This is a genomic window from Paraburkholderia solitsugae (genome assembly GCF_013177695.1).
In the GTDB taxonomy this organism is placed as follows: domain Bacteria; phylum Pseudomonadota; class Gammaproteobacteria; order Burkholderiales; family Burkholderiaceae; genus Paraburkholderia; species Paraburkholderia solitsugae.
The window spans coordinates 1-57,671 of sequence record NZ_WOEY01000018.1 but is presented as its reverse complement, the minus strand read 5'-3'; the positions used below and the strand labels follow the sequence as shown (position 1 = coordinate 57,671).

48 protein-coding genes and 1 pseudogene (1 of these 49 running past the window's edge) are annotated in these 57,671 nt (G+C 61.8%); 32 read left to right on the top strand and 17 right to left on the bottom strand.

Features of this window, described 5'->3' with window-relative positions; genetic code table 11:
- Nucleotides 1-1,408 carry the 5' portion of a GMC family oxidoreductase gene (locus tag GNZ12_RS04635; protein ID WP_172309241.1) on the bottom strand. It extends 371 nt beyond the left edge of the window, so only the first 1,408 of its 1,779 coding nucleotides appear in the window; it begins with the start codon at nucleotides 1,406-1,408; its stop codon lies beyond the left edge, outside the window.
- Entirely contained in the window at nucleotides 1,408-2,139 is a 732-nt protein-coding gene (locus tag GNZ12_RS04630; protein WP_172309240.1) for a gluconate 2-dehydrogenase subunit 3 family protein, read from the bottom strand. Before GNZ12_RS04630 ends, GNZ12_RS04635 begins: the two co-directional genes overlap by 1 nt.
- 679 nt (nucleotides 2,140-2,818) lie before the next feature.
- Here GNZ12_RS04630 and GNZ12_RS04625 point away from each other — a divergent pair.
- Nucleotides 2,819-4,060: an ammonium transporter gene (locus tag GNZ12_RS04625; RefSeq protein WP_216673094.1), complete on the top strand. Its 1,242-nt coding sequence runs from the start codon at nucleotides 2,819-2,821 to the stop codon at nucleotides 4,058-4,060.
- Nucleotides 4,061-4,490: 430 nt separating this feature from the next.
- On the opposite strand, the gene GNZ12_RS04620 is transcribed toward GNZ12_RS04625, so the two are convergent.
- The gene (locus GNZ12_RS04620; protein ID WP_172309239.1) at nucleotides 4,491-5,885 is read right to left on the bottom strand and encodes an NAD(P)-binding protein; all 1,395 of its coding nucleotides are present in this window, start codon (nucleotides 5,883-5,885) and stop codon (nucleotides 4,491-4,493) included.
- An 880-nt stretch (nucleotides 5,886-6,765) separates the two neighbouring features.
- Here GNZ12_RS04620 and GNZ12_RS45235 point away from each other — a divergent pair.
- The 5 genes from GNZ12_RS45235 (at nucleotide 6,766) to GNZ12_RS04595 (ending at nucleotide 12,492) form a co-directional block, all read left to right on the top strand.
- On the top strand, nucleotides 6,766-7,713 hold the full coding sequence (locus tag GNZ12_RS45235; RefSeq protein WP_172309238.1) for an AEC family transporter: 948 nt from the start codon (nucleotides 6,766-6,768) through the stop codon (nucleotides 7,711-7,713).
- 145 nt (nucleotides 7,714-7,858) lie between these two features.
- On the top strand, nucleotides 7,859-9,565 hold the full coding sequence (locus GNZ12_RS04610; RefSeq protein ID WP_172309237.1) for an NAD-dependent malic enzyme: 1,707 nt from the start codon (nucleotides 7,859-7,861) through the stop codon (nucleotides 9,563-9,565).
- Between the two features lie 441 nt (nucleotides 9,566-10,006).
- Nucleotides 10,007-10,210: a hypothetical protein gene (locus GNZ12_RS04605; RefSeq protein ID WP_172309236.1), complete on the top strand. Its 204-nt coding sequence runs from the start codon at nucleotides 10,007-10,009 to the stop codon at nucleotides 10,208-10,210.
- 464 nt (nucleotides 10,211-10,674) lie between these two features.
- Complete coding sequence (locus tag GNZ12_RS04600) at nucleotides 10,675-11,013, top strand: P-II family nitrogen regulator (RefSeq protein WP_172309235.1); 339 nt, start codon at nucleotides 10,675-10,677, stop codon at nucleotides 11,011-11,013.
- Nucleotides 11,014-11,043: 30 nt separating this feature from the next.
- Nucleotides 11,044-12,492, top strand: a complete 1,449-nt coding sequence (locus tag GNZ12_RS04595; protein WP_172309234.1) for an ammonium transporter — start codon at nucleotides 11,044-11,046, stop codon at nucleotides 12,490-12,492.
- Nucleotides 12,493-12,637: 145 nt separating this feature from the next.
- Here GNZ12_RS04595 and GNZ12_RS04590 read toward each other — a convergent pair whose 3' ends face one another.
- The gene (locus GNZ12_RS04590) at nucleotides 12,638-12,937 is read right to left on the bottom strand and encodes a hypothetical protein (protein WP_172309233.1); all 300 of its coding nucleotides are present in this window, start codon (nucleotides 12,935-12,937) and stop codon (nucleotides 12,638-12,640) included.
- Nucleotides 12,938-13,380: 443 nt separating this feature from the next.
- On the opposite strand from GNZ12_RS04590, the gene GNZ12_RS04585 reads away from it, so the two are divergent.
- The 3 genes from GNZ12_RS04585 to GNZ12_RS04575 all read left to right on the top strand — a co-directional run bounded on the left by GNZ12_RS04585 (nucleotide 13,381) and on the right by GNZ12_RS04575 (nucleotide 17,951).
- Complete coding sequence (locus GNZ12_RS04585; protein WP_172309232.1) at nucleotides 13,381-14,280, top strand: LysR family transcriptional regulator; 900 nt, start codon at nucleotides 13,381-13,383, stop codon at nucleotides 14,278-14,280.
- A gap of 106 nt (nucleotides 14,281-14,386) precedes the next feature.
- Nucleotides 14,387-16,354, top strand: coding sequence for an aconitase family protein (locus GNZ12_RS04580; protein WP_172309231.1), 1,968 nt, complete (start codon nucleotides 14,387-14,389; stop codon nucleotides 16,352-16,354).
- 136 nt (nucleotides 16,355-16,490) lie between these two features.
- Entirely contained in the window at nucleotides 16,491-17,951 is a 1,461-nt protein-coding gene (locus GNZ12_RS04575; protein WP_172309230.1) for an MFS transporter, read from the top strand.
- Here the strand turns inward: GNZ12_RS04575 and GNZ12_RS04570 are convergent, their stop codons facing one another.
- Nucleotides 17,952-19,025, bottom strand: coding sequence for a helix-turn-helix domain-containing protein (locus GNZ12_RS04570; protein WP_235993602.1), 1,074 nt, complete (start codon nucleotides 19,023-19,025; stop codon nucleotides 17,952-17,954).
- Nucleotides 19,026-19,271: 246 nt separating this feature from the next.
- On the opposite strand from GNZ12_RS04570, the gene GNZ12_RS04565 reads away from it, so the two are divergent.
- Nucleotides 19,272-20,582 carry an Nramp family divalent metal transporter gene (locus GNZ12_RS04565; protein ID WP_172309228.1) on the top strand — a complete coding sequence of 437 codons (1,311 nt, stop codon included), beginning with the start codon at nucleotides 19,272-19,274 and terminating at the stop codon, nucleotides 20,580-20,582.
- Here the strand turns inward: GNZ12_RS04565 and GNZ12_RS04560 are convergent.
- A complete protein-coding gene (locus GNZ12_RS04560; RefSeq protein WP_172309227.1) occupies nucleotides 20,579-21,373 on the bottom strand; it encodes an AraC family transcriptional regulator in 795 nt (264 codons plus the stop codon). The genes GNZ12_RS04565 and GNZ12_RS04560 overlap by 4 nt on opposite strands.
- A gap of 244 nt (nucleotides 21,374-21,617) precedes the next feature.
- Between GNZ12_RS04560 and GNZ12_RS04555 the strand changes: the two genes are divergently transcribed.
- From GNZ12_RS04555 to GNZ12_RS04495, 13 genes are all read left to right on the top strand, one after another.
- The gene (locus GNZ12_RS04555; protein WP_172309226.1) at nucleotides 21,618-22,583 is read left to right on the top strand and encodes a LysR family transcriptional regulator; all 966 of its coding nucleotides are present in this window, start codon (nucleotides 21,618-21,620) and stop codon (nucleotides 22,581-22,583) included.
- Nucleotides 22,584-22,755: 172 nt separating this feature from the next.
- A complete protein-coding gene (locus GNZ12_RS04550; protein ID WP_172309225.1) occupies nucleotides 22,756-23,247 on the top strand; it encodes a cupin domain-containing protein in 492 nt (163 codons plus the stop codon).
- 37 nt (nucleotides 23,248-23,284) lie between these two features.
- The gene (locus GNZ12_RS04545) at nucleotides 23,285-24,280 is read left to right on the top strand and encodes a hydroxyquinol 1,2-dioxygenase (protein ID WP_172309224.1); all 996 of its coding nucleotides are present in this window, start codon (nucleotides 23,285-23,287) and stop codon (nucleotides 24,278-24,280) included.
- 96 nt (nucleotides 24,281-24,376) lie between these two features.
- On the top strand, nucleotides 24,377-25,840 hold the full coding sequence (locus tag GNZ12_RS04540) for an aldehyde dehydrogenase family protein (RefSeq protein ID WP_172309223.1): 1,464 nt from the start codon (nucleotides 24,377-24,379) through the stop codon (nucleotides 25,838-25,840).
- Nucleotides 25,841-25,846: 6 nt separating this feature from the next.
- Nucleotides 25,847-26,905 (top strand): maleylacetate reductase, encoded by a 1,059-nt coding sequence (locus GNZ12_RS04535; protein WP_172309222.1) that lies wholly within the window; start codon nucleotides 25,847-25,849, stop codon nucleotides 26,903-26,905.
- Nucleotides 26,906-26,945: 40 nt separating this feature from the next.
- Nucleotides 26,946-28,235, top strand: coding sequence for an ABC transporter substrate-binding protein (locus GNZ12_RS04530; RefSeq protein WP_172309221.1), 1,290 nt, complete (start codon nucleotides 26,946-26,948; stop codon nucleotides 28,233-28,235).
- Between the two features lie 20 nt (nucleotides 28,236-28,255).
- A complete protein-coding gene (locus GNZ12_RS04525) occupies nucleotides 28,256-28,978 on the top strand; it encodes an ABC transporter ATP-binding protein (RefSeq protein ID WP_172309220.1) in 723 nt (240 codons plus the stop codon).
- A gap of 2 nt (nucleotides 28,979-28,980) precedes the next feature.
- On the top strand, nucleotides 28,981-29,691 hold the full coding sequence (locus GNZ12_RS04520) for an ABC transporter ATP-binding protein (protein ID WP_172309219.1): 711 nt from the start codon (nucleotides 28,981-28,983) through the stop codon (nucleotides 29,689-29,691).
- Entirely contained in the window at nucleotides 29,688-30,554 is an 867-nt protein-coding gene (locus GNZ12_RS04515) for a branched-chain amino acid ABC transporter permease (protein WP_172309218.1), read from the top strand. Before GNZ12_RS04520 ends, GNZ12_RS04515 begins: the two co-directional genes overlap by 4 nt.
- A 9-nt stretch (nucleotides 30,555-30,563) precedes the next feature.
- Nucleotides 30,564-31,670 carry a branched-chain amino acid ABC transporter permease gene (locus GNZ12_RS04510; protein ID WP_235993601.1) on the top strand — a complete coding sequence of 369 codons (1,107 nt, stop codon included), beginning with the start codon at nucleotides 30,564-30,566 and terminating at the stop codon, nucleotides 31,668-31,670.
- 8 nt (nucleotides 31,671-31,678) lie between these two features.
- Nucleotides 31,679-32,542 (top strand): intradiol ring-cleavage dioxygenase, encoded by an 864-nt coding sequence (locus GNZ12_RS04505; RefSeq protein WP_235993600.1) that lies wholly within the window; start codon nucleotides 31,679-31,681, stop codon nucleotides 32,540-32,542.
- 12 nt (nucleotides 32,543-32,554) lie between these two features.
- Nucleotides 32,555-32,908, top strand: coding sequence for a Rieske (2Fe-2S) protein (locus GNZ12_RS04500; protein ID WP_172309216.1), 354 nt, complete (start codon nucleotides 32,555-32,557; stop codon nucleotides 32,906-32,908).
- A gap of 11 nt (nucleotides 32,909-32,919) precedes the next feature.
- Nucleotides 32,920-34,041, top strand: coding sequence for a porin (locus GNZ12_RS04495; RefSeq protein WP_172309215.1), 1,122 nt, complete (start codon nucleotides 32,920-32,922; stop codon nucleotides 34,039-34,041).
- 26 nt (nucleotides 34,042-34,067) lie between these two features.
- Here GNZ12_RS04495 and GNZ12_RS04490 read toward each other — a convergent pair whose 3' ends face one another.
- Nucleotides 34,068-36,434, bottom strand: a complete 2,367-nt coding sequence (locus GNZ12_RS04490) for a DNA polymerase II (protein ID WP_172309214.1) — start codon at nucleotides 36,432-36,434, stop codon at nucleotides 34,068-34,070.
- 220 nt (nucleotides 36,435-36,654) lie between these two features.
- On the opposite strand from GNZ12_RS04490, the gene GNZ12_RS04485 reads away from it, so the two are divergent.
- Nucleotides 36,655-37,080 (top strand): PRC-barrel domain-containing protein, encoded by a 426-nt coding sequence (locus GNZ12_RS04485; protein WP_172309213.1) that lies wholly within the window; start codon nucleotides 36,655-36,657, stop codon nucleotides 37,078-37,080.
- Nucleotides 37,081-37,119: 39 nt separating this feature from the next.
- Here GNZ12_RS04485 and GNZ12_RS04480 read toward each other — a convergent pair whose 3' ends face one another.
- From GNZ12_RS04480 to GNZ12_RS04470, 3 genes are read right to left on the bottom strand one after another with little or no spacing between them, the layout of a single operon-like run.
- Nucleotides 37,120-38,130, bottom strand: a complete 1,011-nt coding sequence (locus GNZ12_RS04480; protein ID WP_172309212.1) for a DUF2891 domain-containing protein — start codon at nucleotides 38,128-38,130, stop codon at nucleotides 37,120-37,122.
- 10 nt (nucleotides 38,131-38,140) lie between these two features.
- A complete protein-coding gene (locus GNZ12_RS04475) occupies nucleotides 38,141-39,091 on the bottom strand; it encodes a DUF979 domain-containing protein (RefSeq protein WP_172309334.1) in 951 nt (316 codons plus the stop codon).
- On the bottom strand, nucleotides 39,091-39,798 hold the full coding sequence (locus GNZ12_RS04470; protein ID WP_172309211.1) for a DUF969 domain-containing protein: 708 nt from the start codon (nucleotides 39,796-39,798) through the stop codon (nucleotides 39,091-39,093). The genes GNZ12_RS04475 and GNZ12_RS04470 overlap by 1 nt, the downstream gene beginning before the upstream one ends.
- 444 nt (nucleotides 39,799-40,242) lie before the next feature.
- Between GNZ12_RS04470 and GNZ12_RS04465 the strand changes: the two genes are divergently transcribed.
- Nucleotides 40,243-41,460, top strand: coding sequence for an amidohydrolase family protein (locus GNZ12_RS04465; RefSeq protein ID WP_172309210.1), 1,218 nt, complete (start codon nucleotides 40,243-40,245; stop codon nucleotides 41,458-41,460).
- A gap of 78 nt (nucleotides 41,461-41,538) precedes the next feature.
- Nucleotides 41,539-42,375, top strand: a pseudogene (locus GNZ12_RS04460) (bifunctional allantoicase/(S)-ureidoglycine aminohydrolase).
- Between the two features lie 13 nt (nucleotides 42,376-42,388).
- Here the strand turns inward: GNZ12_RS04460 and GNZ12_RS04455 are convergent.
- Genes GNZ12_RS04455 through GNZ12_RS04440 form a run of 4 tightly spaced genes read right to left on the bottom strand, consistent with a single transcriptional unit; the run spans nucleotide 42,389 to nucleotide 46,761 of the window.
- Nucleotides 42,389-43,840: an amidohydrolase family protein gene (locus tag GNZ12_RS04455; protein ID WP_172309209.1), complete on the bottom strand. Its 1,452-nt coding sequence runs from the start codon at nucleotides 43,838-43,840 to the stop codon at nucleotides 42,389-42,391.
- A gap of 34 nt (nucleotides 43,841-43,874) precedes the next feature.
- Nucleotides 43,875-45,071 carry an amidohydrolase family protein gene (locus GNZ12_RS04450; protein ID WP_172309208.1) on the bottom strand — a complete coding sequence of 399 codons (1,197 nt, stop codon included), beginning with the start codon at nucleotides 45,069-45,071 and terminating at the stop codon, nucleotides 43,875-43,877.
- Nucleotides 45,072-45,076: 5 nt separating this feature from the next.
- A complete protein-coding gene (locus GNZ12_RS04445; protein WP_172309207.1) occupies nucleotides 45,077-46,546 on the bottom strand; it encodes a sodium:solute symporter family protein in 1,470 nt (489 codons plus the stop codon).
- On the bottom strand, nucleotides 46,543-46,761 hold the full coding sequence (locus GNZ12_RS04440) for a DUF3311 domain-containing protein (protein ID WP_172309206.1): 219 nt from the start codon (nucleotides 46,759-46,761) through the stop codon (nucleotides 46,543-46,545). Before GNZ12_RS04440 ends, GNZ12_RS04445 begins: the two co-directional genes overlap by 4 nt.
- Before the next feature lie 466 nt (nucleotides 46,762-47,227).
- Here GNZ12_RS04440 and GNZ12_RS04435 point away from each other — a divergent pair, with 466 nt between their 5' ends.
- The 6 genes from GNZ12_RS04435 to lhpH all read left to right on the top strand — a co-directional run bounded on the left by GNZ12_RS04435 (nucleotide 47,228) and on the right by lhpH (nucleotide 54,136).
- On the top strand, nucleotides 47,228-48,109 hold the full coding sequence (locus GNZ12_RS04435; protein ID WP_172309205.1) for a LysR family transcriptional regulator: 882 nt from the start codon (nucleotides 47,228-47,230) through the stop codon (nucleotides 48,107-48,109).
- A 101-nt stretch (nucleotides 48,110-48,210) separates the two neighbouring features.
- Entirely contained in the window at nucleotides 48,211-49,110 is a 900-nt protein-coding gene (locus tag GNZ12_RS04430) for a LysR substrate-binding domain-containing protein (RefSeq protein WP_172309204.1), read from the top strand.
- Between the two features lie 151 nt (nucleotides 49,111-49,261).
- Nucleotides 49,262-50,557 (top strand): MFS transporter, encoded by a 1,296-nt coding sequence (locus GNZ12_RS04425; protein ID WP_172309203.1) that lies wholly within the window; start codon nucleotides 49,262-49,264, stop codon nucleotides 50,555-50,557.
- 10 nt (nucleotides 50,558-50,567) lie between these two features.
- Nucleotides 50,568-51,827: a metal-dependent hydrolase family protein gene (locus tag GNZ12_RS04420; RefSeq protein ID WP_172309202.1), complete on the top strand. Its 1,260-nt coding sequence runs from the start codon at nucleotides 50,568-50,570 to the stop codon at nucleotides 51,825-51,827.
- A 141-nt stretch (nucleotides 51,828-51,968) separates the two neighbouring features.
- Nucleotides 51,969-53,090, top strand: coding sequence for a branched-chain amino acid ABC transporter substrate-binding protein (locus GNZ12_RS04415; RefSeq protein WP_172309201.1), 1,122 nt, complete (start codon nucleotides 51,969-51,971; stop codon nucleotides 53,088-53,090).
- 38 nt (nucleotides 53,091-53,128) lie between these two features.
- On the top strand, nucleotides 53,129-54,136 hold the full coding sequence (gene lhpH / locus GNZ12_RS04410) for a trans-3-hydroxy-L-proline dehydratase (RefSeq protein ID WP_172309200.1): 1,008 nt from the start codon (nucleotides 53,129-53,131) through the stop codon (nucleotides 54,134-54,136).
- 117 nt (nucleotides 54,137-54,253) lie between these two features.
- Here the strand turns inward: lhpH and GNZ12_RS04405 are convergent, their stop codons facing one another.
- From GNZ12_RS04405 to GNZ12_RS04395, 3 genes are all read right to left on the bottom strand, one after another.
- Entirely contained in the window at nucleotides 54,254-55,576 is a 1,323-nt protein-coding gene (locus GNZ12_RS04405; RefSeq protein WP_172309199.1) for an NAD(P)/FAD-dependent oxidoreductase, read from the bottom strand.
- Nucleotides 55,576-56,868, bottom strand: a complete 1,293-nt coding sequence (locus tag GNZ12_RS04400; protein ID WP_172309198.1) for an NAD(P)/FAD-dependent oxidoreductase — start codon at nucleotides 56,866-56,868, stop codon at nucleotides 55,576-55,578. Before GNZ12_RS04400 ends, GNZ12_RS04405 begins: the two co-directional genes overlap by 1 nt.
- A 73-nt stretch (nucleotides 56,869-56,941) precedes the next feature.
- A partial coding sequence (locus tag GNZ12_RS04395; RefSeq protein WP_172309197.1) for a DUF3138 family protein occupies nucleotides 56,942-57,671 on the bottom strand: 730 nt, incomplete at its 5' end.

The following is a 57,671-nucleotide window of genomic DNA, read 5'->3' as shown; positions in this document are numbered from 1 at the left end:
AGGTCATGCGCAACAGCGGCTGGCCATATGAATCGCGATAGGTCGGATCGAGGTCGAGGAACACGTCGCGATACGACATGTTGGAGCCGTGCGCGTCCATCGAAATGGTGTGCGCGTAGTTATCCTTCACCGATTTCTTCCAGTCCGCGCCCCAGTTCGGCGTGCCGGCCGGGGTCGCGATGCCGCTGATCGGTTTGGTGCCGGCCTGATTCACCCACAACGGCGAGCCGCCGACAAAGCCGAGCGGACCGTGATCGAAGTTGTCGGCATTGAAGTTGTCCACGGCGACGCCGTTGCCGCCCGCGCCGATGAACGGATTGGTGAAGGTGTCCTCGTCGAAGAACGCGGTGATCGTCGAGAGGTTCTGATACGCAAAATTGCGGCCGACCACACCTTCGCCCGAGATCGGGTCGTACGGCTTGCCGATGCCCGACAGCAGAAGTAGATGGACGTTGTGATACTGGAACGCCGCGACGATCACGAGATCGGCGGGCTGAAACACTTCGTTGCCTGCAGGATCGACATATGTCACGCCCTTGGCGCGTTTTTTCGTGTCGTCGAGTTCGACGCGCAGCACGTGGCAACGCGAGCGCAGCTCGAAGTTCGGCGACTGCTTCAGTGCCGGCAGGATGTTCAGATTCGGAGATGCCTTCGAGTACATGTAGCACGCGTAGCCGCTGCAGAATCCGCAGAAGTTGCACGGCCCCATCTGCACGCCGTACGGGTTTGTATACGGACCCGACGTATTCGCCGAAGGCAGGCGGTACGGGTTCAGGCCCAGCTCGCGCGCGGCCTTGCCGAAACGCTCAGCCGAGTACGTGTTCAACTGCGCGGGAAGCGGAAAGTTGTCGCTGCGCGGCGCTTCGAACACGTTGCCGTCGCCGACCACCTTGCCGTTGACCTTATAAGCCTGACCCGAGGTGCCGAACACTTTCTCGGCGAAGTCGAAATGCGGTTCGAGTTCTTCGTAGCTGACGCCGTAATCCTGAATCGTCATCCCTTCCGGAATGAAGCGCTTGCCGTAGCGTTCTTCGTAGTGGCTCTTCAGGCGCAGTTCTTCCGGTGTGATCCGGAAATGCACGCCCGACCAATGCAGACCCGCACCGCCAACACCTTCGCCCGGGAGAAACGCGGCAAGCTGCCGATAGGGCAGCGCCGTCTCGCCGACGTTATGACGGATCGACACGGTGGTCTTGGAGAGATCGAGGAACAGCTTCTTGCGGATGTTGTAGGTCAGCTCATCGATCGTGTTGGGATATGCGCCGTCCGGATAGGTGTCGCGATACTCGCCGCGTTCCAGCGCGACCACTTTGAGTCCCGCCTCGGTGAGTTCCTTCGCGAGGATCGCGCCGGTCCAGCCGAAGCCGATGATTACCGCGTCGACGTGCGGTTTGGTTTGTGTAGTCATCAGGTGCGCTTTCCTTCGATCGACACGGGGCCATACGGATAGGCCTGGCCGTTCTGGTTGACGAAGTCCATGAAATCGGCGCGCGCGCCGGGGAAGCCGATCATCTTCCAGCCGCCCATGTCGCGATTGCCGCCGTGGATCGGGTCGCAGAAGTAGCCTTCGCGGGTGTTTTGCAGCAACTGGCCGAAGAAGACGTCAGCCGGGACGTCCGCAAGATCGATCTTTCCTGTCTCCAGCGCGGCGAGCACGGTGTCGCGCGTGGGCGCGTCGAGGGCGTCGAACGGATGCGCGTAGGTCTTCGTGCAGTAAGCGTTCACCGCGGCGATGCCGAGCCGGTACAGATCGCGCGGCACGAGCTTCAACTGATAGCCGAGTTCCGGCGCGCCTTGCTGGAACGGCCCCTGCATGTACCAGAGCGCGCCGTGCGCGTACGGCGTGTCCATCTGCCGGTCGATGAATTCAGGCACACCGGCTTCGACTGCGCCCGGGCCCTCGCTGTCTGATGGAATCAGACGGTCGACCGCCGCATGGACGAATGCCCATTCCTTTGCGTCGAAGAAATGCGGCTTGTAGTCGACGCCGGAAGCCTGGCCCGCGGAGGCGGCGCCGTTCGAACCCTGAGCGGTCGTAGCGGATTGCTTGACTTCGCAGCCGGCGAGGGTCCCGGCGGGAACCAGCGCGATGGCCGTGCGTAAGAAGCCGCGGCGGGAGGTGAGAGGAGATTGAGCCATATTGTTCTTCGTCACGAGATGGGAGCGCGCCATGGCGGCCCACGGGCAGTCGTCTAATTTCGGCGCCATGGTAAGTGGAACCGGTTCCAAAGTCTTTTTACTTTTTTACATTAAGCCCTTTCGTGAAGTGATCAAATGCCGCATTTTTAGAAAAATCGCTTTTAAATCATAGGTGTTTTTCAGGCTGAGTGGCCTGCGAGCGGGCAGACGGGATCGACGCGAAACTGACGCGAAAAAGCGACGTTTTTGCGCAGACATGGCTATCAGCGGCCGGTCGACTTCGCGCGACGGCGAGGCGAAGGCTAAAACGCCAGGAAATCCTCGCCAGGGGACCGATTGTCAGCGGAGCCGATGGGGTAGCCGGTGTTTGGCCAGGCTCAGCGAGCCTCAAGCGGCCGGTCGAACGGACGTGGTTTACCCGCGCTTACGGCACGCTGACGATGGCAAACGGTCGACGGCAGGGGCCTGAGATGGCCATACGGGTCCCGTGAATCCCACTATATCTTCCAGCCGTATTGCGCCGCCTCCGGCGCGGGAATACTTTTCGCCTGCTGCAAACGCGCGAAAACAGATGAACCCTACAAATTGCAAGCTAATTCCGCGCTGAAGGGCTCTTTTCGACGCCAGTGCCACGCGCCGCCGGGGGCACATATCACGACGACCATCAAGGAGACAAGCTGTGCTTCCCGCAACCATGCCGATTAACGTTGGCAATACCGCTTTCATGCTGCTCTGTGCAAGCCTCGTCATGCTGATGACGCCGGGTCTCGCGTTTTTCTACGGCGGCCTCGTCGAACGCAAGAACGTGCTGGCGATCATGATGCAGAGCTTCATCTCGCTCGCATGGACCACCGTGCTGTGGTTCGCGTTCGGCTACTCGATGTGCTTCGGCCCAAGCTGGCACGGCATCATCGGCGACCCGACCTACTATGCGTTCCTGCACGGCATTACGCTGCAAACCATGTACACGGGCAACGACGCGGGCATTCCGCTGGTGGTCCACGTCGCCTATCAGATGATGTTCGCCATCATCACGCCGGCGCTGATTACCGGTGCATTCACCAACCGCGTGACGTTCAAAGCGTACTTCCTGTTTCTGACCGGCTGGCTGGTGCTCGTGTATTTCCCGTTCGTGCACATGGTATGGAGTCCGGATGGACTGTTCGCGAAGTGGGGTGTGCTCGATTATGCCGGCGGCATTGTGGTCCACAACACCGCCGGATTCGCGGCGCTAGCGTCGGTGTTGTATGTGGGGCGCCGTCAGACCGTCACGCACAAGCCGCACAACGTGCCGTTGATCGCGCTCGGCACGGGCCTGCTGTGGTTCGGCTGGTACGGCTTTAACGCCGGTTCCGAGCTGCGCGTCGACGCCATCACGGCTTCGTCTTTCCTGAACACCGATGTCGCCGCTTCGTTCGCGGCCATTACGTGGCTGCTGATCGAATGGGCCAACGCACGGCAACCGAAATTCATCGGCTTGCTGACCGGTTCGGTCGCCGGCCTCGCGACCATCACGCCCGCAGCCGGCTATGTGTCGTTGAGCACAGCGGCGATAATCGGGATTTCTGCTGGTGTGATCTGTTATTACGCTGTTGCGCTGAAAAACCGGCTCGGCCTCGACGACGCACTCGACGTGTGGGGCGTGCATGGCGTGGGAGGCCTCGTCGGTACCGTGCTGCTCGGCGTGTTCGCGTCGAAGGCGTGGAATCCGAATGGCGCGGATGGCCTGCTGTTGGGTGGCGGTGCTTTCTTCGTCAAGCAATGCGTGGCGGTACTCGCGTCCGGCGTTTGGGCGTTCGTGTTCACGTGGGGCATGTTATGGTTGATCAACCGCGTGACACCCGTTAAGGTCGATGCCGCTGCCGAGCAGCAGGGGCTCGATGCCGAGTTGCATGGCGAAGCGGCTTATCTGGACGCGTAAGCGAAGCACAAGTAGAAAAGAAAAGCGGGACGCGCATGCGTCCCGCTTTTCTTTTCTACGTCCACATTGAGATTCGAGTGGTGAACGCAAAAATAAGAAATGCCACGAATTCGCGTCGGGGGGAGTCGGGTGAAAACAGATTGTCAGGGCGAGCAGGTGAGCGCGGCGCAGGGCAAAGGCGGGCGCGAAGCAGCAGCCAAATGTTTTCAACAGGCAGAAACCGGCCATAAAGCAACGTTGGCGCAGGACGCAAGTTGGCCATCCGGATGTCGGCTCCGCTCAGTTACCGGACGCAAACGTACCGATGACGCAACTCTCACCATCGGCCGACCCGGTCAGCCGCCGCTTCTGGCCGTTACGCCACGATCGATCATGAGCAGCCCGAAGCGATCCACGCCAGGTTTCAATTCGAGTCTCTGATGCCGCCTGCCTAAGCGGCGCTTGTCTTCAGGAGCTGCGCCAGATTGCCCACCGCCGCCGCCCCGAAGCGCTTGATGCGTTCGCGAGCGTCCATGACGTTCGGGGCATCGCGATAGTGCGCGATCCCACCGAACGGATTGAGCCGTGTTTCCTTTGCCCAGTTGGCTAGTGCCGGGTAGGCAGCCCGGGCCCGTTCGTTCGCAAGAGTCGCAAGGAACGCGGACAGGTAGTCTGTGTTCGCGTTCCAGTAAGCGATGGGCGGACAGAGGCGGTTCTTCTCCTCGTCGCTCTCCACAATGGCCTCGATCACGCCCAGCATGGCGAACTGGTAACACGCGAATCCCCAGAGGAACGGCTGGACGGTCACTCGTCCGGTCTCGAAGATCGGGCGCAGAGGCGGTCGCGACAGCCCTCTCGACGCGCAGTGGACATGCACCGTCCGCTCGCTCGTGGGCACGCGGCCCTCGTCCAGGACGATCTCGCCGCGCTCGATGCTGCGCACGTGACCGAGGCGAACGACGTCCTCGATCCGGCGCAGAAGCTCCAACTCGGCCTCGCTGATCACCGCGCCGCGAAACATTGTGGAAGCGACGCCGGGATCGATGCGAAGGAGGAACGTTTCCGCTTCGAGGCGCGCAAAGAGATCCTGAATCGAAGTCGCCTGTGCCATCGCCTCGAACTGGATCGCCATGCCGCGATAGGAGTCCGGGAGCAGCGCTTGCGGCTGCTGGAACCGGCGGTTCAGCCACCATGCCTCTCGCGGCTTGATCCAGCGGATGGACGAAGCGGGCACGTCCTGTTCGAGCAGCCATACGCAGGTGTCGAGGGCCGTCTTGCCTGCGCCGATGACGACGAAGCGCTCGGGACGCTCCGTGATGCGCGCGATGTCGCCTGCGGGCACACAGCGAACGCCATCGGCTACTTCGAAGGGGGGTACACTCGTCGCGGGAATTGTGCCTTCGAGATACGTGGTGTCGACAACCTTGCGCCCCACGCGCACTTTCCATGATTGTTGCGCGAGCCGGGACACAAAGCGGTTTCCCCCCAGGTAATCGCTGCCCGGAAAGTAGCGGACGCGGCCGCTGGGCAAAAAGCGGCGATGCATGACTTGCGCGAAGTAGGCACGGATCTCGTCTGCCCCGGCGAGTTCGTAGTAGCCGGCATTCGTCCCGTCCACGTCGAGCGCGTCCTGCCCAAGCGGCACCGAGCTAACTCCGTAGAAGGCGGACGGCTGATGGAGACGGACGTAGGGATAGGCGTCGATCCAGTGTCCGCCGGGAGCATGGCGGCGATCGACTACGGTGACTGTCGCGTTGGAATGCGTGAGCAACGCGTCGGTAAACGCCATCCCGGCGGCCCCGGCACCGACCACGAGATAGTCCGTTTCGAGTTCTTCATTTGCCATTTCGCGCTGCTGCCTTCATCGTGGCGCAAGGCGCCTCTGGTGAAGCAGAGAGACAGACGCTGCGCCCGTATAACCGAGCCCGCGCCCTGACACCGGACACGCCGTGACTCGTACGCTCACGGCGCACCACCAGTTCTCTCCTGGTTGCCAGAAATGTGCGCCCAAATCAAATTCTACGACTAACTTGACAACGTGGGCCCCGTCTTTTACGCATTCCAAAAATCCTGAATGTCGGCGCTACCGCGTGGGCTGGCACGGCCTGGCTCGGAAGACTGCTTCGGGTTAGGGCTGTGTGAAAACGCACGTCGAAGGCTCCAGTCGATAAACGCGACCCTTCAGATCGCCCTGATGCGACCGGCAAGCGTCATTTGCTCCTCTGGCCGATGCGACCGTCAGACGCCGGTTCGCCTCTGGAAGCGGTTGTTGCGGTGCCGCGAGTCCGAAAGGCCACAACGGGGCGACTGCTGCCCGATGCGAATCGATCAGCGGCGGGCTAGGCCACCTGCTCTTGTCGGACCGGGACCATGAACGGTCATTCGCCCCTATCGTCAGCCGGACGTTCAAACGTCGGCTTCGCCCAACCGACGGACTGTGGCTCTCGCGTTGTCGGCAACTCGCGTACCCCAGCCAACGTCGGTGAAGCAATGCCCCGTGACACTTGTCTTTCGGCTGCGGTCACCTACGCTACTTCAAGCATCCTGCCTGCAGTCGACGCATCTACCCCCCATTCAGGTGATTGAGTTAGCCGGAAAAGCGGCGCACTTTGAGGACGTATGCCGTCAGCGACCAATCCAGATGGCCACGGTTAACAGCTCGCCGAGAACGTAAGCGGTCTCGCACGGTTTTTGTGAACTGGCACCTAAGCTAAGAGGTTAATCCCGTGATTGAAACGATCCTTAACGGACTCCTGCCGGTCGCATTGGCCATTGCTCTTGGATGGCTGTCGGCCAGAATGGGTCTCTTGAAGCACGAGGATGCCGGGGTGCTGGCAACCCTCGTCATCCGTTTTGCGCTGCCGTTTGCGCTGTTTTACGCGGCGGCCACCACCCCAGCGGACAAGATCATTGACCTGGGACTGGCACTGTGCCTGACATTCGGGTTGATGGGCAGCTATCTGATCGCCCTTGCGGTGGGCAGCTTTGTGTTCAAGCACGACCTGCGTACCGCCACCATGCAGGCACTGGTGTGCGGATATCCTGACATGGCGTATTTCGGCGCACCGATCCTGGCAGCCATGTTTGGCCCACGAGGGTTCCTGGTTGTTCTCGTCGGCAACCTGGTCACCAGTATCTTCATGTTGCCTTTGACTATTGTTTTGACGCGCGTTTCGGACAAGCAGGAAGGGGGGCACGGCTGGAAGGACGCCGTGCACGTCCTTGGCCACAGCCTTTGGGGGGCGGCTCTCAATCCGATCGTCTTCCTGCCAATCTTCGGCGTCATCTTAAGTTTTTGCCACGTGAAACTCCCGACGCCTGTACTTTCAGCGGTTGATCTGATCGGAAAGGCGTCCGGGGGCACCTCGTTGTTCGCGCTTGGTTTGATGCTTTACGGCGAGAAATTGCGGATCAACGTCGAAGTCCTGACGAATATTGGCATCAAGAATTTTTTGATGCCGGCCATGATGCTGTTGGGCGTTTTGCTTTTCAAGCTGACAGGAGATCCCGCGCATCAGGCCATTATCACTGGAGCAGTTCCGACAGCGACCGCAGCCGCCATGTTTGCATTAAAGAACAAGACCTATACTGCTGACGCGACATCGACGATCCTGCTCAGCACGGCCCTGGGAATCGGAACTGAAGCAATCCTGATTGGCTTGTTCTCCGGGTAGCGGACTTTGAACGCGGACTGTGACATTCAGGTAAGCCTCGCGAAGTCGCTTCATCCAATCCAGCCACCTGGTGGCGCGGTGTCCCCCACCAGGATTTAAACCGAACCTGATCCAACCCTGATCAAACGTTACGCAGGAGTACGTCATGGAAAAAGCGTCTGATGTCGCAGGGACCCTTGCGACGGCACTGATGAGCTATGACCTGATCAATCAACCCAGACTGAACAAGGGAACCGCCTTTCCCGAGGATGAGCGCGATCTGTTCCACTTGCATGGCCTGCTTCCGCCTCATATCGGCACGCTGGAAGAGCAAGCCGAACGACGGATCAAGGTACTACGCAGTTACGAAACCGACTTTGAACGTTACGCGTATCTTCGGGACCTGCAGGACACCAATGAGACGCTCTTCTATTCCGTGCTCGTCAACAACCTCGAAGAGCTGTTGCCAATTGTCTATACGCCGACCGTCGGTGAAGGGTGCCAGCGCTTTAGTGAGATCTGGCGTAGACCGCGCGGACTGTTTCTGAGCTACGCCAATAAACACCGGATTCGTGACATTCTTGCCGACAGCCACTTCGATCAGGTGCGCGCCATCGTTGTGACCGATGGCGAAAGGATTCTTGGGCTCGGCGATCAGGGTGCAGGCGGGATGGGAATCTCGATCGGCAAACTGGCCCTGTATGTCGGTTGCGCGGGAATTCATCCGGAAGAGACACTGCCCATCCTGCTCGATGTCGGCACTAACAATCAGGAACGGCTGAACGACCCGCTCTATATGGGATGGCGGCACGAGCGTGTTACGGGGGCCGAATACGATGAATTTGTCGATGCGTTTGTGGTCGCTGTGATGGAGCGGTGGCCGGATGTGCTTCTCCAGTGGGAAGATTTTGCGGGCTACCACGCTGGGCCGTTGCTTGAACGCTATCGCGATCGGCTCTGCACCTTCAACGACGATATTCAGAGTACCGCGTCGGTCGCGCTGGCGACGCTTCTCGCGGCCATCAACGTCACCGGCATACCGCTGACCGAGCAGCGCGTCGCCCTGCTTGGCGCCGGTTCTGCCGGCTGCGGCATCGTCTCGCTGGTGCTCCGGGCTATGATCGAGGCGGGTGCCAGTGAGGCGGAGGCGCGCAGCCGCTTCTATGCGATCGATCGCGACGGGCTTCTGGTCGACGGGATGCCGGGCATCACGACCTGGCAGAGGCCATTCGTGCAGAGCCAGGCGGCGGTTGCCAACTGGAAGACTGAGTTGCCAGGCAAGATCGGGTTATTCGATGTGGTCGCGAATGCGCACCCGACGGTGTTGATTGGTGTGTCGGGTCAATTTGGCGCTTTCACGGAACAGGCGATCCGTTTGATGGCACAGCATGTTCAGCAGCCGGTCATTTTCCCGCTGTCGAATCCGACATCGCGCAGCGAGGCGACGCTGGAGCAACTCGTCACGTGGACGGAAGGGCGGGCCCTGGTTGGCACAGGCAGCCCGTTTAAGCCCGTCACCTGGAACGGTGTGGAAATAGCTAACAACCAGACCAACAACTCATACATTTTCCCTGGCATGGGGCTCGGCATTCTGGCCGTGGGAGCGAAACGCGTAACGGACGCCATGTTCATGGTGGCGGGCAAGGCGGTCGCTGCCATGTCGCCGACGGTGACCGACCCGAAAGGAAGGCTCTTGCCGCGGGTGAGCCAGTTGCGCGACGTGGGCATTGCGGTAGCAAAAGTGGTGGCCCGGCAGGCGCAACTGGATGGCGTGGCCACCTTTACTGACGAGTCGGGTGTCGATGCGCGCATCGCGGACTATATGTGGGCACCGCACTATCTCCGCTACGTCAAGGGCAATTCACCGGGCTGATGCAAAGCGTACTATGTGTGGGCAGCTTTCTTCAGGCACGATGGCTACACGCGCGCATCCAGCGCCGTGATCCAGGGCATCCTGTCCGACACACACCTCTGAGGCGGCATGAACAAAGACACCATCCCTCGCCGAGACCTCATGGACGACGTGACAAACCTGTCCGACCTCGTGCCGCGGCCGGTCCACATACTGCGGACTGCCGGTCACCCACGGGGAGCGGGCTTGATCGTCAGTCTCATTCTTTCCTCGTCTTCGGTTGTTCGGGTTGCGGGTCACGTCCGCGTTGCGTCGGTGCCCTCGTACACGCATCCGGAGGCGTCACGTCGGTCACGTCGTCGCAGCAGCACGCATAGACCGGAAACCCGTACGCATTCGTGCGGATGATTTTCGTTGGCCCGTGCAGCGGGCACACTGCGTTCATGTCGTCTCCTTAAACTCATGATCGACCGGCTCGACCTCGTAGACGCAGCTCGTCAGTTCGGGACGGCCAAGCACCGGTTCGACTCGTCGGGCGAGCTGACCGTTGCCGGTCCGGCGCTCGAGGAGGGCGCCGGAAACGGGATCCACAGCAATATTCTACGACTCTCTCCACGTCGTGAAGGCACGATTGATGATTGGCGCGAATGGCGTCCGTTCACATAGACCGCAATCAATCATTCGTCGGCGAGGGCCTTTCGGACAGCTTTCGATCCGCAAGGAATCAGAGGCAAGCTGATAAGCCGGAATTTACGCGCTGCTTTAGCCGAAGTGGCGGATGCCACGAATCCCGGCGTGGGTGCACCCTATTGGGTCGCTTCGGCCAACACAGGCCTAGTCGTGGTGCAAATCAGTCGTGCAAGTATCGACCTGCGATTCAGGTCGGTCTATAGAAGGCCCCCCAACATCTAGTTCGGCTCATCGATTTTCCATCGGGCGCGTATTCGATGCTCCCCGCGTGGAACGCCTTCGATTGCTGCCGCGCTCATGCATATCCCATCTCTCTGCGTTTTCTCTCGATGAGTCTCCGCAAACAACTGGCATGACAGTTGCTCTGGTTGCTCCGCTCCATCGACATAAGGCCGACGTACGAGTCGGCTCTCCGGTTGCGCAATCGAAGAGGGGATTTCATGCAACTCATTACCGCAATCATCAAGCCGTTCAAGCTCGATGAGGCGCGCGAAGCCTTGTCGGCCATCGGCGTCTCCGGCATCACGGTGACGGAAGTCAAAGGGTTCGGCCGTCAGAAGGGCCATACGGAGCTGTATCGGGGCGCCGAATACGTGGTCGATTTCCTGCCGAAGGTGAAGATCGAGGCGGCTGTCTCGGACGACATCGTCGAGCAGGCGATCGAGGCGATCGAACGCGCGGCACGCACCGGGAAGATTGGCGACGGCAAGATCTTTGTCACGCCGATCGAACAAGTGATTCGGATTCGCACCGGGGAGACCGGCGCGGACGCTCTGTAAATGCAACGGTAGCGATAGGAGGAAACGAAGATGCGCAAATTATTGATGTCCATGCTGATGGCCGGTTCACTGCTCGCGGGCGGTGTCGGCGCCGCCCTCGCGGACGATGCTTCCGCCCCCGTAGCCACCGCAGCGTCGGCACCGGCCGCTGACGCGTCCGCCGCGCCGGCTGCCACCGCCGCAGCCGCACCTGATGCATCGGCCGCAGCCGCTGCCGCCGCACCGGCAGCGCCGACCGCGCCGTTCTCGGTCGATTCGTCGAAGATCAATTCGGGCGACACCGCCTGGATGCTGACCTCCACCGCGCTCGTGCTGTTCATGACGATCCCGGGTCTGGCGCTGTTCTACGGCGGCATGGTCCGCAAGAAGAGCGTGCTCGCGATCCTGATGCAAAGCTTCGCGATCACCTGCCTGGTGTCGATCGTCTGGGTCATTGTGGGCTACAGCCTCGCCTTCACGCCGGGCAACTCGTTCATCGGCGGCTTCTCGCGCTTCTTCATGGCGGGCATGAACTACATCCACGGCGACAAGGCCACGACGCTGACGGTCAGCCACCTCGCCCCGACAATCCCGGAAACGGTCTACGTCGTCTATCAGATGACATTCGCGATCATTACCCCGGCGCTGATCACGGGCGCGTTTGCTGATCGCATGAAGTTCTCTGCGATGCTGGTGTTCATGACGCTGTGGTCGATCCTCGTCTACTCGCCGATCGCGCACATGGTCTGGGAACCGACCGGCTGGCTGGCTGCCGCGGGCATCCTCGACTTCGCGGGCGGCACGGTGGTGCACATCAACGCCGGTATCGCTGCGCTGGTCTGTGCGCTGGTGCTCGGCAAGCGTGTCGGCTACGGCAAGGAGCCGATGGCGCCGCATAACCTGACGCTCACGCTGATCGGTGGCGCCATGCTGTGGGTAGGCTGGTTCGGCTTCAACGCGGGTTCGGCGGTGGCGGCAGACGGCCGTGCCGGTTTCGCCATGTTCGCAACGCAAGTGGCAACCGCAGCAGCAGCACTCGCATGGATGTTCGCCGAATGGGCAACCAAGGGTAAGCCGTCGGTACTCGGTATCGTGTCGGGTGCTGTGGCAGGTCTGGTGGCGATTACGCCGGCTTCGGGCTTCGTCGGTATGACGGGGTCGCTGGTGATCGGCATCGCGGCAGGCGTGATCTGCTACTGGTCGGCAACGTGGCTCAAGCACAAGCTCGGTTACGACGATTCGCTCGACGCGTTCGGCGTGCACTGCATCGGCGGTATCGTGGGTGCGCTGCTGACTGGTGTATTCGCGGTCAAGGACATCGGCGGCTCGGACGGCAGCGTGATCCTGCAAGCCAAGGGCGTGCTGACGACGCTGATTTACAGCGGCGTGGTGAGCTTCGTCCTGTTGAAGGTCATCGACGTGGTGATGGGCATCCGCGTGTCGGAAGAAGACGAGCGCGTGGGTCTGGACGTGAGCCTGCACGGCGAAGCCGTCGAATAGGCAGCATGCCGAGTAAGTTTCGGAAATAGCCCAGGCAGGTGCGATGGGCTATTCTTCGGCGTCGGGGGGAAAGTGCATTTTCGCCCCCTATCTTTTTGCGCAGCGAATCGCGAGTCGCTACGCCAGTGTAGAACCAGCGAAATCTCTATCGCAGTGGCACCAGTAAGATCGTCGCTACCTCTCCCAGGGTGGCAATCGCAATCGCCGAATAGATCGGGTTGGCACTTAAAAACACGTGCAACTTGACCTCGTCTTTGAACCTGAGCCAGGTGCCGAAAAACCCTAGCGACAGGATCAGGCCAGCCAGCAGGCTGAATCCCAACAACACCTGCACCCACTTATTGTGGGTGAGACCGTTTGTCTCCCATGCGAACACTGCCAGACAAACGAGTTGACTGGAGAGGACTGCTAATACGCCGGGATGATACTGTTTGAGTTTGTACATGACTGAAAGTGCCCCGTGCAACCGCTCGTTCCGTGTTCATGAGCCCGTCCAGGAAGCGACGGTGGTTTTATAAGGTGCGGTCGCGGACGCCGTCGGCAATGCCAGGTCGGCAGGGTCCGCATAATTGCAAGCGCTGCAAGACCCGAGGAGTGGCAGCCTCCAGCTGTCACGTAGGGCGCTTCACGAAGGAAGTTGTAGGCTATGCGCCGTAACGTTATCGGTGGTACCCGACCCATTTTACAGGGATGACCACGGGTGTTGTGACACTAATGCACACCGGGCATAGAAACGGCGGATAACCGTCACGCCCAAATGACTGCACGAAAACGTATACCGGACGTTCGGGCAAGCTCGGCGTCAACCGAATCAATCCGGAAGAGCGGGAGCCCACGATCGCCTATATGCTAGCGTTGGGTCTGGGCCCAATGTGAAGCGCAACATCCATGGAAAATCTCCTCAAAAAGCTCGACCTCACCTCGCTGCGCCTGTTCGTCGCCGTCTGCCAGGAGCAGAACATCGCGCGCGCGGCCGAGCGCGAGTTCATCGCGTCTTCCGCGGTGAGCCGGCGTATCGCTGAGATCGAGGCGCTGATCGGCTTGCCGGTGATTCAGCGCCAGTCGCGCGGCATTACGGTGACGCCCGTCGGCGAGACCGTGTTGCGCTATGCGCTGGCGATCATCGGCAACATCGAACAGATGAGCGCCGAGTTGTCGCGCTTTTCGTCGGGGGCGAAGGGCCGGGTGCGGGTGGTGGCGAATCTCTCGTCGATCGTGCAGTTTTTGCCGGAGGACGTAGCGGCGTTCGGGCGCGCGTTCCCGGAGGTGTCGATCGAACTGGAAGAGGAGAACAGCGCGGACGTGCTGCGTATCGTCGACGAGCACGGCGCGGATTTCGGCATCTGCAATCGGGTGGCCGGCAGCGAAGCCTTCGAGCAGGTGCCGTATCGGGAAGACCGGCTGGCGGTGCTGGTGCCGGGTGGTCATCGTCTCGCCAGCGTGTCGCGCGTGGCGTTCGATGAGCTGCTCGACGACAGCTTTGTGGGCCTGCGCAGCGAGAGCGCGCTGACGCAGCTTCTCGCGCAGCAGGCGGCCAGCGTGGGGCGGCAACTCGACGTAAAGATCCGCGTCAGCAGCCTCGACGCGTTATGCCGCATGGTCCACGCGGGCCTCGGGATAGCGATCGTGCCCGAGCAGGTGGCACTGCTCTATGTGAACGCGCTCGACGTGCGTTTGCTGTCCTTGAGCGATGCCTGGGCGGTGCGGCATCTCATCATGATCTTCAAGTCGCGCGATCAGTTAAGCGCTAGCGCGGCGGCGCTGGTGGGGTTCCTCGGCAGGCCCTAGCCCGCGGGATACCTCGCATCATTCTCCAAACGAGACGTCTGCGTTGCCAGACCGGCACTTCGGCATCGCCAACGCGCGCCGTATAGTGAGCGCAAGGAGATTGAACATGAGCGATACGATTCGTCTGGACGGCCGCGTGCTGTACCTGTCCCAGGACCCCGCGGTGATCGAGGCCCAACTCGCCGGTGAAAATTTCACGCGCGCCACCGCGGGTGCGCTGCGCGATAACGTCTCCACCGACGAGATCACACCGGTCACCGTCATGCTGACTTATGACGAGCGCCTCGGCCAGTATCCCTATGTCGGCTTCAAGGCGGGCGAGCGCATGCCGATCGGCCGCGATGCGGTCAAGGACGGCGGCTTCCAGGTGACCGTGGCGGGCAAGCGCTACGGCAAGGGCTCTTCGCGCGAATCGAGCCCGTTGGCGGAGTTGTCGGCGGGCATTCGTTTGATCGTCGCCGAAAGTTTCGAGCGTATCTATCAGCAGAATTGCGACAACATCGGCATCCTCACGACCACGGATTTCTCCGTGCTCGATCGTTTGGTCGCGGGAGAGGCCGTGCCGATCGACGAGTTTCTCAAGGGGCGCGATGCGCTCACCCAGCAGATCATTCGCAGCGGCGGGTTGCTTGCGTACAGCAAGTTTGCGGACTGGCCCGCGCCGCGCGTGCGGGAGACGGCAAACACGGTGAGCGCCGCAAATGCCGCAAACGCCACCGAGCCGAAGACGCTGGTCGAGAAGATCATCGCGCGCCATCTTCACCCTGGCGTTGAAAGCGCACAGCGCGGCGACGGCGTGTTCATCGCTGCCGACTGGCGCTTCAGCCACGATTACTTCACCGGCATGTGCGCGCATCTGATGCATCGCGCGTTCGGCAAGCCCGCGCCGCTGCATGCGCCGGATCACATCATCGCGTTTCAGGATCACCTGGTGCTCGCTTCGCAAAGCATTCCGCACGTTCGCGACGGATTGCTGCCGGGTGTCGCCAATCTGATGGAAGGGCACACGTCGTTTTCGCACGACTATCCGGTGCGCTCGCATGGCGCGCTCGACAACTCACCGGGTTCCGAAGGCATCTGTCATGCGCTGATGGCCGAGCAGTACGCGTTACCGGGGCAGGTTGCGTGCGGCACCGATTCGCACACGCCGCATTCGGGCGCGCTTGGCTGCCTCGCATTTGGTGCGGGCGCAACGGATATCGCCAATAGCTGGGTGACAGGCTACGTGCGCTGCAAAGTACCGGAGACCTTGCGCATCGAAATCGACGGCACCTTGCGCGACGGCGTAACGGCAAAGGACGTTGTGCTGCATCTGTTGCAGATGGACGCGATCCGCTCGGGCGGTGCGATCGGCCTCGTGTTCGAATACGGCGGCGCGGCGGTACGCGCGATGTCGATCGACGAGCGCGCGACGCTGACCAACATGGTCGCTGAGCTGGGCGGCTTCACGGGCATCGTGGAACCGGACGAACGCACGGTGGCGTTTCTGAAGGAGCGCCGCGGCGTCGATTTCACCCTTGAAAACTGGATGAAAAGCGATCCAGGTGCCACGTATCGCGACACGATCTGCATCGACGCCACCGCCATCGAACCGATGCTCGCGCGTCCAGGCGATCCGGGCAACGGCGTGCCGGCGCCGCAACTGGAGCAGGACGTCGCGATCGATATCGCGTATGGCGGCTCATGTACGGCGGGCAAACGCGAAGACTTCGACTTCTATCACGAGGTATTGCGCTGGGGCGTGGAGCAGGGCATGCGTGTGCCCGAGGGCACGCGCCTCTTCCTGCAATTCGGCACCATGGCGGTGCGCGCGTATTGCGAGCGCCAGGGCTATCTGCCGGTTTTCGAGCGCGCCGGCGTGACGCTTGTGATGCCCGGCTGCGGGTCGTGCGCGAATTGCGGACCGGGGCAGTCGGCCCATGCGAACGAGGTGACGATCAGCGCGATCAACCGCAATTTCCCCGGCCGTTCAGGCCCGGGCAATGTGTGGCTGGCAAGCCCGTACACCGTTGCAGCGAGCGCGCTGGCCGGAAAAATCACCACCTTCGAACAATTGAAGCGCGCACGCGGCTAGAATGCTGGCCGGACCTTGAGGCCCGGCATCGTGGTGCGCGTGAGACGCGAAAGTACGAAAGACCGGCACAAGACCGGGCCCGGCGAGCATCATCGTGCATCGCCAGCATGATAAGTATCACCAGGAGACAAACCATATGGCATCCCCCGATCACGCCGAGTCCGTCGCGCGCAGCGCCGGCGGCGCGGCGTCTTCCGCAACCGCGACTGCCGCGACGTCCTCTCCGCTCGACGCCGGCAGCATCTCCGCGCGCCTCGATCGCCTGCCCGCCACGCGCTCCATCTGGAAGCTGGTGGTGCTGCTGAGCCTCGGCTTCTTCTTCGAACTGTACGACCTGCTGTACTCGGGCTATGTCGCGCCGGGCCTCGTTAAAAGCGGCCTGCTGACCGCGACGACGCACGGCCTGTTCGGCTCGACCGGTGTCGCGAGTTTCATCGCCGCGCTGTTCAGCGGGCTGTTCATCGGCACGATCGCGTGCGGCTTTCTGGCGGATCGCTTCGGCCGCCGCGCCGTGTTCACGTATTCGCTGCTGTGGTACACGGCGGCCAACGTCGTGATGGCCTTTCAGGAAACGGCGACGGGGTTGAACTTCTGGCGCTTCGTGGCGGGGATCGGCATCGGCGTCGAGCTGGTGACGATCGGCACGTACATCTCCGAGCTGGTACCCAAACAGATTCGTGGCCGCGCTTTCGCCTGCGAACAAGCTGTCGGTTTTACGGCGGTGCCGGTGGTCGCGTTTCTCTCTTATCTGCTGGTGCCGCGCACGCTGCTTGGGCTCGACGGTTGGCGCTGGGTGGTGCTGATCGGCGCGCACGGTGCGCTGTTTGTCTGGTGGATCCGGCGCGCGTTGCCGGAAAGCCCGCGTTGGCTCGCGCAGCAAGGGCGTCTCGCCGAAGCCGATCGGGTGATGAGCGAACTTGAGGCGAAAGTGCGCAGCGAATACGGCCGTGAACTGCCGCCGCCGGCGCCAGCGGTGCCGGTCGCGCCGCGCGGCAGCTTCCGCGATATGTGGATGCCGCCGTACCGCCGCCGCACGCTGATGATGACGATCTTCAATATTTTCCAGACGGTCGGCTTCTACGGCTTTGCGAACTGGGTGCCGACGCTGCTGATCAAGCAGGGCATTACGATCACCACGAGCCTGATGTACTCGAGCGTGATTGCACTGGCTGCGCCAATTGGTCCGGTGATCGGCCTCTTTATCGGCGACCGCTTCGAGCGCAAGACGGTGATCGTGGTGATGGCGGCCGTGAATATCGTGTGCGGGCTGTGGTTCAGCCAGGCGTCCGGCGCGGTATTGCTGGTGAGCCTCGGTGTGTGTCTGACGCTGGCGGGCAATATCATTTCGTACAGCTTCCATGCATATCAGACCGAGCTCTTTCCGACCAGCATCCGCGCGCGTGCGGTGGGCTTCGTGTATTCGTGGAGCCGTTTTTCGGCGATTTTCACGGCCTTTCTGATCGCCGCGGTGTTGAAGCAGTTCGGCACCACTGGCGTGTTCGTGTTCATCGCCGGTGCGATGCTGATCGTGATGCTCGCGATCGGTTTGATGGGGCCGCGAACCAAGGGTATTGAGCTGGAGAAGATCTCCCGATAGCTAGGTGAAGCGCTCCGGTCTTGCATGTCCGCGCTGGAGCAACGGTGCGTACGCGTGCAAATCCCGGGGCGCGACGTCGAAGGCCCGACGGAATGCACGCGTAAAGCTCGACGCATCGTTGAAACCCAGCCCGTAGGCAATGTCCTGTACCTCCATGTGCGGATAGCGCACCAGTTCATCGGCCGCCATTCGCAGCCTGCGGTTGCGGATATAAGCGGCGAGACCTCCTTCATGCTCAAATATGCGGTACACGCTGGCGCGCGAAAGATGGAGCGACGCCAGCACGCTGTCAGGCGACAGATCCGGATCGTGCAGATGGGCCTCGACGTACCGGCGCACCTGTCCATAGACGGCAGCACGTACCGCCGCGCGAGCGTTGCCGGAAAGGCCCGCTTGACGGCTGAAAGCGGCGACGAGCAGCTCGACCGCGGTGAGAAAGGACTGACGCGCTTCCGTTTTGCCCAGCCCGACGATTTGTCGATTGAGCGCCACCAGATGCTCGATCAGTAAGCGCATCAACGGGGTGGTGGCGTGAACCCAGCGGCCATGCAGCGAGGCGGCATCAGGGAACGACTTTTCCACCAGGGCTCGCGGCACAAAAAGAAGCAGTATCCGGGAGTGAAAACTCCGGATTGTGCACGGCTGATCCATATCCAGCGCGAGGATACTGGGCACGTGCGGGGTGTGCGGCGCGTCGGGTTGCGGCTTGCCGCCCAGGAACTGCCCCGGTTGCCCATCCAGGTACACGCTGAAGGTGAGGTCGCGAACGCTCTCGGTCGACACCCGCCCCAACGAGCGCACGGCCAGGTTGGGCGCCGTGCGAAAGTCGAATAAGCTCAGATTGTCGATCGTGTAACGAGACAGCGATGCATCGAACGTATCGTCAGCTCGCTTTGAAGGCGGCTGGATGTCGTAGACCGGACTCATGCGCTCCTGCCAGGCCAGGAAGCTTTGACGGGCGTCGCCTTGCACGCTGAAACGACTGTGCACGATGCCGGGTGCGAGCGCCGGCGGCTCCGGCGGCGACCATAAGCGGCTTAGCGGTATAGCGGTGTGTAGCGGGTCGTCGTTCAATGCAGTGCTCATTGCTGGTTATCGTCCAGTTTTCACGGTGGCGCGAGCGCGCCAGTTTCTCTTTTCGCCGTGACGAAGCTATGCTTGATTCGCTTATATACTGAGCGTGGAATAATGTCGATTGTCGCGGTAGACAAGGCGTGATCTGATGGACATGCCGCGACGCGCATTATCTCGCGTCATTAAGGGTTCTTCCTTGCTGGCGATACTTGCATCACGCAAAATGCACGGGTATCGGAGATGTGCATGCCCAGCCTGACCAACCGACGTACCCTCACCGATCGCACGACTGTTGCGATTCGCGGCGTATTGGCCGGCGAGCGGCGGGGGCTTCGCTCGGCGCTGCTGTTCGCGGGACCCGCCGTGATCGCCTCGATTGCCTACATGGATCCGGGCAATTTCGCGACCAATATCCAGGCGGGTTCCCGGTTCGGCTATACGCTGCTGTGGGTCGTACTGATGGCCAACCTGATCGCGATGCTGTTTCAGGCGCTTTCTGCCAAGCTCGGCATCGTCACGGGCCGCAATCTGGCCGAAATGTGCCGGGAGCAGTTCCCGCAAAAAGCCGTCTACGTTATGTGGGGGGTGAGCGAAGTCGCCGCGATGGCGACTGACCTGGCAGAATTCCTTGGCGGGGCAATCGGCCTCGCGCTGCTTTTTAAAATGCCGTTGATCGCGGGCATGGCAGTGACCGCGGTGGTGACGTACGGCATCCTGGTCTTTGAAAAACGCGGCTTCCGGCCCATCGAAATCATCATCGGCGCGCTCGTTGCCGTGATCGCCCTGTGCTATCTGATTGAGATGTTCATCGCACCGGTTTCGTGGGGGCAGGCCGGGCTGCACTCGATCCTGCCTTCAATACCGAATGGCGCAGCGCTGACCATCTCGGTGGGCATTGTGGGCGCCACCGTCATGCCTCACGCGATCTATCTGCATTCCGGCCTCACACAAGACCGGGCGCCGGCACGCGACGCGGGCGAGCACCGTGCCCTGCTGCGATTCTCGAACCTGGAAGTCATGATTGCGCTTTCCATCGCCGGCCTCGTCAACATGGCCATGGTCATGATGGCGAGTGCCGCCTTCCACGCCGGCCACAGCGACGTCGCCGAGATTGAGACGGCCTACCATATCCTGACGCCGCTGCTCGGCGCCGGCGCGGCGGCTGTATTCCTCATTTCGTTGATCAGTTCGGGTATTTCCAGCTCGGTTGTCGGCACGATGGCCGGACAGATGATCATGCAGGGCTTCGTCGGCTTCCGGATTCCGATCTGGGTCCGGCGCCTCGTGACCATGATCCCGGCCTTTGTGGTGGTCGGCCTCGGGGTGAATGCAACCCAGGCGCTGGTGCTCAGTCAGGTCGTGCTTTCCTTCGCCTTGCCGATCCCGATGGTGGCCCTGGTTCTGTTCACTCGCCGCCAGGACATCATGGGTGAGTTCGCCAACGGCCGGTTGACGGACATCGCCGCGATCGCCGGGACGGTGATTATCCTCGTCCTTAATCTGGTTCTGCTGCTTCAGACCTTCGGCGTCAACATCCCGGGACTGCCAGCGGCCTAAGTGGGGTCAGGAATTCTGCCAGCAGTCACATATCGCCCTGGCGTCGTCCCCATGACTCGCCGAAACATGTCGATAAACGCACTGACGTTGTCGTACCCGAGTTCAAGCGCAATTGTCGTCACGGGTATGCCGTCCGCGACCAACTCGAGCGCGCGAAGCAGGCGGGCTTGCTGACGCCATTGCGCGAACGTCAAGCCGGTCTCCGCCACAAAACGGCGGCTCAGCGTGCGTGGCGCGACACCGGCCCACGCGGCCCATTGGTCGAGGTGGCGATGATCCGAAAGATCGCTGGCCAACGCGTCCGTGATCCGGACGAGTCGTGGATCTTCGGGACGGGGCAGACCCAGCGATTCCTCTTTCGCTGCGGCAAGTTCATCAACGATGACGCCTGCAATGCGCGTCTGCGCCTCGTCGAGCTCGATATCCGGCCAGGTCGCGGCGCGTCGCACGGCCTCGCGCAACAAGGGCGTCGTTTTGATTGCGCGAGGCTCCCGAGGTAGCGACGCGCACCTTTCTTCGGCGATAAAAACGCTCCACCCTGAGAACGGGCCATACGAACGCACGGAATGGACACAATGCGGCGGAATCCAGATCGCATGGTTCGCAGGAACAACCCACTGCTGCTTGTCGAGTCCGACCGAGATGAGGCCGCTCAGCGTGCCCATGAGCTGCCCGCGCGCATGGCAGTGTGACGACGTCGCGCGCGCTTCGCTTTGCGTCAGTTCAGCCACGGCGAGGTACGGACCTTCCTGCGAGGTTACGAGATCGGGACGAATGAGGTGAGAGGACATGGCCGGAACACCGTATGATATGACCTTTATACCGGAGACGGGCCGCGTCTGCACGACGATCCGCAAGGGCACCGTCGCGGCTTTTCTCGCCAATGCCACCCGTTTGCGAAGACTTCGGTCGTCCCGTTGCCCTGACTGGCCATCATCTGATCGACGTCGCCCCTTCCGCGTCCAGATTCCCGAAGCAGACTACACTTGCCGTTGAGAAGGCAGGCTGCCGGCCACGATGCCCGAGGGAGACAAGATGGACCTATTCATGTCGATGGAAGCGTTCGTGCGGGCGGCGGAAGCGCAGAGCTTCGCCGGTGCCGCGCGCCAGCTGGGCGTCGCCAAATCGGTGGTGACCTCGCGCGTCAAGCAGCTCGAAGACCATTTCGGCGTGCCGCTCTTTCATCGGTCCACGCGGGCGGTGCGCCTGTCGGAACTCGGCGAGACGTACTACCGTGAGTGCGCCGAGCTGGTCAACAAGGTGCACGATCTGTCCGGCCGCTCGCGCGGCGATCCGCAGGCGCTCGCCGGGACGCTCAATATCCACGTATTGCCCGGCTTCGCGCTGGGCCATTTTTCACAAACGCTGATCGAGTTTCGCGCCGCGTATCCGCGCGTCGAGTTCGTCGTGACCGTCAACGACCGGGTGATCGATCCGGTTCAGGAAGGCTTCGATCTGGCGTTGCAGATCTATCCGCCGGCGTCGAATCTGCTGGTGGAGCGGCGTTTGTTTCCCGTGCGTGGCGTCTTGTGCGCCGCGCCCGGTTATCTAAAGGAAGAGCCGCTGATCGACACGCCACTCGACCTGCTGCGGCACGATTTCGCCCGTTACTCGTACTATCCCTGGGGCGACAAGTGGCCGTTAATGCGCGGCAACGAATGCTTCGAAATCGCACTGAATCCGGTGCTGAAAACCAATAGCGTGCACCTGTTGCTCGAGTTCGCGCGGGCCGGTGCGGGTGTCGTCTATCTGCCAACCATGGTCGCCGCCGCCGATCTGCTGGAGCATCGCCTTGAACGGGTCTTGCCGGAGTACGCAGCGCCGCCGCTGTGGCTGTCGGCGGTCTATCCCGCCTCGCACCGCTCGACCACCAAGGTCAAGGCTTTCGTCGACTTCCTGCGCACCCGCTATCTGCGCGAACCGCAGTGGGACAGGGCGCTCGGCATTACGCCACCGGACGACGAGACCAAGAGCGTCGGCGAGGAATTAGCCGAAGACTGAGCGCCACTGGAGGCCGGTCCGGGTTCTCCACCAGGTAATTTCCCTGGCGCGATTTTGCAGCACCCAGGGTTCGCGTTTCCCGACCCTCAGATCATTGCTGTTGCGCCTGCCGCCACTTAATCTTCGATCCATGCAACGCATTCGTGGATTCACAGATTAACTGGAGGCAGACATGCAACAGACCTGGTTCGGCAGCCTGGACAACTTTCGGAAAGGCTCCATCGAAATCATCAAGGGCAAACCGGAGCATTACGCAATGTCGAACGTGTTCGACGTCGCGAGCCGCGCACAGCCTTACGAGAAAATCGTCGTCGGCAAGAATCTCAAGTACGTGATCGAGACACTGCGCGCGGAAGGGTCCTCGCCGTGGTTCGCTGCGTCGCACGATGAATTCGCGGTCGTCCTCGACGGCGAGATCGACGTCTTTTTCATCAAGCCGTCGGACGGCCCGCTGGTCGACGCGCAGACCGAAGGCAGCGTGCGGCTCGAAGGCCAGCCGTCGGGCCAGTCGATGGGTTATGTGCGGCTGCGCCGCGGCCACCAGGCGCTGTTGCCCGCGGGCGCGGCTTACCGCTTCGAAGCGGTGAAGAAGGGCGTGGTGCTCGTGCAGACGATCCTCGGACGCTATTCGGTCGAGAAGTGGGCCGACATCTGCATCCACTGATTCCCTCTACACGATCGATCCTTTTTTGGAGCCCATCATGGACAAACCCAGCACCCTGCAAAGCGTCACCGCGAGCGAGGCCGATACGGTCACCGGCTACCGCGTGTTCCGCCTCGGCGATTTCGAATTCAGCCGCGACGCCTATTTCGCCACCGTCAAATGGCCCGCCAAAGGCCAGATCCGCTCACACCAGATGCACGCCGACGATTTCCTGCGCGCCATGATGCGAGATGTGGCGTGGGGCTTCTTCTACGGCTGGGTCAATTTTGACGAAGTGATCGGCACGCGCAATCACTACGGCAAGGTCGACATGTACGCCGGCGCGTACAACGCGAGTTTCAAGGAAGCGGGCGTCGATCACATGCAGCAGTTCGACACGCCGCTCATCATGGCGACCTTCAAGGCGATTCTGAAGGATTGGGTTAACGAAGGCTTCGACCCGTTCGCCGCGCCCGAAGAAACCGGCTCAGCGTTCGGCACGAAACATGGCGACAACATCGCGGCGATCGAGCGCACGCGGATTGCCACCAAACGCATGCCGGGCCTCGAAGGCGACTCGCCATTGCGCGATGACCTGCCGGTCAACCGCCAGTTCGCCGACGTCGACCAGGACGAACCGGAGATTCACGCGGAGCCTGGCTTCGAGAACACGCTGCATGCGTTCAGCCTCTTCAAGTACCTGTCGCGCTCGGACGTGACGTGGAATCCGTCGGTCACCTCCGTGTGCCAGCAAAGTCTGTTCTGTCCGACCACCGAAGAGTTCGTGCTGCCGGTGTTCCATGGCAACGACCGCGTCGAGTGGTTCCTGCAACTGTCCGACCAGATCATCTGGGACGTCGGCGACAAGGACAGCGGCGAGCCGCGTGCCCGCATCACGATGAACGCGGGCGATATCGCCGCGATGCCGGCCGATATCCGTCACAAGGGCTACTCGCAGAAGCGTTCGATGCTGCTGGTGTGGGAGAACGCCACGCCCGATCTGCCGAAGCGCTACGAAAGCGGTGAACTGCCGCCGTACCCGATCCAGATCTAACCCCCAGACATTCCCTCCGATCGTCGATCGAACGGCGCCAGACCGCTGGCGCCGCGGGGAATGTCACGTCCAAAGTTTTACTTGCGCGGGACTGACATGCAAACGCAACTCTTCATCGGCGGCCGCTTCGTGCCGGCTGCAAACGGCGAAACGCTCGCCTCCCTCAATCCGCACGACAACTCGGTGATCGCCGAAGTCGCCATGGCCGGACCCGCCGATGTCGACCGCGCCGTGGCGGCGGCGAAAGCGGCGTTTCCGAAGTGGAGCAATCTCGCCGCGATGGAGCGGGGGCGCTTGCTGCTCAAACTCGCCGATGCAATCGAAGCGAACGCCGATGCGCTGGCGCGCCTCGAATCGCTCGATACCGGCCACCCGATTCGCGACACACGCAATCTCGATGTGCCGCGCACCGCGGCGACGTTTCGCTACTTCGGCGGCATGGCCGACAAGTTCGAAGGTTCGGTGATTCCGGTCGAACAGGGGTTTCTGAACTACATGACACGCGAGCCGGTCGGCATCGTCGGGCAGGTGGTGCCGTGGAATTTTCCGCTGATGTTCACGAGCTGGAAGATGGCCCCCGCGCTCGCCGCAGGCAACTGCGTGATCATGAAGCCCGCCGAACTCACACCGCTGTCGAGTCTCGCCATTGCGGAACTGATGGCCGAAGTGGGTTTCCCGGAAGGTGTCGTCAATATTCTGCCGGGCCTGGGTCATGTGGCTGGCCAGTACATTGCCGAGCATCCGGAGATCAGCAAGGTCGCCTTCACGGGTTCGACGGCCGTGGGCCGCAAGATCGTGCAGGCGTCAAGCGGCAATCTGAAGAAGGTGCAGCTCGAACTCGGCGGCAAGGGCGCGAACATTGTGTTCGGCGACGCGAATATCGACGCGGTTGTGCAAGGCTCCGCGTTCGCGATTTTCCATAACCAGGGGCAGGCGTGCATCGCCGGCTCGCGGATGATCGTGCATGAATCGATCGCCGATGAAGTGCTCGAAAAGTTCACCGCTTTGAGTCGCACGATCCGGATCGGCAATCCGCTCGATCCACTCACCGAAATGGGGCCGCTCACCTCGCGTCAGCACCGCGACCGCGTCCTCTCGTTTGTCGACGTTGCGCGTGAGCAGGGTGGCCGTGTGCTGGCAGGCGGCAAAGCGCCGGACGATGCCGCGCTGGCGAACGGCTGCTACGTCGAGCCGACCATTGTCGAAGCGAAACCGGAGCATCGGGTGTCGCAGGAAGAGGTGTTCGGCCCGTTCATGACGGTCACGACATTCCGCACCGATGAAGAGGCGCTCGCGATCGCCAACGGCACCGAGTACGGTCTCGGCGCGGGTCTCTGGACGCGCGACCTGCAGCGCGCACACCTGGTGGCTCGCGAGATTCGCGCCGGCATGGTGTGGATCAACTGCTACAAGCGCGTGAGCCCAGCTTCACCGTTCGGCGGTGTCGGCGCGAGCGGCTATGGCCGCGAGATGGGTTTTGAAGCGATGCGCGAGTACACGCAGCCCAAGTCGGTCTGGGTCAACGTGGATGCGCAGATTCCGCCTTACTACCCGCGCTGACTCGCCATGGAACCGTTCATCTATAACGGCCTGCCGTCACGTGTGATTTTCGGCGCGGGCAGTCTCGATCAACTCGATCGTGAGATCGGTTTGCTCGGCGCCACGCGGGCAATCGTACTGTCCACGCCGCAACAGCGTGCGCAGGCCGAAGCGCTTGCGGCAAGCCTCGGGTCGCGGGCGGCGGGCGTCTACGCCGAAGCCGTGATGCACGTGCCGGTCGAAACCGCTCGCGCGGCGCGTGACTTTGCGAGTCAGGTCGGTGCCGATTGCGCGATCGCACTAGGCGGCGGTTCGACAACGGGTCTCGGCAAGGCGATCGCTCTCGAAACTTCGCTGCCGATCATCGCGATTCCGACCACCTATGCGGGCTCCGAAATGACGCCGATTTACGGCCTCACCGAGGATGGCGTGAAGAAGACCGGTCGCGATCTGCGCGTGCTGCCGAAGACGGTGATTTACGACCCGTCGTTGACCACGTCGCTGCCTCCCGCGTTGTCGCTCACGAGCGGCATCAATGCGATCGCACACGCGGCCGAGGGGCTCTACGCGCAGGACACGAATCCGATCATCGCGCTGATGGCGGAAGAGGGCATCCGTGCGCTCGGTCAGGGGCTGCCTCGCGTCATGCAACAGCCCGGCGATCTCGCTGCACGTGGCGACTGCCTCTACGGCGCCTGGCTCTGCGGCGCGGTACTCGGCAGCGTCGGCATGGCGTTGCATCACAAGCTGTGTCACACGCTTGGCGGCACGTTCAATCTGCCGCACGCGGAGACGCACGCGATCGTGTTGCCGCATGTGCTTGCCTATAACCGCGAAGCCGCACCCGATGCGATGAAGCGCATCGCTCGCGCATTGCACGCCGACGATGCCGCCCAGGGCGTGTTCGATCTTGCACGTGATCACGGCGCGCCCACCGCACTGAAAGACATTGGTGTGAGCGCAACCGATCTCGACGTCGCGCTCGATCTCGCGTTGAAGAACCCGTACTGGAATCCGCGGCCGGTCGAGCGAACGCCGCTACGTGCGCTGCTGGAAGCTGCTTTCGAAGGCAGACGGCCGGATTAGCGCAAACGCCCCACTCATACAAAAAATTCAGGAGACAACCATGGACAGCCATTCCTTCGATGCGAAGCGCCGCCGCTTCGTCACACTTGCCGCAGGCGGCGCGCTCGCCGCGTCAACCTCGGCATTCTCGCCGCTCGTCTTCGCAAGCGGCCCGCGCACGCTGAAAATCGGCTACGTATCGCCGCAAACCGGCCCGCTCGCGCCGTTCGGCGAAGCCGACCGCTTCACCATCCAACAGATGCAGACGGCGCTGAAAAACGGCATCGTGATCGGCGGCAAAACGTACCCGGTGTCGATCGTCGTCAAGGACAGCCAGTCGAACCCGAATCGCGCCGGCGAAGTCGCCAACGATCTGATCCTGAAGGACAAGGTCGACATCATGCTCGTCTCCGGCACGCCCGAGACCGCGAATCCGGTCAGCGATGCGTGCGAGTTGAACGAGATGCCTTGCGTGTCGACGGTGGTGCCGTGGCAGCCGTGGTTCTTCGGCAGAAAGGGCGACCCGAAGAAGGGTTTCCGCTTCACCTATCACTTCTTCTGGGGACTGGAGGACGTGATCGCCGTCTTCACCGGCATGTGGCAATCGGTGCAGACCAATCACAGTGTTGGCGGACTGTTCCCGAATGATGGCGACGGCAACGCATGGGGCGACGCAAAACTCGGCTTTCCGCCCGTGCTCGCCCAAAAGGGTTTCACGCTGAAGGACCCGGGTCGTTTCCAGAGCATGACGCAGGACTTCTCCGCGCAGATTTCGTCGTTCAAGCAGGCGAACGCGCAGATCGTCACCGGCGTCGTGATTCCGCCCGACGCGAAGAACTTCCTCGTTCAGGCACGTCAGCAAGGCCTGAAGCCCAAAGTTATTTCGATCGGCAAGGCGCTGCTGTTTCCCACTTCGATCGAAGCGCTCGGCGATCTCGGCGACGGACTCTCCACCGAGGTGTGGTGGTCGCCGTCGCATCCGTTCAAGTCGTCGTTGACGGGACAAAGCGCGCGGCAAGTTGCGGACGACTACGAGCGCGTCACGTCGAAGCAATGGACGCAGCCGATCGGCTTCGCGCATGCGCTGTTTGAAATTGCCGTCGACTCGCTAAAGCGCGCGAAAGATGTCGATTCGAATGAAGCGATCCGCGACGCCGTGGCATCGACGAAGCTCGATACGCTGGTCGGCCATGTTGCGTGGGGCAGCGGGCCGGTGAAGAACGTTGCGAAAACACCGCTCGTAGGTGGGCAATGGGTGAAAGGACAGAAGCATCGCTTCGATCTGGCCATCGTGAATAACCAGCTCGCGCCGAGCGTGCCGCTGTCCGGCCCGCTCAAGCTGATCGCGTGAATGACTAGCGGAGAGCGGTGATGAACCCAGTTCTTAGACTCACCAGCGTGTCGAAGCGTTATGGCGCGCTGCAGGTGACCGACGACATCAGCTTCGCGGTCGAGCGCGGCGAAACTTACGGCATCCTCGGCCCGAACGGCGCCGGCAAAACCACGCTGTTCAACCTCGTCAGCGGCGACGTGCGGCCCGATCAGGGCAGCGTCGAATTCGACGGCGCGGATGTGAACCACTTGCCGCCGCATCGCCGCTGCGCGGCGGGAATCGGCCGCTCGTATCAGGTGCCGCGCCCGTTCGGTGGCATGACGGTATTCGAGAACCTGCTGGTAGGCGCGACCTTCGGCGGTGAACTGGCCGAGCACGCCGCATACGACGTCTGCATCGATGTGCTCGAACGCACCGGTCTCAAAGCGCGCGCCAACCAGTTGGCCGGCACGCTGGGGCTGCTGGACCGCAAGCGCCTCGAACTCGCGCGCGCGTTGGCCACGCAGCCGAAACTGCTGCTGCTCGACGAGATCGCCGGCGGCCTGACCGAACCTGAAACACACGAACTCGTCGACGAGATTCGACGCGTCAAGGAGCGTGGCGTGACGATCGTGTGGATCGAACACGTCGTGCACGCGCTGCTCGCGGTGGCCGACCAGCTGCTCGTCATCAACTTCGGTAAACGGCTCGCTGAGGGCCTGCCCGCCGCCGTGATGGACGACCCGGAAGTGCGGCGCGTGTACCTCGGACTGGAGGCATAACCATGTCGGCATTACTGGAGACACACGCGCTCAGCGCGTTTTACGGCGACTTCCAGGCGCTGTTCGGCATCGATGTGTCGGTCGCACCCGGCGAGGTGATCGCGCTGATCGGCTCGAACGGCGCGGGCAAGTCGACCTTCCTGAAATCGGTGGCGGGCCTGCTGCGCCCGCGTGCCGCCGGGCAGATCCTCTATCGCGGCGAGCCGATCGGCGGCGCGGCTGCAGCGAGCATCGTCGGCAAGGGCATTGCACTGGTGCCGGAAGGGCGGCGTCTGTTCGCGAGCTTGACCGTCGAAGAAAACCTGCTGCTCGGCGCATTCTGCAAACGGCCGGGACGCTGGAATCTGCAAAGCGTCTATGCGCTGTTTCCGGCGCTGCGGGAGCGGCGTCATCACGCGGCGACTGCGTTGTCCGGCGGCCAGCAGCAGATGGTGGCGATTGGCCGCGCGCTGATGAGCAACCCCGATCTGCTGATGTGCGACGAACTTTCGCTCGGCCTGGCGCCAGTGATCGTGCGCGAGATCTATGCGGCGTTGCCCGAGATTGTCGCGGACGGCATGAGCGCGATCGTCGTCGAGCAGGACGTGCAACTGGCGCGCCGCGTGTCGTCGCGTTTCTATTGCTTCCAGGAAGGGCGCGTGTCGCTGGCGGGTGTCTCGGCTGAAGTGTCGGACGAAGCGATCACGCAAGCCTATTTTGGAGCGGTCGCATGAACACATTCATCAATATCGTCGTGCAGGGCGTGCTGTTGGGCGCCCTGTATGGGCTCTTCGCGATGGGCCAGTCGCTGGTGTTCGGCGTGATGCGGCTCACCAACACCGCGCACGGCGACTTCATTGTGTTGCTGGCGTTCGTGCTGTTCGCCTTGACGAACTACGCGCATGTGCCGCTCGCCGTCTCGCTGGTGCTGCTGCTCGTGATCGCATTCGGCACGGGCTATGCGGTGCAATACGCGATTCTCAACCGGGTCAGCAGCCGGGATCCCTTGCCGTCGCTGATCGTCACGTTCGGCTTGTCGATCGTGATCCAGAACGTGCTGCAACAGGTGTTCTCCGCCGATCCGCGTTCGGTCGCAACGGGCAGTTTCGAGTCGCAGAGCATCACGCTCGCGGGCGGCGTGACGTTGGGCTATCTGCCGCTCGTCACGCTGGTGGCGACCGTTGCGCTCGCCTTCGCCATGCAGTGGCTGTTCGGCCGCACGCCGCTTGGCCGCGCGTTTCGCGCCACCTCCGACGACCGCGAGATCGTGCAACTGATGGGCGTCTCGTACCGCCGTACCTATGCGCTTGCGATGGGCATCGCGTTCGTGCTGATCGCGGTCGCCGCCGCGCTGTATTCGATGCGCACCGCGGTGTCGCCGACCGATGGCCCGGCCTTGCTGCTGTACGCGTTCGAAGCGGTAATCATCGGCGGAATGGGCTCGTTCTGGGGCACCTTCGTCGGCGGCATGGCGCTCGGGATTGCGCAACAGGTGGGTTTTTACTTCGATCCCGGCTGGGGTATCTGGCTCGGCCACGTGGTGTTTCTTGGCGTGCTGGTGGCCCGGCCGCAGGGCTTGCTGCCCAAAACCGCATAGAGGCTCGACATGACGATGCATATGAACCGGCCCGCAGGGGGCTTCGAAGTGCGGCGCGCGACCCGTGCGAGCCGCGTGGCGGTGATCGTGCTGCTGATCCTCGCGCTGGCGGTGGCGAGCGCGCCATGGTGGGCCGGGCGCGATGCGATGCGCGACTTCGTGCAACTCGCGTCGTACCTGGTGTTCGCGTTGATGTGGAATCTGCTGGCGGGCTATGGCGGGATGGTGTCGATCGGCCAGCAGGCGTTCTTCGGGATCGGCGGCTACGGGATGCTGATTCTCGCGAACTATTGCGGACTCTCGCCGTTCGTTGCGGTGCCGATCGCGGCGATGATCGCGACAATCGTGGCGATTCCCTTATCGCTGGTGGCGTTCCGGCTGGAAGGCGGCTACTTCGCCATCGGCACATGGGTGATCGCGGAAGTGTTCCGGCTGACGGTCGCAAACGTGTCGGTGCTCGGCGGCGGCTCCGGCACCAGCCTCACCGCGCTGCAGGACGTGCCGCGTGCGCTGCGTGAATCGCTGACGTTATGGCTTGCTTTGGCTATTGTCGCAGCGGCGATCGGCTTGTTGTATCTGTTCCTGCGCTCCAAAGCCGGTCTCGCCTTGACCGCGATGCGCGACAACGCGGTGGCGGCCAGCAGCCAGGGCGTCGACGTGAAGCGTGCGCGGTTGCTCGTCTACCTGGTGTCCGCGTGCGGCACGGCGTTGGCCGGTGGCCTGTATTTCGTCGGCAACCTGCGTATTTCGCCGGACGCGGCCTTCTCGGTGAACTGGACCGCATTCGGTATTTTTATCGTGATGATCGGCGGTCTCGGCACGCTCGAAGGACCGATTGTTGGTGCGCTGATCTTCTTCCTGCTGAACCAGTTCCTCTCCGACTTCGGCACCTGGTATCTGATCGGACTCGGCGCGCTGGCGATCGTTGTGACGATGTTCTTTCCGCAAGGGCTGTGGGGCTTCGTGTCACGCCGCTACGGCCTGCAATTGTTCCCGGTGGGGCGGCGCGTCGTGTTTGCCGACGCCGGCGCTTCAAAGCCAGATTCACAGCCAGATTCACCGCACGATGCATCGACCGATTCCGTCGATGCGCCGTCGGCTCCCCACCGCGCATGAGGCCGACCATGAACGACGAAACTGTCCATCCCTTGACGCAGAACGTACTCAAGACCTTTGCCGGCTGTACCGATCTCCGTCTGAAGCAGATCATGACCGCGCTGGTGAAACATCTCCATGCCTTTGCCAGCGAGGTCGATCTGACCGGTGACGAATGGCGCCGCGGCATCGAATTCCTGACCGCGACCGGCAACAAGTGCAGCGGCATCCGCCAGGAGTTCATTCTGCTGTCGGACACGCTGGGCCTGTCGATCATGGTCGATGCGATCAACCACGGGCGCGGCGGCGATACCACCGAGAGCACCCTGCTTGGCCCGTTCTATCGCGAAGGCGCAAAGGATGAAGATTTCGGCGCCAACATCGCGCGCACCGAAGGCGAGCCGGCGCTGATTCATGGCCGCCTCGTCGATGATCGTGGCGCGCCGGTGGCCGGCGCGCTGATCGAGGTGTGGGAGACGGCGAATAACGGCATGTACGAAGGTCAGGACCCCGATCAGCCCGAGAGCAATCTGCGCGGCAAATTCCGTTCGGGGCCGAACGGCGAATACGCGTTCAGAACCATCAAGCCCACCAGCTATCCGATTCCGACCGACGGCCCGGTCGGACAGATGCTGATGGCGACCGGACGTCATCCGATGCGGCCCGCTCACGTTCACTTCCTGATCGAGGCCCCTGGCTACGAGACACTCACGACCGCGCTGTATTCCGCCGGTGACCCATATGTCGAATCTGACGCGGTGTTCGGCGCGAAGCCGTCGCTCGTCATCGACTACGTGGTGAACGACAGCGCGGCTGCTGCGAGGCAGTGGGATTTGCCGAGCCCGTTCTTCGAAGTCCAGCGCGACTTCGTGCTGAGTCAACGACACGCGTGAGGAGGCCACGTGATGAACGCGGCGAGTCCCGAACCTCAAGCGGGCTTTCTGTGCACGCTCGACGATATTCCCGATGGCGGCGCGCTGGAAATTGCCGCTGAGCAAACCGGCGCACCAGGCATCGTCGTGTTGCGCCGGGGCGACGACGCCTGGGCCTATCGCAACCTGTGCCCGCACTTTTCGATTCCGCTGAACTACGAGCCGAACACGTTCTGGGCCTACGACGCGGAACTGCTGATGTGCGCGCATCACAGCGCGATGTTCCGTTTCGACGACGGCTTGTGCATCGACGGTCCGTGTCAGGGGGCGGCGCTCACGCGCGTTCCCATTCGAATTGAGCAGCGAAATATATTCAACAACGACTGAAGGAGACTGGCATGAAGAAGACTAAGTCGAAGCGCTTTTCGATAGCAGGCTGCACGGTCGCGTTGATGGCGCCGGGCTTCGCAAGCGCGCAAAGCAGCGTGACACTGCAAGGCGTGATCGATGCGGGCGTGACGTACGTGAACAACCAGCATGGGGGCGCGGCGACGTTGTTCGACAGCGGCGTGCTATCGCCGGATCTGCTGACCTTCAAAGGCAGCGAAGACCTGGGCGGTGGCAACAAGGCGATCTTCGAACTCACGTCGCAGTTCGATCTGGGCAGCGGCGCGACCACTCCCGGCGCGGGGCAGCTTTTCAACCGCACTGCCCTGGTCGGACTTACCAACGATCGCTTCGGTTCACTGACGTTCGGCAACCAGTACGACTTCATGTTCGAGACGCTGACGCTCGGGCTGTATGACGGCGCGTTCCTGTTCGGCGGGATCTACGATTTTCGTCAGGGGCCGTTTACCGCGCTGGGCGTGCCGAACAATCCGACCGGCTCGTTCGATTTCGACCGGATGGCGGGCGCGACGCGGGTGGCGAACTCGGTCAAGTATCGCAGCCCAGATATCTCGGGTTTCACTTTCGGCGCACTCTATGGGTTTGGCGGAGTGCCCGGTTCGTTTTCCGAAGACTCGACCATGAGCTTCGGTGCGAACTATGCGAACGGTCCGCTGGGCGTGGGTGCGGCGTACGTCGAAGTGAAATATCCGCAACTGGGCAACGGTCACGACGGCATCCGTAACTTCGGCGCGGGTGCGCACTATAACTTCGGCAGCGTGCTGGCGATGCTGCTCTACACGAACACGAAAAATACCGCGAGTGGCGCGACGATCAATGTCTACAAGGGCGGCGCGGCGTGGACGATCTCCGGGGCCTGGACCCTCGGTCTTGACTATACGTACATGAAAGGCAACGACGTGCTGCTGGACAACAAAGCGCAGCAAATCACCACGGCGCTGCAATACAACTTCTCGAAGCGCACCACCGGTTACGTTGAAGCGATTTATCAGCGTGCGGGCGGCGACGCGTCAGTGACGCAAGCGTGGATCAACGGCTTGTTGCAACCGGACGGCGCGGCGAGCAACCGGTCGCAGACGCTTGCACGCATCGGTTTGCGCACTAGCTTCTGAGGCCGGTCAAGCGAGTGACGGCGGAGTCAGAACAACTGCTTCTGCCCCGACGTCAAGGTCGTAAAGTCATCGTGCAATAGGGGTAGGATCGCGTCGGCGACCGGTTGCAACTGCCGTGTCAGATAGTGTTCGTAGTCGATCGCCGAGCGCAAGGTTTCGAGCGGTTCCGGTCCGGCGGTCGTCATCACGTAGCTGATCCAGCCGCCGTTCTGGTACTGCAACGGCCGTCCCTGTTGCCGATTGAAGTCGTCGGCCACACGTGCCGCGCGCACGTGCGGCGGCACGTTGCGCTCGTATTCGCTAAGCGGCCTGCGCAGCCGCTTGCGGTACACGAGCTGATCGTCCAGTTTCCCGTCAAGCGTATCGCGCACGTAGTCGCGCACATAATCCTGATACGGCTGTTGCTTGAAGATTCGCCGGTAGAGCTCCTGCTGAAACTGCTGGGCGAGCGGCGTCCAGTCGGTCCGCACCGTTTCGAGCCCCTTGTAGACGATGTCCTCGCTGCCGTCCGGCAGAACGGTCAAGCCTGCGTAGCGTTTCTTGCTGCCTTCCTCGGCGCCGCGAATCGTCGGCATGAAAAAGCGCGCGTAATGCCGCTCGAATTGCAGTTCGAGCGCACTGTCGAGCCCGAAACGCGCCTGCAGATTCTGCTTCCACCACGCGTTGATATGCTCGACGAGCGCGCGCCCAATGCGGCTCGCCGCTTCCTCGCTATGCGCGTGCTTCAGCCACACGAAAGTCGAATCCGTGTCGCCGTAAATGACCTCGTAACCTTGCGTCTGGATCAGCTCACGCGTGGCGTGCATGATTTCATGGCCACGCATGGTGATCGACGACGCGAGACGCGGGTCGAAGAACCGGCAAACTGTGGATCCGAGCACACCGTAAAAGGCGTTCATGATGATCTTCAACGCCTGCGAAAGCGGCTTGTTGTGCTCGCGTTTGGCTGTTTCGCGCGCTTGCCACACCTGGCCGACGATCGACGGCAAGCAATGGCGGCTGCGCGAGAAGCGTGCGCCGAGAAAGCCCGGCACCGATTGATCGTCGCCGGGATTCCGCATGCCTTCCACAAGACCCACCGGGTCGATCAGAAACGTGCGGATGATCGACGGGTACAGGCTCTTGTAGTCGAGCACCAGGACGGAATCGTAGAGCCCGGGCCGTGAGTCCATTACGAAACCCCCGGGGCTCGCGGCACCGGCTACGTCACCGAGATTCGGTGCGACGTAGCCTTGCCGATGCATCCGCGGCATATACAAGTGCGTGAACGCCGCGACCGATCCGCCGCTGCGATCCGCAGGCAGACCGGTGACCGTCGCGCGCTCCAACAGAAAATGCAGCAACTCGGTCTTCGCAAAGATGCGTGTGACCAGCTCGCAATCCTTCAGGTTGTAGTGCGCCAGTGCGGGCTTGTCCTCATCGAAGCGGCGCTGGATTTCATCCATGCGCTGGTACGGATTGTCAATCGACTTGCCAACGCCTAACACCGAGCGCGAGACATATTCGAGGCTGAACGAGGGGAAACTCCACGTTGCGGAGCGCAACGCTTCGATACCGTCGATGATCAGTCTTCCCGTGGCGCCCGCGAAGAAATGGTTCTGTTTGTGGCCGTGCTCACGCCATTCCATCACCGCGCCGCCGCGGCCCAGCCGCAGCGGCACGCGATATCGTTCGGCGTGCTGCTGCAGCACACGCAGATCGAACTGCACGAGGTTCCAGCCGATGATCGCGTCGGGGTCGTGCCGCTCCAGCCACATGTTCAGTTTTTCGAGCAACTGGGCGCGGGTTTCGCAGTATTCGAGGTCGAAGTCCACACCGCTGGGCTCGCCGTTCGGCGGCCCCAGCATATAGACCTGACGCTGCCCGCAACCTTCGAGCGCGATGGAATAGAGCTCCGCATGCGCGCTGGTTTCGATATCGAGCGACACCAGCTTTAACTGCGGACGGTAATTCGTAGCCGGCTTCAATTCGCCGTTCAGAAGCGGGCCGCCATGCTGTGCGGCGCCGCCGAACCACACCGGCGCGGTGATGAAGCGCTCCATCATGTAGCGCTCAGGCGGGAAAATGTCGGCCTCGTAGACATCGACGCCGCCTTGCTTCAGACGTTTCTCGAATCCGGTCAACTGCCGGTACTGCTGGCAGTAAAGCCCCATCACCGGCCGATGGTGGAAGTCGCACAGGTCGAGCGGACGCAGATCGAGCGGCGCTTCACGGCGCAGGATCGTTTCGGCGCGCTCGCGGTGTTCAGCCGGAATGAACGCCACCGAAGGCTGAGGGCGCAGGCGGATGTGACGGGGCCCGCCGTCTGTTGCCAGCCAGAAATCCACTTCCGTGCCGGCGGGCGTATCCCGCCAATGTCGGGTCAAAATGAAACCCTGTTCAAGCTCAGTCAAACTTCCACCTCTAAACGGGCGTCATCGCCTGGCTTGATTTTACCGTTATGCGCTTTGGGCCGCGCTCTTCACCTTTCTCCGCGGCAGCGATGCGTGTTGGGTTCGTTCGTATGGCCGGGCTGGATGCAGCCGCGCCGCGTAGTCTGTATGATCGTTTTGCAGCGATTCCTTCGGCGCAGACCCCGCGCCGGTCAAGTCTACTAAGAACGGAGTGAAGGATATGACGTTGAGCAAACTTGTTGTTGTGGTCGCGGTAGGTGCAACCAGTTTTGGTGCGCAGGCGCAAGTCGCCGGTACGCAACCCCTGAGCGTCACCGTCGAGCAGTCGAACGCGCTGTTGAGCGGCTGGAGTGTGAAGAAGAGCATTCTCGGCAAGGCTGTGTACAACGACCAGAACGAGAAAATCGGTTCGATTCGCGATCTGGTGGTCGCGCCCGACGGCTCGCTGTCCGCTGCCATCGTCGCTGCCGGCGGATTCCTGGGCGTGGCGTCGCATGACGTAGCGGTGCCTGTCGCTGCGCTCGATATCCGTTCGGGGAATTTCTATCTGGCCGGTGCGACCAAAGATGCCTTGAAGGCGACGCCCGAGTTTCAGTACAACAAGGTTCAGACGCCGCCGAAGCCTAAAAAGCTGACTGGCCAGTAATGCGCGGAGCCGGCGGAGTCTCGGACTCTGCCGGCTGGATCACGCTTCCAGCGCGAGCGTGGCGAACGTGCCCAGCCAGTGTTCGCCCATATAGTCACCGGCCACGTGTGGCAGGGCGCTCTGGAGATGACGCTCGGCCGACTCGCACAATAGGGTCCGGCACACGTCGCCGGCGGGCAGCGCGCGCGCCAGCGACCGCTGGCACCATGCGCGGCTCAGATTCAGGCCATCCAGGTGGGCGATCTTGCCGTCGGTGCGATCGGTCACGGTAACGGGTTCGAACAGCGTGGCGGGCTTCTTCGCGCCGAGATCCGGCAGAAAGCGCCTGAACCATTCAACGAATTGCGCGGGCGGCAACACGCGCCGCATCAACTCCGCTTCCATCAGTGAAGGCGACAAAAACTCGTCGCCGGCGGGCTCCCATGCCTGGCAAGCGACGTCGTTCAAAAACCAGCGCTCGGCCGTTCTCACCAGCAGCGCCTCAAGCGATTCACGCGAAGTTTGCCGCGCGAAATCGAGCGTGAGCGCAAGCGCGAATGCCATGTTGAAGTGCGTACCGACGCGCAACGGGTAGGTCGCTTTCGGCAAAAATTCCTCGAAGCGGTCGACAAAGGTCTCGGTAAGCGGCGTAAAAACCTTGGACCAGCGCGCGGCTTCCGAAAGCTTCAGCGAATGGAGTTGCGCGCTCAGCGCGAGCAGCCATGCCCATCCATACGGGCGCTCGAAACCGCGATTGTGCGGCAGGTCGAGATACGCAAGCTCACCGGCCACATTCGCCTCGGTGAAGTGCTCGTCGACCACCGCGACGATGCGCGCGGCTTCCGGTAGATCCGGAAAGCGGTCGAGCAGATGCAGGATCAGCCAGTAGCCATGCACGCATGAATGCCAGTCGTAGCTGCCGTAAAAGATTGGATGCAAGGCGCGCGGGCCTTGCACGTCTTGCGGACCGGCGAGCGAGTGGGTCAGCTTGTTCGGATACTCGCGCGTGAGGTGGGCGAGGGCGAGATTGGCGAATCTGGACGCGAATTCGGGCGTGAGTTGGGCAGTCATCGGCGACTCCTCAGAAGCGGAATACGAACAGGTACAACAGTATGGTATTGACGACCAATAATAGTAAAGCGGTCGGCCACTGCGCCTTGATCACGCCGTTCTGGTCTTTCAGCTCCAGCAGCGCGGCCGGCACGATATTGAAGTTGGCGGCCATTGGGGTCATCAATGTGCCGCAGAAGCCGCACAGCATGCCGATCGCGCCGAGAATGGCCGGGTTGCCGTGGAATTGATGGACGATCAATGGCAGACCAATGCCAGCGGTCATCACCGGAAAAGCGGCGAACGCGTTACCCATGATCATCGTGAAGATCGCCATGCCGAATGTATAAGCCGCGACCACCGCGAAAGCGGAGTCGACTGGAATCCAGGTTTTCACGAGATCCGACACCACATGGCCCACGCCGGCGATCGCAAACAGCGCGCCGAGAGCGGCCAGCATCTGCGGCAGAATGGCTGCCCATCCCACGGTATCCATGGTGTGCCGCGCGTCTTTCAATGCGTGCACCGGCGAGTCGCGCAACATGAACAGCGCCGCGCCGAACGCGACTAGCGTGCCTAGCACCAGCGAAATCAGCGTGACGTTCTTCGGTTCAACGAACGGTACGTATTTCAGCGTCAAGGTGCCGAGCAAGGTGATGACCGGAATCAGCAGCGCCGGTATGAAAAGCTTGCTGCCGAAGCGCCGTGCGTTTGCTTCGCGGCGCGCGGCGGCCGTTTCACTGTTGCTGTCTGTTTTGCCTTTGCCGAGCTTGCCGGAACCGGCGATCAAGGCGAGCGCGATGGCGAGGCACCCGGTCACGAAATGCGGCAATTCTCCGCCGAACATGAAGGTGATCGCATAAATGCCCCAGAACAGAAAGTTGACGAGGCGGCGCGGATTTGAGCGGTCTTGCAGATTGAAGAGCGCGAAAGCGGCAAACATCAAACCGGCCAGCACGTAGAGAGATTCGAGCTTGATCATCATCGTGCGATACCTCGTTCCTGTCCCCGTGCCATTCCCAGCGTATTCATCTTGTGCGACAGATTGCGATCGAGCAGCATCAGGCGCACGACGTGAATCAGGAGTGCGGCGATCGCGGTGGGAATTGCCCACACCGACACGTGCAAGGGCTCGACCATGATGCCGTTCTGTTCAAGGAAGCCTTTGATCAGCAGGATCGACTGGATCGCAATGAAAATGTCTTCGCCGAAGAACACGGCAATGTTGTCGACCGCCGACGCATTCGCACGAATCTGTTGGCGCACCTCGTCGGGTAACTCGCCGTAGCGGTTCGCGGCGGCCGCCTCGGCCATCGGCGCGATTAGCGGGCGCACCATCTGCGCATGACCGCCGAGCGACGTGAGCCCAAGTGCGGCGGTGATCTGGCGAATCACGAAATACAGCATGAGCACGCGGCCCGTGGTGGCAGCGTGCAAACGCGAAATCAGGTGCTTGGCCTGTTCTTTCAGGCCGTTGCGTTCGAGCAGCGCGATCACAGGCAGCGTGAGCCAGATCAGGCCCATGTAGCGGTTATCGGCGAATGCCTTGCCAAATGCGCTGACGATCTCCACGGGTTGCAGGCCACCGGCGATGCCCGTGGCGATCCCCGCGATTGTCACTACCAGTAGCGCGTTGAAGCGCAATGCGAAGCCGACTACGACGATCGGCACGCCAATTAATACCCACATGTTGTTCTCCTGTGTCGCTGCTATGTCGTTGTTTTTACTGCTGCGCGCGTTGCTTGGGATGCCCGGTGACAGCCGGTTGCACTCGGGCAGTGGCAGGTTGCGCCAGGTTGCAACGGGTCGCGAGCGACGAAATCTAACACGATAATTTATTGATAAATAGTCGGCAAAATGAACTTTTGGGGTAAACGCCAGGATGGCGAATGGTCACGTCGGGGAGCGGGCGCGCCGAGGGGAGGTGGGAACGTCAGATCGCGCAGCTATTGCTGACGGGGGTTCGCGCCAAACTATTTAGAAAGTGAATGTAGGCCATTCCAACATTTAATTTGTGGATACTGCGGCTGTTCGATATGGTGCAAGGATCCATCCCACATAGGACCATGCAGCGCGCCGAACGCAACCCGATCAGGGCGCGTTGGATGAGTCCTGACTCGCAGAGGCAGCACCATGTTCGACCGCGTATTCGTCAATGCCGTAGACGCCGACGGCAGCCCGCTCAACCTCGCCGTCCATGAGGGGCGCTTTGTCGGCATCGGTCCGGAATGCCCCGAGATCGGCGGCGCGGAGGTCGTCGATCTGGCCGGGCACCTGGTGTTGCCCGGGTTCGTCGATGGACATATTCACCTCGATAAAAGCTTCGTTGGCGATGGCTGGCGTCCTCATCGTCATGTCGCGAGCCTGCGTGAGCGTCTCGCTATCGAAAAGCAGGAACTGGCCAGCGCCGCGCCTATCGTCGAGCGCGCCGATGCGCTGATCCGCCAGGCCGCGTCGTTCGGCACCATTGCGATGCGCAGCCATGTCGATGTCGACGCGACGACGGGTCTGACGAACCTGCATGCCGTCATGGAGGCACGCGAGAAATGGCGCGGCGTCGTGGATATCGAACTCGTCGCGTTTCCGCAGGCGGGCGTCGTGTCATGTCCCGGCACGGCGGAGATTCTGGATGCCGCAGCCCGTGAAGGCGCGCAGGTGGTGGGCGGTATCGACCCGACAACGCTGGATGGCGACGCTGAAGGTCAGCTCGACATTGTCTTTGGCATTGCTGAAAAGCGCGGCGTGAAAATCGATATTCACCTCCATGAGGCGGGACAGCAAGGTATTGATCAACTGCACCGTATTGCCGCGCGCACCAGGGCATCGGGGTTGAACGGCCGGGTATCGGTGAGCCACGCCTACGGGCTTGGCGACGTCGCGCCCGAGGTGGTCGATCGGGTAGCCGTCGCGCTTGCGGAAGCCGGCGTATCGATCATGACGAATGCGCCGGGCGAGCGCGCGTTTCCACCGATCCTGCAACTGCGCGCAGCAGGGGTGCGCGTGTTCACCGGCAACGACAACATTCAGGACGCGTGGTGGCCGTATGGCAACGGCGACATGTTGCAAAGAGCCATGCTGGTTGGTTACCGCTCCGGTTTCTATACCGATGAAGAACTGCGCGTTGCGCTGCACATGGCCACGGATGCGGGCGCCGCGGTGCTGGAGAAAAGCGGCTACGGACTCAAGGTCGGCAATGAGGCGAGCTTCGTCGTCGTGAAGGCGCCGAACGCCGCTGCTGCCGTTGCTGCCGTACCGGCCGACCGGGCCATTGTCCGAAGCGGGCAATTCTGGGGCGATGCGTCCCGCTTGCAGTTCAAGGTCACGATGCCCAGGCAAGGCATCGTCGGCTGAAACCACCGGCCGGCAGGAAGCCGATACATGGCGTGCCGCCGTCGGAACATCAACGTGAATGATCAAGGAGAGTGTCGAATGTCACGGACCCCTTACTATGCCCCTCACGGCGGCCATCCCGCCCAGACCGAACTGCTGACAGACCGCGCCATGTTTACCGAAGCGTATGCGGTCATTCCCAAAGGCGTGATGCGGGATATCGTCACCAGCCATCTGCCGTTCTGGGAAAAGACCCGACTGTGGGTACTGGCGCGCCCGCTATCCGGATTTGCCGAGACGTTTGCGCAGTACATCGTGGAAGTCGGTGCCGGCGGCGGCAGCGAGCGTCCCGAACAGGACGAGAAGGCCGAAGGCGTGCTCTTTGTCGTCGAGGGCGAAATCGAAGTCACGCTGCACGGCGCCGTGCATGTTCTCAAGCCCGGTGGCTACGCGTTTATTCCGCCCGGCACGGACTGGTCGTTGCGCAATCGAAGCGGCGACACGGCCCGTTTCCACTGAATTCGCAAGCACTATGAGCGCGTTGATGGCGTGCCGCTGCCCGAGGCCTTCGTGACGAACGAGCAGGACATCGAGCCGATCCCGATGCCCGGCACCGACGGCCGCTGGGTGACGACGCGCTTCGTCGACATGAACGACATGCGCCACGACATGCACGTCAACATCGTCACGTTCCAGCCTGGCGGCGTGATTCCGTTCGCCGAGACCCACGTGATGGAACACGGCCTGTATGTGCTCGAAGGTAAAGCGGTTTATCGCTTGAACCAGGACTGGGTCGAAGTCGAGGCGGGTGACTTCATGTGGTTGCGTGCCTTCTGCCCGCAAGCCTGCTACGCCGGCGGACCAGACCGTTTCCGCTACCTCCTGTACAAGGACGTCAACCGGCATATGAAGTTGACGCTCAACGCACCACGATAAAACCGTTCCGGCCTCAATAATGGCTACGCTGCCACAGCGTTGGCGGCGTTTCCAGCAGATGACGCAGACCCGCGCGGTCGAACGCGCGATCCGCGGCCGCCGACACGCGCTCGAGTATGTCCCCTTCGTCCACCGATAGCACCCGGTAGTTCTCCATCAGGATTTTGCCGCCGACCATCGTCATGCACACGTCGCCGGCATTCGCGAAGCAGGTGACGCGATGGACGGGCATATTCATCGGCATGAGGTGCGGCTTGTAAAGGTCGACCAGTATGATGTCGGCCTGCTTGCCCACTTCGAGCGAACCGAGTTGGTCGTCGAGCGACAACGCTTTGGCGGCGTCGATGGTGACCATTTCGAGCACCTTGCCGTGAGGCAGAACATCCGGGTCACGAAAATGACGGCGGTGGTAATGCATGCATTGCCACATGTGGCGGAACATGTCGTAGCCCCGGTCGGGCGCCGCGCCGTCCGAGCCGATCGCCACCGTCACGCCGGCGTCGATGAGTTCCGGAACAGGGCAACGTCCGATGATCGACATGATCGCGCTTGGGTTGTGCACGATCGAGGCGCCGGTCTCGACGCACGCCGCGATGTCCGCGGCGGTGAGATCGATGGCGTGCGACATGAACGATTTCGCGTTCAACAGTCCCAGCTCGCGATGCGCGAAATCCAGCGAGCCGGCGCGATGGCCATCCTGCGTCAGGCTTAGACCGCGTTCGCGGGCCAACGCCGTGTAGCGCCCGGCCTGAAGCCGGAAGACCTGTTCGTGCGCCGCGTGCTCGGGATAGTGCTGCGGTGCATAGACGGGCAGCGTCAGTGCAATCTGGATGCGGCCGTTGGCGTCACCATGGCAGGTGTCGATGATCTCTTTGCAAACCTCGACCATCTGCGCGAAATCGACCTCGCGCATCACGCTGCCGTTCGCGCCGTGCCGGGTATAGGCGCGCGGTTCGGGTGGGCGCGACGGGCCGACCGCGACGATCGAGCGGGTGCCCGTTCTGACCACCGCGTCGCAGTGACGCCGCGCATACACGGGGTCGTCGACGCGCATGATCGAGTCCCCGCCGCCGAGCAGCGATACGCCCGTCGTCACGCCCGCCTTGAGGCGCTCCAGTGCCGCAAGATGCGATTCCATTTCCCAGAACATTTCGTCCGATGCGCGCGTATAGATCGCCTCGCACGCCGCCGACCACGCATCGCCGTTCGCGCCGCCGATCGTCCTGAGCATCGCGTGCCCGGCGTGGGCATGTGCGTCGATGAGGCCTGGCAGCACCGCCTTGCGGCGTGCGTCGATCACGCGGTCTGCCTGGAATTGCTGCGCGAGCGCGCGGGTCTCGCCGACGGCGACGATGCGATCGCCCTTGACGGCCACTGCGCCATCTTCGATGACGCGGCGCGCGGGATCGATTGTGATGACGCAGCCGTGCTCGATCAGGACGTCGACCTGTTGCTTATCGTTCATATGCAAATTTTTCTTGTGAGGTGCTCACGCACGGTTACACAGCGTCGACCAGCTCGCCGTTGCGCACGACGATGCGTCCGTTTGCGATGACCAGCTTGCGCTTCGGCCGGGCAACCACGGCATGCGCGACGCATTCCGCATCGACCAGCACGAGGTCCGCGCGTGCGCCGACGCGCAGGCCATAGTCCGCAAAGCCGCAGCCGCGAGCGGCCGCGTCGCTCACGCAGTCGAAGGCAATCGCGATGTCGTCGTCGCGTCGCAAGTCGTAGCGCATGCCGATCAGCATGGCGCGCTCGAGCATGTCTGGTACGCCATACGGCGACCAGGTGTCGCGAATGCCATCGTTGCCGCCGAAGATCGTGATGCCTTTGTCCCTGCAAAGCTTGAGCGGCGGAACGGGGCGAGACGGCGGCGCGCTGGTCAGAAGCGCCACGCGCAGATGCGCGATTCGTTCGAGCAGCGCGTCGCGTTCGCGTTCCGGTAGTGCGCCGAGGCAAAACGCGTGGCTGACCACCACCTGGCCCTGCATGCCCGTCGCCTCGACGCGGTCGAGCAACAGTTTCAGCGTGAATGCGCCGACTTCGCCGGGTTCGTGCAGATGGATGTCGATCGGCTTGCCGTAGCGTTGCGCCAGCCCAAAGGTCGCGTTCAGCGACGCGACAGGATCGCCGTCGATCAAAGCGGGATCGAGCGCGCCGAGTACGTCGGCGCCTGCTGCGAGCGCGCTGCCGAGCAGTTCGACCGTGCCGGGACGGATCAACATCCCCGACTGGGGAAACGCGACGATCTGCATGTCCAGCACATCGCGCATCGTCTGGCGCGTACTAAGCACGCCTTCGACGTAACGCAATTGCGCGTCAGTATCGACGTCGACGTGGGTGCGCAGGCGCGTTGTGCCTGCCTGTACGAATGCCCGCGTCAGCGCGAGCGACTGGCTGGCCGCATCGTGTCCCGACGTCTTGCGCCATTCACGCTCGTTGTTGATCCGGTCCGTTAATGCGGGCCCAACCTCGTTGCGATACCACGACTGGCCCCAGTTGCTTTTGTCGATGTGCGTGTGTCCTTCGACAAAACCCGACAGCAGCAACGCGCCGCCGCCGTCTTCGGCCTGAGCGCCAGCTTGCGTTTCGACATGCGTCCCAAGCGCCGCGATGCGTCCGTCGGCGATTGAAACGGAAACCGGTTGGCCGTCAGCCAGCCGAACATTGGAGAGATGAAGAGAACGAGTCATAGGGGTCATGCCGATTCGATGGACGGGGCGATACGGGCGCGCTGCGCGGCGCTGATCGCGATGAACACCACTGCATTGGCGAACAGCGCGACGAGGCCCGTGTTGATGGAGGTGAAGGCGAGGGGCGCGGCCGGGAAAACAGAGGCCAGCGTCATGCCGCGCCAGTTCGCCAGCGCCAGCACGATCCCACCGGCAAAGATACCGCCGAACGCCGCTTCCCGGGTGCCGAATGGACGCTTCAGGAAGCTTGAGGCGAGCATGGGCACGAGTTGCGTCAGCAGGCTCGACGAGAAGATCGCGAGGGCGACGAAGTTCGAACCGCCACGCAGCACGAAGTAGACAACGACCAGAGTGAACAGGGGTAGCGCGATTCGCGCGACGCGCCCGACCTGGCGGTCGCTTGCCTGCGGTGCGAAGCCTTCGCGGTAGATGTTGCGGGCGATCATCGTCGACGCATTGAGCATGATCAGCGAGCCTGGCACCAGGGCCGTAAGCAGACCCGCGCCGCCGACGATCCCGACGAACCACGACGGGAAAGTCTGCTTGACGAGCCGCAGCAGCGCGAGATCGGTTTGCGCGCCTTCGAGCCCGTGCACGGTCAGGACCGCGGCGAAACCGACGAGGAACAGAAACGCGATCAACACCTGGTAGATCGGCATCAGCATGGTGTTCTTGCGCAGCGCCGACGCGTCGCGTGCCACGTAGACGGCAGTGAAACCATGAGGATACAAGTAGTAGCCAAGCGATGTCAGCAGGAGTGTCGAGTTGTACCAGCTCAGATTGAAGCCGTGCTCCGGCATGCGCAGCAGTTCCGGATGAACGGCGTCGATGCGCGCGAACATCTCGCCGAAGCCGCCGAAATAGTGCAGCGGCAAATAGGTGCCGAGAAAAATCGCGAGACCGAGGATCAGCACATCCTTGAAGATCGCAATGCTTGCAGAACCGTGAATGCCTGAGACGCTCATGTACAGGACCATCAGTGTCGCGCTGATCCAGATGGCCGTTTCCTGCGAAATCAGGCCATATGACATCTCGGAGACGATAATGCCGAGACCGCGTAACTGGATGATCAGCAACGACACCATCGCGAAGACGGCGACTACCGACACCAGCACGCCGATGGCGCGGCTGTCGTACTTCGACGCAAAATAATCGGCGAACGACACGAGGCCGCGTTCCTTCGCATAGCGCCAGATGAGGGGCAGCATCCAGTAACCGAATACGTACGCGAGGCAGCCGTACGACAGGATGTAGAACGCCGGTACCCCCTTGCTGTAGGTCCAGCCGCTCGCGCCCAGAAACGAGAAGGTCGAGAAAGCCTCACTTGCCATCAGCAGGAAGGTAAGCAGCGACCCGAAACCGCGCCCGCCGACGGCCCATTGTTCCAGGCTGAACGTCTTGCCGCGACGCGCGTACAGGCCGACCGCCAGCGCGAAGAGGGCGAACAGCACGATGATGATGAGGGCCGGATTCATTGCCCACCTCCCGTGTGCTCGCTCGCGCGTGCCGCTTCGTCGCGGCTGTCGAGGTAATAGATGATGGCGAGGATGGCGGCCGTTGCCGCCATCCAGAACAGATTCCAAACAAGCAGAAACGGCAGGCCGAACAGGAGCGGCGTACCGGCGGCGAGTGAGCCACCCGAATAGATGCCGATGAACGGCAGGGCGGCCAGAAGAATACGGAGTTTCATAAGCTCCTCCCGGCCGTACCCGCCAGCATCATGCCTGCGCCGATGCCCACGAGTGGCTTCCTCCAACTGTTCTGCAACTGCGGTTTCTTCATGCCTGTCTCCGGGTATTTGTCTCGTCGTGGGGCTTTTCTTCTGTTGGCACGGCGGCGTCGCGCCGCGCTTTGGCCACGTTCGAGTTTTTCTGTCTGATGTCGAAGCGGAGTAGCCGCCCACTGCGAGGCCAGCGAAATCGCCGCATCGACAGCACTTGATGTTATCCATCTCGCCCGACATGCAAAAATTAAATGTTCAAATGCCTATCAGTTGAAAATCGAATACTATTGGTTAGACATATGCGGTTATCAGAGCGCTGCGTTGCCTGACTGGAGCGGGGCGGGGAGGGTCCGTTCATGGCGCCGTGCGCAATTGCCAGCCTGTTTGATGCGTGATAGAAATCAGCGTCCGTATTCAAGGATCAAATGGTTCGATGAAACCCAACGCCAAAGCACGTACACCGCTATTCGATCTGGATCTGCTGAAGGCCATCGTCATGGTGGCCGATTGCGGCACGTTTACGGCGGCCTCCCAACGGCTGCATTCCACGCAATCCACCGTGAGCCAGAAAGTGCGGCGTCTGGAGGACATGGCAGGACACAAGCTTCTCGAGCGAGGCAGTCGTGACGTGAGTCCGACCGATGCCGGCGAAACGCTGCTCGCGTACGCGCGCCGGATGCTTGCGCTGAACGATGAAATGATTGAGGCGCTGTCGGGCGCGACGGTGGGACTGAGTGTCCGGCTAGGTGTACCGGAAGATTTCGTCGGCGGCCCGACAACCCATATGCTCGCCGCGTTCAACCGCAAGCATCCGCAGGTGAAGCTGGAAGTGACCAGTGGATTGAGCCGCGACGTGGGCACCAGCTACGATCGCGGCGACCTCGATCTGATCCTCGTGAAGCAGCGGCGCAACAGCCGCGAGGCAGTCGCGTGCTGGCCGGAGCAATTGAGGTGGATCGACAGTGCGAAGAACCCTTCTTTCCAGCTTGATCCGATTCCCATCGTCGCGTTTCCGCCGCGGGGGCTTTACCGCGATGACATGACCAACGCGATCGAAGGACTCGGGCGCCGCTGGCGGATGAGCTTTATCAGTTCGAGTTTGAGCGGCATTCAGGCGGCCGTTGCCGATGGTCTCGGCATCAGTCTTCTGCCCGCGCGCTCGGTGACGGCGGATCACGCCGTGCTGACACAGAAAAGCGGGCTGCCTTCAATTGAAACCATGGATATCGCGTTGCTTCATCGCCCGACCGCCGATACCGTAGTCAAGGAACTTGCACGCGCGTTGGCACGGATGTTCGGGCCGCAGCGGCGGTGAATAACAACGGCCAGTAAAGTTTGTACCAGCTAGCCGCTTGCTCGCGATGTCGTTGAGCGATCCTGCTGCTCCACTCCAACCTGGATAGCACGCCGCACGCCATGGCTCTCTCTCCGCTGCCTCCACTCGCATGTCTTCAAGCATTCGAAGCTAGCGCCCGTTATCTGAGCTTCACTCGCGCGGGGCAGGAACTGCACCTCTCCACCAGTGCCGTGAGCCGCCAGATATCTCAACTCGAAGCATTCCTCGGGCGCCGGCTATTCGTGCGGGAGCACAACACCCTAAGACTCACACCAGCAGGGGAAACCTATGCGGTGGACGTGCGGCGCATGTTGGAGCTGTGCACTAGCGTGACGTCGAGTCTGATGGCTCGCGTCGTCAAGTCTCGCCTCACGGTGTCCTGCTCGGCCGGGATCTCGGTATTCTGGCTCGCGCCGAGAATCGGCTCGTTTATCGATGCGAATCCCGATGTGGACCTGCGCATCATCGTGCGGGACCACTTCGGAGCCGTCTCGCCAGCCGAGTACGACGTGGGCATTTTCTATTTGCGCAACCCCGAGGTTCCCGGAACGCACATACGCAAGCTTTTCGACGAAGAGGTCTTTCCGGTTTGTTCACCGACCTATCTTGATGGGCGCAAGCTGACGCCAGTGGAACTGCTGTCCTGCACCTTGCTTGTTCTGGAGGACGCGGAACGTAGCTGGATGTCCTGGCACACCTGGTTCGAACAGGCTGGGCTTGAACGACCCGCGCTCAATCAAACCATCATTGTCAACAGCTACCCCCTCATTGTGCAGCTCGCGACGCATGGCAAGGGCATCGCGCTCGGTTGGAACCGGGTTATCGACCCGCTCCTCGAGCACGGCGCGCTCGTCAAGGCATCGGACGCTCACGCCACCATGGGCGGCTCATACTTTGTCACCTGGCCATCGGAGCGTTCGGAAACACCTGCCGCCCGTCGATTCCGCGAGTGGGTAATCAGTCAGACAGTCGCTTCCTGACGTCCCCGTTGCAAGCCTCTGGATGCGCTTGCGTTTTTTGCAAGCGCGTTTGCGAATTTAGCGTTATGCGCTTGTCACGCCAAAAATTACATTGATTGCGTGACGAATCGCGAACGCTCCCCTCGCAAAGCGACAATCCAGAGAGGTCCAAATGGCAACGAGTGCATCAAACGGCATACTGGTGGGCGAGCTGCCCGCAAGGACGGTGACGCGCCGGAAGGCGATTTTCGCCACTGTCATTGGCAGCGGTCTGGAGTGGTTCGACTTTTCCGGGTACGCGTTCTTCGCAGCAACCATCGGTAAGTTATTTTTCCCCGCAGGCAACGAGACCACGTCGCTGCTGCTATCACTGGCAACGTTTGGTGTGGGTTTCGTGATGCGACCGCTCGGCGGCATCGCGTTCGGCATCTACGGCGACAAGGTGGGTCGCAAGCGAGCGCTGTCGCTCGCCATGCTCGTCATGGCGCTTGGCTCGGGCATCATTGCTTTCGCCCCTACGTACCAATCTATCGGCATCGCCGCGCCGTGTCTTATCGTCATCGCGCGATTGCTGCAGGGGCTGTCCGCTGGCGGTGAAATGGGCGGCGCTACCGCGTTCCTTACCGAGCATGCGCCAGCTAAACGTCGTGCTTTCTATTCGAGCTGGATTCAGACGAGTATCGGTTTCGCCGTGGTCATCGGCAGCCTGACCGGTACGCTCATCACATCGAGCATGTCAGCTGATTCGCTGACCGCATGGGGATGGCGTATTCCGTTTTTCATCGGCATGCTGGTGGCCCCGGTTGGATACTACATTCGGCTGAAAATCGAGGAAACGCCCGAGTTCGTAGCGGAGAAGCGCCACACCGACACGCCGCTGCGTGACGTCATTCGCGAGTATCCCCGCCAGGTGCTCTCCAGCCTGCTGATGGTCGTACTGTGGACCGTCTGCACGTACGTCATCCTGTTCTACATCCCGACTTATGTGGTGAAGTATCTGCACATGACCCAGCGTGAGGGCTTCACGTCGGGCGTCGTCAGCGGTGTCGTGCTGATGGTCATGGCACCTGTGTTCGGGGCACTCTCGGATAGGGGCGGCAAGCGGCGGGTCCTGTCGGTTGCTGCGGTCGTGATTCTGGTTGCCAGCTATCCACTGTTCTCTCATCTGATTAAATCGCCCGACTTTGCCACGCTGTTGACCTTCCAGGCAATTTTCGGCGTGCTGATTGCTGCCTACACCGGCCCGATTCTGGCGCTCTTCACGGAAATGTTCCCGAGCCGCGTCCGTGCGACGGGATTGTCTTTGGCCTACAACGGCGCAGTGACCATCTTCGGTGGCTTTGCCGCCTTCATCATCACCTGGCTCACTCAACACACGGGTGACGCCGAGTCTGCGTCTTATTACATCGTCTTCGCCGCAGTGGTTAGCCTGCTCGGCATCTTGCTGACAAAGCCATACCAGGCTTGAGGAAATTCACATGAATAGGTTGGTACTCGAAGGGGTCAACGTTTTCGACCCGGCAACGAAGAAACGCCAGACAAACGTCAATGTCTGCATCGCCGATGGGAAGATTGCGGCAATAGGAGGGATACCGCCGTCGTTTGTCGAGGCCCGCAGGATGAGCCTTCCTGGGCGTACCGTGCTACCGGGTTTCATCGATCTGCATGTCCACGTCGTCGCGTCGAAAACGAATCTGGGCGCCAACGCGATGATGCCAAACTTCCTGGCCGCGCTTAAGACGTTACCCATCCTGCGCGGCATGCTGAATCGCGGGTTCACCACCGTTCGGGATGCAGGTGGCGCTGACTTTGGCATGTGCGAGGCTGTCAACAGCGGCGTGCTTTGGGGCCCACGCATTCTGTCCTCAGGCAAGGCGCTGTCGCAGACCGGTGGGCATGGCGACTTCCGTCAGCGCAATGACACGCTTGACGATGCCTGCGGGTGCCTGGGGCGTCAGGGAGCGATCGCCCGGGTGGTCGACGGTGTCGAGGCGATGCGCCTGGCAGTGCGCGAAGAACTCCTCAATGGGGCCACGCAAATCAAGATCATGGCGTCAGGTGGTGTGGCTTCGCCCAACGACCCCATCACCAACACGCAGTATTCGGAAGATGAAATCCGTGCCGCGGTTCAGGAAGCGGAGGCTGCCGGCACTTACGTGATGGCGCACGCCTACACCGCTCGTGCCGTCCGGCGCGCCGTCGAGTGCGGGGTGAAATGTATCGAGCACGGCAACCTCATCGACGAGGAGACCGCCCGTCTGCTGGCGGAGCGCGGCGTAGCGGTTGTGCCCACCATCGCTACACTCGACCGTCTCGTTGAACAAGGTCCCGCGCTTGGTTTCCCCGCTGAGTCGCTCGCCAAGATTGAGGGCGCACGCTCCGTCGGCCGGCAGGCGCTTGCGCTGCTGGCGCGCGAAGGCGTGAAGGTCGGGTTCGGCTCGGATATGCTGGGCGAACTGCACCCCTTCCAGTCCGACGAGTTTGCGGTTCGGGCAGAAATCGTCGGCAACGTCGAGGCTATCCGGTCGGCAACCTGCGTTGCCGCCGAAATCACGGGTGAGGCAGGGGTGCGGGGAACAGTCGCTGTCGGCGCCGTGGCTGACCTCATCGTGGTCGACGGTGACCCGATTGAGGACATTTGCCTTCTGCTGGGACAGGGCGAACACATTCCCGTGGTCATCAAGGCTGGCGTGTGTATGAAGGAAGCCGGCCGACTGCTCGAGCCGGTCACAGAGTGAACGGCTGGCGCGCGGCATCGGTCGCGCCCACCGTTTGCACTCAATATCCTCCCAGCATCATTCGCGGCGGACCGTGTTTAGATTGTGTATGCCCCAGATTTCCAATAATCTGGCTTCTCTTTCAGCCAATTGGAGTCAGGAATGCGCCGCATCGCAACAATAATGGCCACCTTGCTGGCCGCTGGTTTTACCTTGTCCTCAAGTGCCCAAGTCGTGGTCACTATCGGTCATTCGGCACCTCTCACGGGGCCTCAGGCACCAAATGGCAAAGACAACGAGAACGGCGCTCGCCTCGCCGTTGATGAACTGAACAAGGACGGCGTCACAGTTGCGGGACAGAAGGTCACCTTCAAACTGGATTCGGAAGACGACCAGGCGGACCCGAAAATCGGTGTGCAGGTTGCACAGAAGCTCGTTGACAGCGGCGTCGTCGCCGTCGTCGGACCCTACAACTCGGGTGTAGCCATTCCCGCATCGCGAGTCTTCAATGCTGGCGGTGTGCCGATGTTGCCGGTCGCGTCTAACCCGGCTCTGACGAAGCAAGGCTTCAAGAACATTTTCCGTATTGGCGCGAGCGACGAACAACTCGGCGGCACGATGGGACAGTTCGCTGCGAAGACTTTGAAGGCCAGGACTGCAGCAGTCATTGATGACCGCACCGCTTATGGTCAGGGCGTCGCGGAACAGTTCATCAAGACGGCGAAGGCCAACGGTATCCAGATTGTCGACCAGGAGTTCACCAATTCGACAGCCACCGACTTCCTTGGGATTTTGACCACCATCAAGGCCAAGAACCCGGACGTGATTTTCTTTGGTGGCTATGCAGCGCAGGGGGCCCCGATGGCAAAGCAGATGCGTCAACGTGGACTGCGCGCGAAGCTGCTCGGTGGCGATGGCATTTGCTCCGCCGATATGGGCAAGGTCGCCGGCGATGCTGCGTCTATCGTCTACTGTGCACAAGGCGGTGTCGCACTTGAGAAGACGGCGGCAGGTCGCGAGTTCCTGCAGAAGTACAAGGCTGCCTACAACATTGATACGCAGGTCTACGCCGTCAGCTACTACGACGGTGTGAAGTTGCTTGCCGACGCTATGGTGAAGGCGGGAACGACGACCGACAAGGCGAAGCTGACCGCTCAACTCGCGAAGGAAAACTACAAGGGAGTCGCCGGGACATATTCGTTTGACGAGTATGGTGACCTCAAGGGCGCTCCGACCACCGTGTACGTCATCAAAAATGGTTTGCCGGTTCCGTACGGCGAGTAAAAGCAACACCGCACACCCACCGACTTCATGAAGCAAACATGAAAATCACACGCACCATCTCGACTGTTGAAGTCCACACCGGCGGTGAAGCATTCCGCATCGTTACCAGCGGTCTACCGCGTCTTCCTGGCGATACGATCGTCAAGCGACGCGCGTGGCTGAAGGAGAACGCCGACGAAATTCGCAAGGCGCTGATGTTCGAGCCTCGCGGTCATGCCGATATGTACGGGGGTTACCTGACGGAACCGGTGAGTCCGAACGCGGATTTCGGCATCATCTTCCTGCACAACGAGGGTTACAGCGACCACTGCGGGCATGGCGTCATTGCGCTGTCGACAGCCGCGGTCGAGCTGGGCTGGGTGCAGCGTCAGATACCGGAGACGCGCATTGGTATCGACGCACCATGTGGCTTCATTGAAGCGTTCGTTCAATGGGACGGCGAGCACGCGGGTAATGTCCGCTTCGTGAACGTGCCGTCGTTCATCTGGAAAAAGGACGTCACGGTTGAGACGCCGTCGTTCGGCCCGGTGACTGGCGATATCGCCTTCGGCGGCGCGTTTTATTTCTACACGGACGGGCAGCCACACGGTCTCGAAGTGCGTGAGTCCTCGGTGGAAGAGCTTATCCGTTTCGGTACGGAGGTTAAAGCGGCCGCCAATGAGGCGTTTCCGGTCGAGCATCCGGAGATCCCTGAAATCAACCACATCTATGGGACCATCATTGCTAACGCGCCCCGTCATGCGGGCTCCACGCAAGCCAACTGTTGCATCTTTGCAGACCGTGAGGTTGACCGGTCGCCCACGGGCTCGGGAACCGGCGGACGTGTCGCGCAGCTCTATCTGCGCGGGGAGCTCGGAAAAGACGATACGTTGGTGAACGAGTCCATTATCGGTACCGTTTTTAAAGGACGTGTCCTGAGCGAAACGACCGTGGGTGACTTCAAGGCCGTCATCCCGGAAGTCGAAGGCAAGGCTTTCGTATGCGGCTTTGCCAATTGGATAGTGGATGAACGAGACCCGTTGACATACGGGTTCCTCGTTCGATAGAGCAATTGCGGTAGTGGTACCAGGTTGGCGCGTGTCACTGAGCGATCAGTCTCGCGCCTTTTTTCGTTGCAACGCCAACCTGAGCACCACGCTGTGAATGAGGCGCCCGAACACCGCCTAGAACAACTCCAGAATCCGGTGATACATCATCCCCAGTTCTAGCGCTGGCCCCCGCAATGCCGGCCCACCCGGAAAGCGCGCATGCCGCAACTGCGCGAACAGATCGAAGGCGGCCGTCTCGCCGGCCATCGCTTTCGCAATCACACGACCGCCAATCCCGGTCAACGCCACACCGTGCCCCGAAAAGCCCTGCACGTAGAAGTAGTTCGGATCGATCGAGCCAAAATCGGGTGCGCGATTGCGCGTCACGTCGACAAACCCGCCCCACGCATAGTCGATTCGCACATCGCCGAGTTGAGGGAACACGCCGATCATGCGTTTTCGAATCTCTTCACCGAGCTGCACGGGCGACGCACCGGTCGAACTTGCGCGTCCGCCGAACAGCACGCGGTGATCAGCGGACAAGCGGAAGTAATCGAGGAAAAAGTTGTTGTCGCAAATCGCCTCGCGTCCTTTGATTAGCGCGTCGGCGCGCGCTTTGCCGAGTGGCTCCGTGGCGACGATATACGACGCAATCGGCGCGATGCGCGCGGCCACCGGCGCCGGCAGCACGTCGCCGATCGTCGCATTGCCGCACGCCGCGACGAAACGGCAGCGCACTTCGCCGTTAGCGGTACGCACGATAGGGCGCGCACCCCGCACGACTTCGATCACCGGCGAATGCGCGAACAGTTGCGCACCGTCACGACGTGCCGCGTCGGCGAGGCCGAGGCAGTATTTGAGCGGATGCAAATGGCCGGAAAACGGATCGTAGACACCCGCCAGATAGCGTTGCGAAGCGACGCGCGAACGCACTTCATCGGTATCGAGCCACGAGAGCTTCGTATAGCCCCAGCGTTGCGATGCTGATTCCATCCACGAACGCAAATCCGGCACACGTTTCGGCTTGGTCGCCACCGTCAGATAGCCGGCGGTGAAATCGCAATCGATGCCGTAGCGTTCGATGCGCTCACGCACCAGGGCCACGCCTTCTACCGACATGGCCCACGCCGCGCGCGCACCGTCGAGCCCGAGTTGACGTTCAATGATCTCGTCTTTCGCGAAACCGACCAGCGTCTGTCCGCCGTTGCGGCCCGATGCGCCCCAACCGGGACGATGCGCATCGAGCACCACCACCGACAAGCCGCGCGCCCGGCATTCCAGCGCCACCGACAAACCCGAGAAACCCGCGCCGATCACGCAGACGTCGGCCTCCAGCGTGCCCTCGAGTATCGGATCGTCGGTAAGCGGACGCGTGGCGCTCGCTTCGTAGTAGGAGTTGGCGATCAGCGCATCGGCGCGGTGGTCGAGGGTGTTAAAGCCAGGAGTCGGAGCATTCATCAAAGCAGGTTCTTCATTCGATACCAGGCCATCGCAAGCACGAGGGCAGGGGTGCGCAGTGTAGCGCCGCCCGGGAAGTCGCGGTGCCGAATCTTGCCGAACAGATCGAAGCGCGATGCCTGGCCGTCGATTGCTTCCGCAATCAGCTTACCCGCAAGCCCCGTGGTGTTCACGCCGTGCCCCGAGAAGCCTTGTGCGAAGTACACCGTAGGCGACAGCCGACCGAAATGCGGTGCGCGATTCATGGTGATGTCGACGAAACCGCCCCACGCATAGTCGATTTTGACATCGTCGAGTTGCGGGAAGGTCTTCAGCATATCGCGGCGCATCGCTTCACCGAGATTGCGCGGCGCGAGCTTCGAATAGCTGACTTTACCGCCCCACAGCAGGCGATTGTCCGGGGCCGGCCGGAAATAGTCCAGCACGAAGCGGCTGTCGCACACCGCGGCTTTCGCCGGCATCAGCGCTTCGGCGCGATCGGGGTCGAGCGGTTCGGTGGCGATCACGTAGGTGCCGACCGGCATGATCTTGCTGGCGAGATCCGGCGCAAGTTGGCCGAGATAAGTATTGCAGGCGAGCACGACGAATTGCGCATTCACCTTGCCGCGCGCGGTTTCGGCCACATGCCGGCCGTTTTCCACACGCAACGCGGTGACGCAGCTGTCTTCGAAAATCCGTACGCCGGCCTCGCGTGCCGCGCGCGCCAGACCGAGCGTGTAATTCAGCGGGTGCAGATGGCCGCTGTCCGCATCGAATAATCCGCCGAGGTAGCGCTGTGATTGAACATACTCGCCGACGCCATCGGCGTCGACATAACTGTAGCGGTCATAGCCAAAGCGCTGTTGCGCTTCGTCACGCCATTTTTGCAGCGCATCCGTATCGCGCGGCTTGTTCGCCGCGGTCAGATACCCGATGGTCAGATCGCAATCGATCTGATGCTTCGCGACGCGCTCCTTGACGATATCCAGGGTTTCGAGCCCCATGTCCCAAACACGCTTCACGTCATCCGCGGGCATGAACTTCGCGAATGTATCGATATCGCAGGCAAAACCGCCGATCAACTGGCCACCGTTGCGGCCGCTCGCGGCCCATCCGACTTTCGATGCTTCGAGCACGGCCACCGAGTGACCGCGTTCGGCGAGATTCAAGGCAGTCGAAATGCCGGTGAGTCCCGCGCCGATCACACAGACGTCGACATTGAGTGTCTCTTCGAGCGGGGGATGGCGCGTGGTGTCGTTAGCGGTTGCTGCGTAATACGAGGTGACGTGAGGCTGGTTTGAGAATCGGAGCATAGGCAGAGCATGCAGAAGAGGCCTTGGCGCGTGGCCCGCGGTCAAGCCGGGCCACGCGATGAGGCGGGTCGTGTTAGAACGAGTAGATGAACTGCGTCGCGAGCAGGTCGTTGGACTTGCCGTACGAACCGTCGTTCTTCAGGAACACCTGCTTGTTGGCCCAGTCGTGGCGATATTCCACCTTGACCGTGATCTGCTGGGTCGGGTAGAACAACACGTCGAGCGCGGCGTCCTGATGGATTGCGCCCTTGCACTCGAAGCCGAGACCGCCGCTTGCCTTCGAATTGGCAAGACAGTCCGCGCCGATACCGAAGCCGTCAGCCGTGTCCATGCCGTTCGCGTTCAACGCGATGCCACCGCCGCCGCCGCCGTTCTTCTGGTCAACCAGCACGTCGTAGCGGACGGTCGCGCCCATGCGGCCCACCACCGGCAAGCTGAACTTACGGTGTGCGAGCAGCGACAGACCGTACCACTGCGCCTGGCCGCCGTTAAACGCGGCGTTCTGCTGCTGGCCGTAGTCGACTTCGGCGTTGTACTGGACGTCAGCCAGCGTGTAGGCCATATCCGCTTCGCCGAAGAAGAACGTGCCGAAGGCATTAGGCGACTGGCCGCCTACGCCGTAGACGAACGAGCCCGGAATCGGGGCGCCGGTGGCATCGGTTGCCTGCGCGCTTGCGAGCGTCTGACGACCGATGTTGAACGAACCGCCAATATCCAGCGCGCTCGACCACGTGTAGTCGAGGCGGGCCGTGAAGGTCGGGATCTTGTTGCTGCTGGTGATCGGGTCGCCCAGCGCGTTGGTG

Bases quoted from the DNA above. Each gene is read 5' to 3' on its own strand.
- GNZ12_RS04630 (WP_172309240.1), bottom strand. From the start codon at position 2,139: ATGGCTCAATCTCCTCTCACCTCCCGCCGCGGCTTCTTACGCACGGCC.
- GNZ12_RS04620 (WP_172309239.1), bottom strand. From the start codon at position 5,885: ATGGCAAATGAAGAACTCGAAACGGACTATCTCGTGGTCGGTGCCGGG.
- GNZ12_RS04610 (WP_172309237.1), top strand. From the start codon at position 7,859: ATGGAAAAAGCGTCTGATGTCGCAGGGACCCTTGCGACGGCACTGATG.
- GNZ12_RS04605 (WP_172309236.1), top strand. From the start codon at position 10,007: ATGATCGACCGGCTCGACCTCGTAGACGCAGCTCGTCAGTTCGGGACG.
- GNZ12_RS04600 (WP_172309235.1), top strand. From the start codon at position 10,675: ATGCAACTCATTACCGCAATCATCAAGCCGTTCAAGCTCGATGAGGCG.
- GNZ12_RS04595 (WP_172309234.1), top strand. From the start codon at position 11,044: ATGCGCAAATTATTGATGTCCATGCTGATGGCCGGTTCACTGCTCGCG.
- GNZ12_RS04590 (WP_172309233.1), bottom strand. From the start codon at position 12,937: ATGTACAAACTCAAACAGTATCATCCCGGCGTATTAGCAGTCCTCTCC.
- GNZ12_RS04585 (WP_172309232.1), top strand. From the start codon at position 13,381: ATGGAAAATCTCCTCAAAAAGCTCGACCTCACCTCGCTGCGCCTGTTC.
- GNZ12_RS04580 (WP_172309231.1), top strand. From the start codon at position 14,387: ATGAGCGATACGATTCGTCTGGACGGCCGCGTGCTGTACCTGTCCCAG.
- GNZ12_RS04575 (WP_172309230.1), top strand. From the start codon at position 16,491: ATGGCATCCCCCGATCACGCCGAGTCCGTCGCGCGCAGCGCCGGCGGC.
- GNZ12_RS04565 (WP_172309228.1), top strand. From the start codon at position 19,272: ATGCCCAGCCTGACCAACCGACGTACCCTCACCGATCGCACGACTGTT.
- GNZ12_RS04560 (WP_172309227.1), bottom strand. From the start codon at position 21,373: ATGTCCTCTCACCTCATTCGTCCCGATCTCGTAACCTCGCAGGAAGGT.
- GNZ12_RS04555 (WP_172309226.1), top strand. From the start codon at position 21,618: ATGGACCTATTCATGTCGATGGAAGCGTTCGTGCGGGCGGCGGAAGCG.
- GNZ12_RS04550 (WP_172309225.1), top strand. From the start codon at position 22,756: ATGCAACAGACCTGGTTCGGCAGCCTGGACAACTTTCGGAAAGGCTCC.
- GNZ12_RS04545 (WP_172309224.1), top strand. From the start codon at position 23,285: ATGGACAAACCCAGCACCCTGCAAAGCGTCACCGCGAGCGAGGCCGAT.
- GNZ12_RS04540 (WP_172309223.1), top strand. From the start codon at position 24,377: ATGCAAACGCAACTCTTCATCGGCGGCCGCTTCGTGCCGGCTGCAAAC.
- GNZ12_RS04535 (WP_172309222.1), top strand. From the start codon at position 25,847: ATGGAACCGTTCATCTATAACGGCCTGCCGTCACGTGTGATTTTCGGC.
- GNZ12_RS04530 (WP_172309221.1), top strand. From the start codon at position 26,946: ATGGACAGCCATTCCTTCGATGCGAAGCGCCGCCGCTTCGTCACACTT.
- GNZ12_RS04525 (WP_172309220.1), top strand. From the start codon at position 28,256: ATGAACCCAGTTCTTAGACTCACCAGCGTGTCGAAGCGTTATGGCGCG.
- GNZ12_RS04520 (WP_172309219.1), top strand. From the start codon at position 28,981: ATGTCGGCATTACTGGAGACACACGCGCTCAGCGCGTTTTACGGCGAC.
- GNZ12_RS04515 (WP_172309218.1), top strand. From the start codon at position 29,688: ATGAACACATTCATCAATATCGTCGTGCAGGGCGTGCTGTTGGGCGCC.
- GNZ12_RS04510 (WP_235993601.1), top strand. From the start codon at position 30,564: ATGACGATGCATATGAACCGGCCCGCAGGGGGCTTCGAAGTGCGGCGC.
- GNZ12_RS04505 (WP_235993600.1), top strand. From the start codon at position 31,679: ATGAACGACGAAACTGTCCATCCCTTGACGCAGAACGTACTCAAGACC.
- GNZ12_RS04500 (WP_172309216.1), top strand. From the start codon at position 32,555: ATGAACGCGGCGAGTCCCGAACCTCAAGCGGGCTTTCTGTGCACGCTC.
- GNZ12_RS04495 (WP_172309215.1), top strand. From the start codon at position 32,920: ATGAAGAAGACTAAGTCGAAGCGCTTTTCGATAGCAGGCTGCACGGTC.
- GNZ12_RS04485 (WP_172309213.1), top strand. From the start codon at position 36,655: ATGACGTTGAGCAAACTTGTTGTTGTGGTCGCGGTAGGTGCAACCAGT.
- GNZ12_RS04480 (WP_172309212.1), bottom strand. From the start codon at position 38,130: ATGACTGCCCAACTCACGCCCGAATTCGCGTCCAGATTCGCCAATCTC.
- GNZ12_RS04475 (WP_172309334.1), bottom strand. From the start codon at position 39,091: ATGATCAAGCTCGAATCTCTCTACGTGCTGGCCGGTTTGATGTTTGCC.
- GNZ12_RS04470 (WP_172309211.1), bottom strand. From the start codon at position 39,798: ATGTGGGTATTAATTGGCGTGCCGATCGTCGTAGTCGGCTTCGCATTG.
- GNZ12_RS04465 (WP_172309210.1), top strand. From the start codon at position 40,243: ATGTTCGACCGCGTATTCGTCAATGCCGTAGACGCCGACGGCAGCCCG.
- GNZ12_RS04455 (WP_172309209.1), bottom strand. From the start codon at position 43,840: ATGAACGATAAGCAACAGGTCGACGTCCTGATCGAGCACGGCTGCGTC.
- GNZ12_RS04450 (WP_172309208.1), bottom strand. From the start codon at position 45,071: ATGACTCGTTCTCTTCATCTCTCCAATGTTCGGCTGGCTGACGGCCAA.
- GNZ12_RS04445 (WP_172309207.1), bottom strand. From the start codon at position 46,546: ATGAATCCGGCCCTCATCATCATCGTGCTGTTCGCCCTCTTCGCGCTG.
- GNZ12_RS04440 (WP_172309206.1), bottom strand. From the start codon at position 46,761: ATGAAACTCCGTATTCTTCTGGCCGCCCTGCCGTTCATCGGCATCTAT.
- GNZ12_RS04435 (WP_172309205.1), top strand. From the start codon at position 47,228: ATGAAACCCAACGCCAAAGCACGTACACCGCTATTCGATCTGGATCTG.
- GNZ12_RS04430 (WP_172309204.1), top strand. From the start codon at position 48,211: ATGGCTCTCTCTCCGCTGCCTCCACTCGCATGTCTTCAAGCATTCGAA.
- GNZ12_RS04425 (WP_172309203.1), top strand. From the start codon at position 49,262: ATGGCAACGAGTGCATCAAACGGCATACTGGTGGGCGAGCTGCCCGCA.
- GNZ12_RS04420 (WP_172309202.1), top strand. From the start codon at position 50,568: ATGAATAGGTTGGTACTCGAAGGGGTCAACGTTTTCGACCCGGCAACG.
- GNZ12_RS04415 (WP_172309201.1), top strand. From the start codon at position 51,969: ATGCGCCGCATCGCAACAATAATGGCCACCTTGCTGGCCGCTGGTTTT.
- lhpH (WP_172309200.1), top strand. From the start codon at position 53,129: ATGAAAATCACACGCACCATCTCGACTGTTGAAGTCCACACCGGCGGT.
- GNZ12_RS04405 (WP_172309199.1), bottom strand. From the start codon at position 55,576: ATGAATGCTCCGACTCCTGGCTTTAACACCCTCGACCACCGCGCCGAT.
- GNZ12_RS04400 (WP_172309198.1), bottom strand. From the start codon at position 56,868: ATGCTCCGATTCTCAAACCAGCCTCACGTCACCTCGTATTACGCAGCA.